We start from the raw sequence: 56,248 nt of genomic DNA, 5'->3' as shown, positions 1-56,248 counted from the left end.
CTTCGCCTTGTTGATGAGCAGTGCACGCCGCGTCGCCGAGCTCGACGCCTGGACCAAGGCAGGCCAGTGGCAAGCCACCGTCGGTGCCCCGCTGTTCGGCTGCGATGTCCACGGCAAGACCCTGGGCATTGTCGGCATGGGTAACATCGGCGCGGCCATCGCGCGCCGAGGTCGGCTGGGCTTCAACATGCCGATCATCTACAGCGGCAACAGCCGCAAGACTGCGCTGGAGCAGGAACTCGGTGCGCAGATGCGCAGCCTGGACGAGCTGTTGGCTGAAGCCGACTTCGTTTGCCTGGTGGTTCCGCTCAGCGAGAAGACCAGACACTTGATCAGCCATCGCGAACTGGCCCTGATGAAGCCGAGCGCGATCCTGGTGAACATCGCTCGGGGTCCAGTGGTGGACGAGCCAGCACTGATCGATGCGCTGCAAAACAACCGCATTCGCGGTGCCGGGCTGGACGTGTATGAAAAGGAGCCGCTGGCCGAGTCGCCGCTGTTTCAGCTGAAAAACGCAGTGACCTTGCCGCATATCGGTTCGGCCACCCATGAAACCCGCGATGCCATGGCCAACCGTGCCCTGGCGAACCTGCGCAGCGCCTTGCTAGGTGAGCGCCCACAAGACCTGGTCAACCCGCAGGTCTGGAAAGGCTGAATGAACGATGGCACGTCGGGTTGGACGTGCCATTTCTTCATAACTTCAAGCGACCTGCTATTAAATAGTACAGACGACATACCTCGCAACGTAGTCTCCGACTGAACTTTCCCGAACAACTATAAACTTCGAGCCATTAAAAAAGCACCCAGCGTGCACTCGGAGAATACCCCAATGAATAAACTCACCACCGCCTCCGTGATAAGGCGGAGCAAAGTACTTATTGTTTTAACCGCTACATTATTCGGCTTGATGACGCTGGCCAACAATGTTACCGATTATGCGGCATACGCCGAATACATCGGGCGCATCATCAGCATGAGCGACACCACGGGCAACGACTCACGGCGCTACAGGTCCATTACGTCCAACATGTTTCATCATCGCTTTTACTGGGCAATCATTTCACTCGAAATTATTTTTACTTTTAGTTGCCTGGTGGGAACCTGGCAGCTCTATCGAAAACTCGATGCACCACGCAACGAGTTTCATGAAGCAAAAAAATTCGCGATCGCTGGCCTCGTGACAGGTATTTTTGTTTATCAGGCTTTATACGTCACCATACTCAATGAATGGTTCGACATGGATTACTCCGTTCACCGCAACACCTATATTTGGGCACAAAACAATATTGAATACATGTTTTTCGGCCTGATCTTTCTCACGGCAATAAAAGACAGCTGAACAGCCTGCGGCTCAGGCCAGCTTCCCCGTCACGGGTTTGGTGCTCGTGCCGGGCTTGCGAAACACCAACACGTTACCCAGCATGACCAGTACCAGGCCCACGAGCGCCGGGGGCGTCCATTGGTAGCCTTCGGCGAACGCCGAGACATTCAGCGCCACCACCGGAAACAGAACGGTGCAATAGGCTGCGCGCTCGGGCCCCATGCGTCCGACCAGGGTCAGGTACGCAGTGAAACCGATGACCGAACCGGGAATCACCAGGTACAACAGCGAGCCGATGTAGCGAGCGTTCCATTCCATGTCGAACGGGATCTCCTTGACCAGGCACCACACCGACAACATCGCCGCGCCATAGGCCATGCCCCAGGCATTGGTCGTCAGCGGCTTGAGCCCGGCCTTTTGTTGCAGGCTCGACAGCATGTTCCCCGCCGAGAAACACAGGGTGCCGCACAGGGCCAGGCCAAGGCCAAGCAAGGTTTGCGGGCTGGCGGTGTGACCCGCCAGCTCGGGCCAGAACAGCAGGCCCAGACCAAGCAAGCCCAGCGCGCCGCCCATCAGCACATTGCGAGCGATTTTCTGAGCGAAGAACACCCGTGCATTCAGCGCATTCCATAGCGTGGCCGTGGAAAACACCACGGCGACCAGGCCGCTGGGAATCCACTGACTGGCGGTCAGGAAACACATGAAGTTGACGCAGAACAGGCACAACCCCTGCGCCAGGCAAATCACGTGCCCGCGGCGGTTCATCACTTGCAGGCGGCGACTGAGCAGCAAAATCCCGAACAGCACCAGCGCCGCCAAGCCAAAGCGATAGACAATGGACACGGGAATCGCCACCACGCCCAGTTGCCATTTCAGGGCGATCCAGGTGGTGCCCCAGATCAGCACGGTCAGCAGGTACAACGAAAGGTTCATGGCAAAGGCTCCTTGATAGGCGACCAGTGTCCTGCGCCGCGTTGCGTCGCACTTGCATAATCTTGCGCTTTTGTCAGGCGACGGGCTGGCAGGCGAAGGCCTACGGAGTAGGATGCAAGGCGTTGGAGAGAAACGATCATGCCCGCACTGGAATCCCTGCAAGTGTTTCAAGCCCTCAACCGCTCGCCCAATGCTCGCCTGGAGCACAGCGCCGAGCTCGGTGACGGATTGGCAGCAGCCTTGTGGAACAACCATCACGATGCCCAGGACTACGAAGCGCCGAGCCACCATACGCTGTCCTGCTACATCGCTGGCGGTACCGGGACCTTCCGGCGGGACCAGCCCGGCACCAAGGGCGGTCCGGACAAGCTGTGCATCCTGCCGGCCGACCATCAGTCAGGCTGGGTGATCAATGGCGACATTCGCCTGGCACACCTGTATTTCAGCCCCGAACAATTTGCCCTCGGCTGCGTCACCCTGCTCGATCGCGAGCCACGGCAACTGCAGTTGCGTGAGCAAACTTTTCTGGATGACCCACAACAGGCGTTGCGCTTTCGGCACTTGATCAGCCTCAACTGGGACGAACCGGGAGAACGTCTGCTCACCAGCAGCCTGGCCCATGAAATGCTCGCCCACGCCCTGCTCAGCCAGGTCAGCGTGCGTCCCGACTTGCGCCTCAAGGGTGGCCTGGCCGCGCATCAGCGACGGCACCTTGTGGCGTTCATCGACAGTCAATTGGCCGAAGCCATCAGCCTGGGGCAGTTGGCGGGATTGTGCGCGCTGTCGGAATATCACTTTGCGCGGATGTTCCGTGAGAGTTTCGGCTTGCCACCCCACCAGTATGTACTGGCGCGGCGCCTCAACCGGGCGCGGGATTTGCTGCGCACTACCTTGCAGCCATTGGGGGAGATTGCAATAGCGTGCGGATTTTCCAGTGCCAGTCATTTCACCAATCGTTTCAGGCAGGCGCTAGGTGGAACGCCGGGAGAATATCGGCAGGCGTTTTTACGATAAATAAGGGAAAGTTCGATTACTTTCGATTCAAAAATCAATCCTGTTTATTTCGAAATACAGCAAACATAACGAAACCCTGGTATTTCTGACAGTATCCACTCAACACTCGGACAAGTAATACTCCTCTCTCACCAAGGAGTTTTATATCATGTCCAAAACAACCTGTAACACTGAAGCGACCACCCTCAACAGCGAATTCGACGGAGCTAAATCCGAAGGCTCCGCAACGATCAACGTTGCAAGCTACGGTAAAGACTTCTCTTTTACGAATGTCTACACCCGGCAGGATACCTCCCTGTTTGAAATTTTCGCCACCAACGACGACCAGTCCTACGGACTGACACTTAAACTCCAAAAGGAGTTTGATGAGAGCGAAGATTCTCTGCGCGTCATAAACCAAATGCAGTTTTTGGCAAGACAACACAATGGTTCTCACGACGTTTATTCTTTCGTCCACGACAAGATTGGCCGGATTTCCATAAAGTTATCTGATGATGGAAGCATTAAAGAAATTGACTTTAAGCTCAACCTGAAACTCGGCGTCAACGGACCGCTGGATTGGTCCACAGGGCAAATCAAACTCAATAGTAAATAACGCTTCCCCGCCCACCTCACCGTCCTTGCCAGCAGCACGACAAGGACGGTTTGCTTCAGGAACAAAACACCGCCCCCTCGTCAAAACTCCAAGGTGCTCGACAACGTCACCTGCCGCGAATCCCCCATCGACACAAAGAACCGGCTCGCCGCCGAGGTGTAGTACGTGCGGTCAAACAGGTTTTTCACGTTGAGTTGAAACTTGACCCGCTGCCCATCGAGTTGGGTGTCATAGGTGGCGAACGCGTCGGCGACGGTGTAGCTCGGCAGGTCGAAATCATTCACGGCATTGCCCGCTCGTTCGCCGACATAGCGTGCTCCAGCGCCAACCCGCAGCTGATCGCCACCGACAATCGTGCCGAAGTCATAGACCGCCGACAGTGAGCCACTATTCTTCGCGACGTTCTGCAGCTGTTTACCTTTGTAGACCGGGTCCTGCGTCACTTCGGCATCGGTGTAGGCATAACTGCCGATCATGCTCCAGCGGTCGCTGAGCTGGCCGCTCAAGTCCACTTCCAGGCCACGGGAACGCACTTCACCGGCCGCACTGTAGAGGGTCACCGGGCCTTCGGCGTTAGCCACCAGGACGTTGCGCTTCTTGATGTCGAACAATGCAAGGTTGCCCGTTACGCGGCCCGGCATTTCCAGCCTGGCCCCCACTTCCCACGACTTGGCTTCTTCCGGCGCGATGCTGCCGTCGAGCACGGTGCTGCTGCCGCTCAGTGGGGCAATGGTCGAGTTGGGTTTGAACGATTCGGTGTAGCTGCCATAGAAGGACAGTTCATTGGTATAGCGGTAGACCAGGCCGGCGCGCGGCACCCATTTTTGCCCATTGCTGTCGGTGTTGGCCTTGAACGGCACGCCTTTGCCGGCGTACTGGTCGTACTCCTGGAAACGTCCGCCAGCCACCAGGATCCATTGGTCTGTGAGGTGGATCGAGTCCTGCAAATACACCGAATCGCTACGCAGGATATCGGTCTGCGCACTGTCGGCCGGGCTGACTGTGGTGCCGGGGACTTCGCGGCCGTATACCGGGTCGAGGTAGCTGAAGGTTGTCAGGCTTTTCTGACGGATCAGGTCGGCGCGGTAGATCTTGCGGTATTCGTCATCGACCCCGAGCACCAGGTCATGTTGCATGCCGGCTACGTCGATCTTGCCTTCGAGGCTCGCAGTCGTGAAACGGTCCGTACTCATAGCGTTCTGCGTGCCGTCCATGCTGCGTGAGAGCGTGCCGTTGCGGGTATCGATGGCGGTCACACGCACCTGGCTGGCGTCATAGGTCTCACGATTCCAGCTGTAGCCGAAATGGGCTTTCCAGTCGTTGTTGAGGTCGTGATCGGCCTGGAAGTGATACAGGTCGGAGCGCCCTTCCATGTTGTTGAACGGTTCGTCGAGCCGGCGATCACGGGGGATGTCCAGCGGATGATTGTCACGCGGATCGATCACCGTGCCACGGTCGAACGGGGTCAGGAACTCCCGGTGTTCATAGGCGAACGTCAGTTGGGTGCTTTCACCAAACCAGGCCAGCGACGGCGCCACCAGCGTCTCGCGATGCACCCCGTAGTTGCGCCAGTAATCCTCGTCTTCGTGGTCCAACACCAGACGGTAGGCCAACCCGGACTCACCCAGCGCGCCCGTGCTGTCAAAGGTGCCGCCGCTGCCGTTCTTGCCCTCGCCATAAGTCGAACCACGCAGGGTCAGGGCATTGTAGGGATCAAGCTCCGGCTGCTTGCTGACCATGTTGACCACGCCGCCGGGATCCTGGATACCATAGAGCAGCGAGGCCGGGCCCTTGAGCACTTCGACCCGGTCCACTGTCGCGTTCAAGCCCCGCCCCTGCACCACCGGCATGCCGTCACGCATGATCGAACCGTTGCGGTTGTCGCCGAAACCGCGGGTCATCACCGAATCCTGGGTGCTGCCCAGCGTGTTGCCCTGGGTGATGCCGCTGACGTTCGCCAGCGCGTCATCCAGGTTACGCGGATCCTGGTCGCGAATGACCTGGGCCGGGACGACGTTGACCGTCTGGGGAATTTCCTGAAGCGGCGTCGAGGAACGCATCACCGAGCTGGTGGGTGGCGGCTGGTAACTTGTGGACGGGTCCATCACCGAGGTGATGGTGGTAGCGCCCAGATTCAACGCGCCCTCGGTCGGTAGCGGTTCCAGGACCATGGTGTGGCCATCGATGCGCCGCGAGGTCAAGCCGCAACCGCCGAGCAACCGCTGCAGGGCCTGTTCTGCACTCAACTGCCCGTTGAGCGCCGGGGCAGTGAGGCCGTAAGGCGCTTCATCGGTATAGACCACGCTGATACCGGTGATGCGGCTGAAGTCGCTCAAGGCCTGGGGCAGTGGTTTGGCGACCATCGAAAAGCTGAACAGCGTGCTTTGCGGGGCGCCGGCCTGCGCGGCCATCGCCTCGTTCAGCGGCAGCAGCGCCAATGCCGCGAAGCTCAACGCAGACACACCCAACCATTGTTTGACCGAACCCGGTATTGCCCTGGACTTCATGACTCATGACCTGTGTAGAACCGCAACGGATGCGAATGAATCGCAGTTTCAGTCACTACACGGATGGCATTCGGTTTTACCTCAGCAGAAAGTTGAAAATAATTATTCCAAGAAGGTGTGGTGTCAGATTGGCCCCTTCGCGAGCAGGCTCGCTCCCACACTTGGAATGCGTTCTCCTGCTCGCGAAGGGGCCAATCGTCTCAGCGCAAAATAATCAGGTGCCCCAGAACCTGGTGTTGCTCAAACCCCAACACCCCCCGCAATGAACTCAACACCGCTTGTGGGTCCTTGCTCGCAAAGCTGCCGCTGATCTGCCGCTGCGCCAATTCATCATTGAGCACCACGATCCTCCCCGGGTAATAACGGCGCAAATCCTCGACCACATCAGCCAGCGGCGCCTTGTAGTAGGTGAGCCATCCCTGGCGCCATGCCAGCTGAGCTTCACTGTCCACCACGTGCAGTTGTTCCGCGGAGCCTCTGCCGTAGGCCACTTGCTGGCCGGCCGTCAGGACTTGCTGATGCGCGTTCTTGTCTGCCGTCACGCCAACCCGGCCAGACAACACCGTCACCTGCGCCCCATGAGGTTGCAGTCGCACTTCGAACTGGGTGCCGAGTACCCGCGCCTGGCCCTTCTCGGCGTCGACCACAAACGGCTCGCCGGTATGGGTCACGCGGAAAAATCCGGCACCGCGGCGCACTTGCACATGCCGCTCACCGCCCCTGAAATCCACGGCAATCGCACTGTCGGCGTCAAGGGTGACCTGCGATTGATCGGCCAGGGTGACGGTGCGGATCTCCCCCGGCGCCGAGACGTAATCGGCACCCAGGTCGTCGACCCAGCGCAACGGCTGCAAACCGCCGCCGAGGCCGATCATCAGCAGCAGGCAAGCCGCCATGGCCAGCGCGCCCGACCAGCGCCGCACGCTGCTGCGGCGTGAGCGATTCATCGCGTTGAGGTACCCCTGCAAGGCCAGCGCGTCCTCATCGGCGAACCTGCGCGCCGGCACTTCACTCAACTCCCACAACACTTGCGCACGGGCATAAGCCTGCGCATGCGCGGGGTCGGCCTGCAACCATTGACTGAAGGTGGCTTGGTCACCGCTGCTAGGCTGGTCATGCAACAGACTTAACCAGGCCAGCGCTTGCTGTTCCTGAGCGGGCGTCGGCATGACGCGTTCGATGCTGTTCACTGTGCATTCCCTGGCGTACGCGGCTCGGACTCGCGCAGGCTGGCCTTGCAGGCCTCGAGCGCGCGCATCATATGTTTTTCCACGGCACTCTGGGACAGGCCCATGGCCTTGGCGATCTCGGCGTACTTGCGACCATGGATGCGGTTGAGCAAAAAGATCTGCCGCGTGCGTTCCGGTAACGCGCGTAACGCTGCTTCGACGTGGCGCAGATCGTTGCCTGCCTCCAGTGCCGCTTGCGGCTCGCCGCCCATACAGTGCGCCGATTCGGCCATCAAACCTTCGTTGGCCCGCACCCGCGTGCCTTCGCTGCGCAAGTGGTCGATGGCGATGTTGCTGGCGCTGCGCAGCAGATAGGTGCTGAGTTCTTCAACTTGCACCAAGGGGCGTCGCCAAAACCGTACGAACAAGTCTTGCACCAGGTCCGCCGCCGTCGCTCGACAACCCACGCGACGGCTCACCAACGCTTCCATTTGCGCACGCTGGGAGAGAAATACCTGGAGAAAATGCGCACGGTCGCCGCGTGGTTCGCGGTGCTCGATCTCGGGAGATTCGGGAGTAGTCATCGATTCAATACTGCGCCATAGCGGCAATCGGGCTGGCCCACAACCGGGTGTGTGATCAGCGAGGCGCAATACTAATGATAAATATTCTCATACGCAAAACTAGATGAATGAACCTGAATAGCAAATATCAGAGCGCCCAACTCGCCGAGTGCGACGGTTCGCTGGATCCTTTGACCACAAAACTAAACGGGCCTGCATTGCAGGCCCGTTTTCATTGGGAGGGTCAATCAGGCATCAAGCGTTTTGCGCAGCCTGTTCGTTTTCAAGAAACTCTTCTTCCAGCAGCTTGTCGGCGTGAGGCCGGCGCTCGAAGGGCACCACGGCAGCGCGTGGTTTGCCGCGCAGTTTGCCGAACAGGTGTTCAAGGGCGTGTTCGAGTTTCTCGGCAGCTCCGTCGATCGCCAGTTCCAGGCTGGCGGCTTTATGGGTGACAGAAATCGGTTGGTGGCCTTTTGGCCGCGCTTCCAGCTGGCAGCGCAAATCATGGGGACCCGGCTTGTCGCCGTTCTCGTCCCGCAGGTGAACCTCGACGCGGGTCAGGTCCTCCTCATAACGTTCGAGCGTGCTCTCAATGGTGGTTCGTACCCACTCCTCCAGTCGGATGCTGCTTTGAATATGGTTATCGCTATTGACTTGGATTTGCATAGTTCATCCCTTATTTCAGCTAGCTCGCGAGAGGCCGGTCAGCTAAGCCCTTGGGCGTCATCACCGTGACCTCTTACTTACACAATCGGTCTGTACGATGAACAATTCAACCCCTAAAAAAAGATAAATATCTAATCGCAAAAAAAGCCGGACAACCGGCAAAAGCGCTGTTAAGGTCGGGAGTTGGGTCGCCACTCTCCTACGAAATAATTGCTCACATCTGCCGCTCCCCCAGCGGGTGCAGGCCGCGAAAAATCGCCGCCTCCTCCACCAGCCAGTCATGTACCGCCCGCACGCCCGGATGGCTCAGCGCCCCCGGCGCGTAGAGCACCATGTAGCGCTTGTGATTGGGCACCGCCAGGCCGAACGGTACGATCAATGCGCCCCGCTCCAGCTCGTCATTGAGCAGCGTACGCCGTGCAATCGCCACGCCCATCCCGGCGATGGCCGCTTCGATGGTCAGGTGATTGCGATTGAAAGTATGCCCGCGCCGCACGTCGGCACCTTCAAAGCCGATGGCATCGAGATAGAACTCCCATTCCGCGTATTCATAGCTGCCGCGCCAGGCAGTAATGTCATGCAGCAACGGAAAATGCAGCAGGTCCGCTGGGCCATGCAACGGCGGACGCCCGCGTAACAGGCCCGGGGCACACACCGGGAAAATCTGCTCATCGAGCAAGGCTGTGGATAACAATCCGGGGTAGCTGCCGTCATTCAGATCGATGGCCAGGTCGAAATCGCCTTCGTGCAACGGTACGCTGCTGTCTTCGGCGACCAGGCGTAGCTGGATGTCCGGGAAGCGCTGCTGCAAGCGTGGCAGGCGCGGCGTAAGCCATTTGCTCAGGAAAGAAGGGATCGAACGCACCCGCAGTGTGCCGCTGATCATCCCCGCGTCCAGCCGGCGCAGTTCGGCATCGATGCTGCCGTAGGCCTCGTTGACCGTAATGGCCAGTCGCTGGCCTTCGGCGCTCAGCTCTACGCCCCGGGCACGCCGGTGAAACAGTCGAAAACCAAGGCGCTCCTCCAGCTGTCGGATCTGCTGGCTGACCGCCCCCGGCGTGATGTGCAGTTCTTCAGCGCAACGGGTGAACGACAGGTGCCGCGCGGCACAGGAAAACACCTGTAGCCAGACGTAAGTCTGGGCGTGTAATTGGCGGCTCATTGTTTAGTCCTGCTAAAGGCTGTCTTAGGAAGTTTCGTTGGTCACGTCGGACCGAGAGAGGCAGTATCGCTGAAAGTGCGCTTGTCCTACAAAAATGGCAGCGATTCATCTTCCATTGCAGGAATAGGCTTTAGCATGGCTATCAGTGTTTTCGATCTCTTCAAAGTTGGCATCGGTCCGTCCAGCTCCCATACGGTCGGCCCCATGCGTGCTGCCGCGACCTTCGCCCAGGCGCTGGTAGACCAGGGTTCAGTGACTGACGTACGGCGAGTGGAAATCCGCTTGTACGGCTCCCTGTCGGCGACCGGTGTCGGTCATGCCACCGACCGAGCTTGCGTCATGGGCTTGATGGGCGAATGGCCTGACCGTATCGACCCCTCCACCATCGACAGCCGGATCCATACCCTGCGTGAAACCGGCGAGTTGTTGCTGGCAGGCCAGGTGAGCATTGCCTTCGACTGGTCGCGCGATCTGCTGCTGCTCGACGAGAGCTTGCCCTACCACCCCAACGCCATGTCCCTGACCGCCTTCGGCGAAACCGGCGAACTGTTCGAACAGACGTACTACTCGGTCGGTGGTGGGTTCATCATCGAGGCCGCAGAAGCCGAGTCCGGGCTCTCCCCTACCCGCGACGTGGTTTTGCCCTACGACTTTTCCAGTGCCGTCGAGCTGCTCAAGCTCTGCAACCAGCACGGTCTGCGTGTCAGCGAGTTGATGATGGCCAACGAACGGGCCTGGCGCAGTGACGAAGAAATACGCCAGGGCTTGCTGCATATCTGGTCGGTGATGCGCGAATGCGTCGAGCAGGGGCTGGAGCACGAAGGCATCCTCCCCGGTGGCCTGAACGTGCCGCGACGTGCGGCGAAATTGCACCGCAGCCTGTTGGAAATCGGCAAGCCGAACGTCATCACGTCGACCCTGTCGGCCATGGAATGGGTGAACCTTTTCGCCCTCGCCGTGAACGAAGAAAACGCCGCCGGCGGTCGCATGGTGACAGCACCGACCAACGGTGCAGCGGGGATCATTCCGGCGGTGCTGCACTACTACATGAAATTCAACCCCGACGCGTCGGACGATGACGTCGTGGCGTTCTTTTTGGGCGCCGCCGCCGTCGGCATCCTGTGCAAGAAAAACGCCTCGATCTCTGGTGCCGAAGTCGGTTGTCAGGGCGAGGTCGGCTCTGCCTGCGCCATGGCCGCCGCCGGCCTGGCAGAAGTCCTCGGCGCCACGCCGGAGCAATTGGAAAACGCCGCCGAGATCGGCCTTGAACACAACCTCGGCCTGACCTGCGACCCGGTCGGCGGGCTGGTGCAAGTGCCGTGTATCGAACGCAACGCAATTGCTGCCGTAAAGGCAATCAACGCCACGCAAATGGCCCTGCGTGGCGACGGCAAACACTTCATCTCCCTGGACCGGGTGATCCGCACCATGCGCGACACCGGTGCCGACATGCACGACAAATACAAGGAGACATCCCGAGGCGGCCTGGCGGTGAACTGGGTAGAGTGCTGACCGGTTTGGTGGCATGCAGGCGCAAATTGCCCTGAAACGGGCAGCCCCCTATAGGAGCGAGCCTGCTCGCGATGGATGTCCGGACACCGCTGGCATTCAGACTGCCATCGTCATCGTTGGCGACCATCGCGAGCAGGCTCGCTCCTACAGATGGTGTTTGCTGCCTGACAAAGTTTCCGGCATGCCCTTTGCTACATCCCGTTTGGAACATTGATGGCGATATTGACGAGAGAATGGCCGATGGTCCGGTGTTGCGAACCAACCCGATCACGGCCGGTCAACAACTGCACGTTCAATCAAGCGGTGACGCATCATGGACAACCCTTTCCAGCTCATTACCGATGCTTTTGCAGCGGACTATCAGATCAACCTGAGCATTCAGGGTCTTGATGGCAGCATCATGCTGACCCTGTCCAACAATGGCCGCGTAGTCGCAAAGCGCATAATCAGTGCCGAGCAACGCAACGATCCACAACGGCTCAAGCGTCTGGTGCAAAGCATCCAGTTCGGCATCGCCATCGAACAGGGGCACAGTGCGGTGGCGATTCTCGAAGCCATGACCGATGGCGGCACGCACAGCCTGCCGCCACCCTCGATAAAAAATCGCCCGCGCCCGGCCATCAGGCTTTAAAGCTCGCCCTTCTCCACTTCAGGATGTTCGCCCGAGCCCGCACCTGTCTTACGGTGCGGATGCTCGATCTTCACTGAAGGAAATTGCGAGGAGGCGTAGCGCACCACCAGGATCGCAAACGCCAGCAACAGGATCCCACCGCACAGGTAGATGATCCCCAGGTCGGGTGGATTGTGATGGGACACGTTTGAAATCAGCAGCCGCGTGAGCGCCGTGATCGCCACGTAGATCAGGAAACGCACCGGCATGTGATTGGTCTTGAAGTAAATCCCGACCATCGCTCCCAGTTCCAGGTAGATGAACAGCAGCAGGATGTCGTCGATCTTGATATGCCCCTGCTCGAGCATCCCGAGAAACTCCATCACCGCAGCCCACGCGGTCACCGCACCAATGGCAAACAGCGCCAGGTAGTGGAAAGTTTCGACGAACAGGTTGCCCAGTGACTCGGCCAGTTCATGCACGTTCTGCCGCAGCTTTTCGGCCCAGTTGATTTTCACGATGATGCTTCCTTAGGTCGACTCGACCGGATAATGCAGGTTGGACGTGACGGTTGTTCTGCATGCAGAAACAAGGCCACGACCATGATGGCGAGACGCCTTGGATTCTGCTCCGTGACGTTTGGTCGCAGCTATCTTTACCCAGCTACCAATACCCGACGCCTGACAAATCCCGAAACCGACCTACATTAAAAAGCCACTACCCAAATCCGAGAGATTCGCTTATCCTTTGCTGTATATAGATACAGTAGTCGAATCAGACTAATAAATTTGAAGGCATGTGAGGTGGTGAATGGCCGTCGAAGTGGTATACCGCAGCAGCCGAGATCTGGAGCGCTTGTTCATGGATAAAGCCGAAGCCGATCGTCATGACAAAATGCTCGAGCTGGCCGAGTTGCTGGCTGACGTGTTGCAGAAAGCTGTTCCGTCCTTGACCGAACAGCAAGTTGAAGAAGTCGGGATCTACATGGCGAAAAACCGCGACGTGTTCGCCAAGGCGTTCAAGAGCCAGCCGGACGCCTTGTCCGAACTGCTCACAGCGCCAGCGCAGGTCGTAGAGCCGGTTAAAGAAGCAGTGCCTGTTGAAGAGGCAATCGCTGAGCCGGTGGCCCCGACGAAGCCTGCCAAAGCCGCGAAAACCCCAAAGTAGGCAGCCCCCGTAAGAGCTGCCACAGGCTGCGATCTTTTGATCTTTTTATCGATACAGCACTTTCTCCGCCAACTCGTCTGCCACTCGAGCCGGAGAGCGTTTTTCCGCTTGGGCGTGTGCGAAGACTTCGGTGAGCCGCGAGCTGATTTTCGACAGGTGCGCGGTGATGGTCCCCAAGTCTTCACCACGATGCTTGAGCGAAACATAGATCAATCCGCCGGCATTGATCACGTAGTCGGGCGCATACAGGATGCCCCGCCTTTCCAGCTGATCGGCGACGTCCAGATGGGTCAGTTGATTGTTCGCCGAACCGGCCACTGCCGAGCAGCGTAGTTGCGTCACGCTGTGGCTGTTCAGCACCCCGCCCAGACCGCACGGCGCGAGAATGTCGCAAGGTGTGCTTAGCAATGCGTCGTTGGCAATCGGGTGCGCGCCGAGTTGCTCCATCGCCAGTTGTACCTTGCCGTGGTCGATGTCGCTGACCAGCAGCTCGGCGCCAGCGGCGTGCAACTGCTCTGCCAGGGAAAAACCGACGTTGCCCAGACCCTGGATGGCTACGCGCAAGCCTTCAAGGTTATCGCTGCCCAACCGTGCCATCGCAGTGGCGCGTATACCGGCAAACACACCCATCGCCGCATGCGGCGCGGGGTCGCCCGCCGATGTGGTGCTGGTGACGTGTTGCGTCTGCTGGGCGATGCAATCCATGTCCGCCACTGAGGTACCGCTGTCGATGGCGGTGATGTAGCGCCCGTCGAGCTGATTGATACAGCGCCCGAAGGCTTCGAACAGCGCAGCGCGATCGGCCACGTGAACGGGGCGAATGATCACCGCCACGCCGCCGCCCTGGGCCAGGCCGGCCAAGGCCGCCTTGTAGCTCATGCCTTGGGCAAGGCGCACCGCATCCTCGACTGCAGACTCGTCGCTGGGATAGGCAAGATAACGGCAACCGCCCAGAGCAGGCCCCAAACGGCTGTTATGAATGGCAATCACCGCCTTCAACCCGGTGGCCGGGTCGACGCTCAGATGCAGCGATTCAAGGCGAGTGCTTTGCATGAGAGCGAACATCGTAAGGCTCCCGAATCACTTCTTGTAGTCGCCAGTATAGGCTTGCGCACAAAAATTGCAGAAGCGCACCGGCATAAGCAAAGGTGCCATGCTAGCTTTAGGAAATAACCGAAACGGCTCCCTGTGCGGTACTGGACGAATGGCAAAGACCGGTCTAAAACGAGGCATAGCCCGGAGATTTTCATGACGCCGCGCCAATCGTTTTTCGCCTGCCTGCAACGATCACCGCCTGCGCTGTTCGAGGCGGCGCTGTGGATTGCCGTCGAACATGACAATCAGGTGAACCCCGAAACAGTGTTGGCGCACTTCAAGGAACTGCAACTGCGCGTCAGTGGCAGCTTGCCAATGCTGCCAGTGAGCGAGTTGGCGCAACCGCTGCTCAGGCGCATGGTCGAGTTGGGGTTCGCCCAGGATGACTTCGCCCCCTTGCGCCCGCAAGTGGCATTGCTCGATAAGGTCCTGGAGCGTCGCCGCGGGCAGCCATTAGCCTTGGCGATGATAGCCCTCGAACTGGCCAGAGGCCTGGAGATTCCGTTGGTCGGCGTCAATTTCCCGGGGCATTTCCTGCTGCGGGTGCCAGGTGCCGACCATCTGCTCGACCCCTGCGGCGGCCGGCGCCTTTATCCCAACGATTGCCGGGAGCTGCTGCATCGCCAGTATGGCCCGAACATGCAACTTAACGCTGAGCACCTGGTCACGGCCACACCCGCGCAAATGCTTCAACGCCTGTCACGCAATCTGCGCCAGCTGCATCTCTCCCATGACAATTACATTGGCGCCTTGATCGACGCCGAACGCGTGCTGGAACTGGGCAACGCCAACGCTTCCGACTATCTGGCCAGGGCCAGCCTGTACCAACGGCTGGACTGCCCGAATGCCGAGCGCTTCGACCTGGAACATGCACTGCTGCTCAGCGACGATCCGATCCAGCGGATTCGCCTGACCGAGCGACTTGGGCATTTGCCGCCTAATTCCATCGTCCACTGAACCCTGGTGTATCTATCGCACCGCGTCATCGTTTTTCGCGGGCAAGCCTCGCTCCTAAGGGCAACCAGGCGCTGCGGTGTGTCGCGGGCGAGTCCATCCAATTACGGGTATATGCGACACATCAAGGCGTGTCGGGCTGGTTCGCCGGATGTGCCTTGATGAACGCCGGATGGTTGGCCACCAATGCCGCTACCCGGCGGATTCGCGGATAAGCCTCAAGGGAAATGTTGAAGCGCTCGGCGGCATACAACTGTGGAATCAAGTACACATCCGCCAACCCGGGCTGGGAGCCAAAGCAGTAACCCTCATCACCAATCAGTTGCTCCACGTTCGCCAGCCCCTGGCTGATCCAGTGCGCAATCCACTCAACAACCTGCGGTTCATCAAAGCCCAACTGACGCAGCCGATTGAGTACGCTGACATTGTGCAGCGGATGCACATCACAGCCGATCAGCGCTGCCACGCCGCGCTCATGGGCGCGGGCAACGAGATCCTTCGACAATAGCGGTACCTGTGGATAACGCTCTTCCAGGTACTCGATGATCGCCGGCGACTGAATCAGCAGCTCGCCTTCGTCGGTGCGCAAGGCCGGCACGCGGCCTTGCGGATTGATGGCCAGGTACGCTGGCTGGCGATGCTCCCCACCCGGTGGCGCAATCAGGTTGATTGGCAGCGCCTGGTAATCCAGGCCCTTGAGCGCCAACGCGATGCGCACCCGATAGGACGAAGTGGAGCGGTAGTAGGTATAGAGTTCCATGAACCGATCCCCTTAGCGCGCTGGCAGCACTTTGCCGCGACATTCGCCGAAACCGATGGACGCAAACCCTTCGCGGCTGCAGCGGCCACGCAGGATGATTTCGTCGCCGTCCTCGAGGAATTTACGCACTTCGCCCGAGGCCAGTTCGATCGGCGTCTTACCGCCTTCGGTGATCTCCAGCAGACTGCCGAACTGACCGCTTTGAGGACCGGACAAGGTGCCTGAACCGAACAGATCACCGGCCTGCAACTGGCAGCCATTGACGCTGTGATGCGCCACCATTTGCGCCACGGTCCAGTACATGTGTTTCGAGTTGCTCAGGGTCAGGCGATGGGCCGGCAGGTTCTGCTCGCGCATGGCTTCGGTGAGCAGCAGGACTTCCAGTTCGATGTCGAATGCGCCGGCGGCTTGATCGCGTTTATCGAACAGGTACGGCAGCGGTTGTGGATCGCCTTCCGGACGTGCCGGCTGTGCGAGGCGGAACGGTTCCAGCGCTTCGGCCGTCACGACCCACGGAGAAATACTGGTGATGAAACTCTTCGACAGGAATGGCCCCAACGGCTGGTATTCCCAAGCCTGGATGTCACGTGCCGACCAGTCATTGAGCAGGCAGAAACCGGCGATGTGGTCAGCGGCGTCACCAATGGCGATGGAGTCGCCCATGTCGTTGCCTGGGCCGATCCAGATCCCCAACTCCAACTCATAATCCAGGCGTGCACAGGGGCCGAACGACGGCTCGGCCTGGCCGGCCGGCAGGGTCTGGCCTTTAGGTCGGCGCACGTCGGTGCCCGACGGGCGAATGGTCGAGGCGCGACCGTGATAGCCGATTGGTACGTACTTGTAGTTGGGCAGCAACGGATTGTCCGGACGGAACAGTTTGCCAACGTTCTGTGCGTGCTCGATGCCGACATAGAAGTCGGTGTAATCGTTGATTTTCGCGGGCAGATGCATCTGGCAATCGGCAGCCAGTGGCAGCAGTTTGGCGCCCTGGGCCTCGATCTTGCCGCGCAGGGAGCTCCCCTCCTTGAGCATTTCGATCAAACGTTCACGCAGGGCCACGCGCGCTTCACGGCCTAGCTCGAAGAGCGCATTCAGTTGACCGCCACGGGTGGCTTCGACCGCGGCTTTTGCAGCGCCATCGAACAGATCGGCATCGAGTGCCGCCTGCAGATCGAAGATATGCTCGCCGATGGCCACGCCACTGCGCGGCGCCGAACCTTTCACGCTGAACACGCCCAGCGGCAGGTTTTGCAGCGGGAAATCCGCGTGGCCGTTGGCCGAAGCAACCCAGCTGCGAGTCAGGGAAGTTTGCGTCATGGGTTATCTCCGGGTCGGGTCGAAAGTGGCTGGGAAAGTAGCCCAGCAGGCATCGTAGTTGTCTTGCAGTTGCGGGCATTCAAGGGCGAACTTACTCGGGCGCAGCACTTGGCTGGTCTCGAACATGAAGGCCATGGTGTTGTCGATTTTCGAAGGTTTCAGGTCGACGTTGATCGCTTTGGTGCAGGTCTCACCATCTGGCCCATGAGCGCTCATGCAGCTGTGCAGAGAAGCGCCGCCGGGCACGAAACCTTCGGCCTTGGCGTCGTATTCGCCCTGGATCAGGCCCATGAATTCGTTCATCAGGTTGCGGTGGAACCACGGTGGCCGGAAGGTTTTCTCAGCGACCATCCAGCGTGGCGGAAAGATCACGAAATCGAGGTTGGCCAAGCCGTGGACGCTGGTCGGCGAGGTCAGCACCGTGAAGATCGAAGGGTCCGGGTGGTCGAAGCTGACCGAGCCGATGGTGTTGAAACGGCGCAGGTCATATTTATAAGGCACGTTGTTACCGTGCCAGGCGACCACGTTCAACGGTGAGTGGTCGAGCTCGCAACCCCACAACTGGCCAAGGAACTTCTGCACCAGTGTCGTGGGCTGTTGAAGGTTTTCGTAGCAAGCCACCGGCGTCAGGAAGTCACGCGGATTCGCCAGGCCGTTGCTGCCGATCGGCCCCAGGTCCGGCAGGCGCAACGGCGCACCGTGATTCTCGGCGATGTAACCGCGCGCTTGCGGGTCGAGTAGTTCGATGCGCCATTTCAACCCGCGAGGTAATACCGCAATTTCCAGCGGCTCCACTTCCAGCACGCCCAGTTCGGTGGCGATGCGCAGACGGCCCTGTTGCGGCACCAGCAGCATTTCGCCGTCGGCATTGAAGAACACGCGCTCCATGGAGCGGTTGGCGCGGTACTGGTAGATGCTGATCCCCGACGGTTTTTCCGCGCCAGAGTTGGCCGCCATGCTCACCAGGCCGTCGATGAAATCGGTTGGCTCGGCGGGAATGTCCAACGCGTTCCAGCGCAGGCGATTGGGTGTCACTTCACCCAATGGGCCGCCGGCCAGTTGTCGATCGAGTTTGACGAATGCCGGGTGGTTGGCCGAAGGCTGGATGCGGTACATCCACGTACGCCGCGCTTCACTGCGAGCCATGGTGAATGCGGTACCGGAGAACAGCTCGGTGTAGAGGCCGTAAGGCGCTTTTTGCGGGGAGTTCTGACCGACAGGCAATGCGCCGGGCAATGCCTCACTGCAAAATTCGTTGCCAAAGCCTGACTGATAGGCCAGTGCTGGCGTCGTTGAATCGGAGTTCATGGAGCCTCCTGAACAGGGCGTCGACAGTGGCCGGTCGCTCTGTTGCAGAGTTCGTGGCACGTCGGGGTTATTTTTATCGTAATTCAATTACGCTTAACGTAATTTGATTGGGATTGACCGTCAAGCTATAAAGACGCCCATTCGTCCCGGGATCTCAACGCCTCCATGGAAAAGCCAGACAGCAACGGTAAACAGAAAGTCCGCTCGGCCGAGGTGGGTACTGACATCCTCAAGGCCCTGGCCGAGTTGTCGCCCTCCACTTCGCTCTCGCGCCTGGCCGAGCACGTGCAAATGCCGGCGAGCAAGGTTCACCGCTACTTGCAGGCGCTGATCGCCAGCGGTTTTGCCGAACAGAATGCGGCGACCAATCACTACGGGCTGGGCCGCGAAGCCCTGCGCGTCGGATTGGCGGCCCTCAACAGTATGGACGTGCTGAAAGTCGCCGCCCTGCCGTTGGCCGAGTTGCGCGACGACTTGAACGAAACCTGCTTCGTGGCGGTGTGGGGCAACCAGGGCGCGACCGTGGTGCATATCGAACCGGCGGTGCGTGCCGTAACGGTGGTGACGCAGTTGGGATCGGTGTTGCCGTTGCTCAGCTCCTCCACGGGCCTGGTGTTTGGCGCGTACCTGCCCAAGCGTGAAACCGTGGAATTGCGTGAGCAGGAACTGCTGTCAGCCGGCCCTCACACCCTCAGCGACGATCACGTCTATGAAACGCTATGTGGGCAGATCCGCGAGCGCGGCCTGCATCATGTGCACGGTTTGCTGATGCCGGGCGTCGACGCCTTGTCGGCGCCGGTGTTCAACGCGGTCGGCCACGTGGCGGCAGTCATTACCATTGTCGGCCCGACATCGTTGTTCCATGCCGACGAAAACGGCCCGGCGGCCCAGCGCTTGCTGGCAGCGACACGCGCCGTGAGCTGGCGGATGGGGTATGAACCGACCACTGCCGTCGGCTAGGGGCATCCCGATCTTTTGCTCGCCAGCAGCCGGCTCGGTGTACCTCCCGCTACGGGCTTCAATCCACAATGCCCAATGCTTTCGCCTTGGCCACGGCTTGCGTCCTGCGCTCCACATTCAACTTGCCGTTGATCCGTCGCGCGTGGGTCTTGACCGTATGCAGGGAAATGAACAGCAGATCGGCAATCTGTTGATTGGAGTTGCCATGTGCCACTAATCGCAGCACCTGTATTTCACGCTGGCTCAGCGGGTTATCGGCGGCTGCCGACACCTGGTGTTCATCGCGCGATTCGGTCAGGCCAATGGCTTGCGGCAGCTGTGGCTGACGCAACTGCAAATCGCGCAGGGCCTGTTGCAGGTTGCACCGTTCAACCAATGCCAGTCCTTGCGCCAGTGATTGCCGGGCAACATCCGGTTCGCCTTTGAGCCAGGCGACTTCTGCCAGTGCCAGTTGCAATTGCGCTTGCAGGGACAGCATGCCCCGCTGCCTGGCCCGTTGCAGCTGGGCTTCAAGCTGCTCCAGAGGGGTCTGCGCCTGCCCCAGGTAAACCTCGGCCAGGACACGCAGATACTCCAGGCCATCAATCAGTTCCAGGGTTGCCGGTGGAGCCTGGCGTGCGCAGGGGCCTTGATAATGGCGCAGCACCCGTATCAGGGCCTCATGAGCCAGTGGCGCGCGCCCTTGTTGCAGCCAGAACTGGATACTGGTGTGCAGCAAGACACTGCGATACACCGTTTCGGGAATCCGCCGTTGCTGCATCATCCGCTCGGCGTCACGCAGCAGGTCGAAAGCCTGAGCGTAATCCAGGCGATTGGCCGCCAGTTGCGCCAGCCCCAGAAAACCATACAGCGCTCGTTTGTCCTGGCTGCGCAGGCAGATCTGCAGGCCGCTCTCGAAGTATGTGGCAGCCTGTTGCGCCCGGCCCAGGCTCAAGTTCAATCGGCCACGACGCAGGGCGATCCGTCCCAACAAGGGTTCGGCGTTCGCACGCTGCTGGCAAAGCAGGCTGTGCATGTTGGCGAGCAGGTCATCAGCCCTGCAGGCCGCGCCCCGCTGCTCGAGCAATTGGGCGTGATCGAGCTCCAGCAACCCTTCGAATACCAGTGAACCTTGCGCCCGGGCCAGGCACAACGCTTCGCGATTAAGCGCCTGTGCGACGTCGAGTTCGCCCCGCAGCAAGGCCTGTTGCGTCAAGCCGGACAGGCATATCAGCCGGACCGGCCAACATTCGAGGTCAAGCTCGCCAAGCGCCTGGTGAAAGTGTGCCTGTGATGCGTCCATGCGCCCTTGCAAATGCAACAACCAGCCTTGTTGAGCCTGCCAACGCGCGATCAATTGCCGTTGAAGGGATGCCGACGGCTGGGGCGTGAATCGGGACAGTTGCTCGATGCACTCGGCCGCCTGCTCGAAGCGACCGGCAAACAACAAGGCAGCGGTGATCAGCCCGACCAGTTGCGGCGAGCCGAACATCAGTTCCTCGCCTTGTTGCTCGTGCAGGCGCAGCAGCAGGACCACGGTCTGCTCTTCGAACAGTTGCTCGAAACTGAAATGCTGCAACAGGCTGACCGCAACCTCGAATTCTTGCGCCAGCAACGCCTGTTCGAACGCGGCCTTCCAGTCCTGTTCGGCGACGAACCACTGACAGGCACGACGATGCCAGAAGCGCCCGGCCGGCCAGGGTTCATCGCGCATCAACCGGCTCAGGGGAGCGAAAATCTGCAACCAGTCCGTCGAGTCTTGCCAGGGTTCGATGAAACAGCCCAGCTCCTGCAACGCACTCAGGTATTGCGCGCCTTCGCCGGCGCCGAACAGGTGATCGCTGAGCCGGGCATTGAACCGCGGCAACAGCGCCAGCACCCGCCAGGCCTCGGCGAGCTCGGGTGTCAGGCTGGCGAAGAGCTCATGCTCCAGGTAGTCGTGCAGGGTATCCGGTCGACCGTTGAGGGCGTCTTGACGTGTCCAGTCGCATTTTTGCAGCAACGCAATCCGCACCCCGGCGCACCAGCCGCCACTGCGCCGGAAAATCCTCTCGGCACCTTTTGCGGCCTGGGCCGGCTCCAGGTGATGCAACAGTTTTTCGATTTCACCTTGATCGAACGCCAGCGCAGATCGCTCGCCATCGTACAGTTCATCACCCAGCAGCAGCCGTGGCCAATTGCATTGCGGACGCCGCCGACCGCTCAGCCACCAGGTCACCATCGGACTGCTGCCGGCCAGCAGCCGGTCGAGCAGCAGGTCCAGCTGCGGGTGAGGTACCCGGCAATAATCATCGATAAACAGCCAGGTCGCTTTCTCTAAACGAGCCAGGTGCTCCAGCAATCCGGACTCATCCGTCGCTGCCAGTCCCAGCGCCTGGGCCAGGCGCCGGCAAAAACCACCCACACTGATCGCTTCACCCGCCAATGGCAGCCAGGCGACCTGACACGCTGCCGGCGCGTTCAGCATGCACTCGACGAGCAGCGCACTCTTGCCACTGCCGGCCGGAGCACAGAGCAATTTCACCCGCGCCGTCGAGGCCAGCAAGGGTTCGACCAGACGCCCGCGATACAAGTGATGAGCAGACAATCGAGGCAAAAGTCCAGGACGGTCCGGGCACGTCGTCATGGCAGTCATAGTGGTGAGCCTTTGTTATTGTTGTGGCGCCACCCTAGCCCTCTGTTGAGCGCTTGTTGAAGAAGTATTCAACACACTTATCGAACCCTATAAAAAAGGTGACCGCGAGGTCACCTTTTTGTGTAACTGCTGTAGGAAACTTACCTCACGCCTGTACTCCGTAATGCCGCAGGTGTGTAGTCCCCAGCCTTGGCAGCTATGTTGAATTCGAAGCTGCGTTTCTCCTCATTCTTCATCCCCAAGGCGATGTAGCGACCGGCAATCAGGTCGTACAGCGCTTCGACGGTATAGGCCGGGACCTGATGATCGTAGTAGAACTGCGCGTGTCCTTCGGCCACCCGCCAGAGCTGGCCACGACCGTCGTAATGATCAGCCAGGGCCACCTGCCAGGTGTCTTCGTCGATGTACATGTGACGCTTGGCATACACATGCCGCTCATTGGGCTTGACCGTGGCAACGACCTCCCAGACCCGATGCAACTCATAACGGGTCAGGTCCTGGTTGATGTGCCCGGCCTTGATCACATCCGTGTACTTGAGGTCGGGCGAGTCAAGTTTGTAGCTGTTGTAGGGTATGTACATCTCTTTCTTGCCGATCAGTTTCCAGTCATAACGATCCGGCGCGCCGGAAAACATGTCGAAGTTGTCGGTGGTGCGCAAACCGTCGGAAGAGGTGCCCACACCGTCGTAGGCCACTTGCGGCGCCCGTCGAACACGGCGCTGGCCGGCGTTATAGATCCAGGCCTTGCGCGGTTCCTGAACCTGGTCGAGGGTTTCGTGAACCAGCAGCACGTTGCCCGCCAGACGGGCCGGCGCGGTCACTTCCTGCTTGAAATAGTTGAGGACGTTTTCATCGCTGCCCGGCTTGAGGTCACCCAGCAGCGATGGCACCGCCACTTCGTCCTTGAAGCGGATGACGGTGAAATCACCGTTGGACTGGGGCGTGGCCTGGGTAATGGTGCGACGCAGGTTACCGCCGTGATAACGGGTGATGTGGTTCCAGATCACTTCGACGCCGTTCTTCGGAATCGGAAAGGCGTAGTAGCGATTTCCGGTGAAATTGGCCAGGCCATTGCCGTCATTGGTCGGTGTCACATTCAGGGCGCTGCGCTTGGCCGCTTCATACACTTGCGGTGGCAGCGCTGCCGTGCGATGGCTCGGATAGACCGGGATCCGGTAGGTCTCGGGGTAGCGCTTGAACATGGCGACCTGGCCATCGGACAGCTTGTCCTTGTACTGCTCGACCGTCGCCGCAGTGATGATGAACAACGGTTTTTCATTGGCGAACGGATCGGCCAGGAAGCCTTTGCTGTCCACCGCACCGGCATTTTTTGGAATGCCGCCGGTCCAGGGTGGAATCGAGCCAGCGGCATTACCGGCCTTCTCCGCGCCCAGCGGTGTCAGGCTGGTCCCGAGTTTGTTCGCTTCCTCAGCCGATACTGCCGCCATCACGTTGACGGCCAGCAGACTCAGGGCCAGGGCAGTGCCCAATTGCAGAATCATCTTGCGCATCGAATTCATCCTCTTTCAGCCAGGTCAGAAGTTCACGCCAAAGCTCAACGCCACGAAATCGCGGTCTTCGAGCACGTTGTAGTCACCCCCGAAGAAGTCGGTGTAACTGAGGCTTGCGGTATAGGTGTTGCGGTAGTCCGCATCGACGCCGAGGCTGACGGCCTTGGCACCTTCGTTGAACAGCCCGTTGGGGCCGTACCCGGCGACGTCGTGGGACCACGACAGGTTGGGCCGGAAATTGATCCCGGCGATCACGTTGTTGTAATCGAGGATGGCGCGGGCGCGATAACCCCATGACGTCGAGGTCACGAAACCATCGGTATCGCCGCCGAAACCGTACTGCCCGTACACCGAGTCCCGGCCATAGCGCAACTTGCGGCGCGACTCCAGGCCACCAACGTGCACCACCGCGGCTTCACCCACCAGGGTCAGGCGATCCGCGCCTGCGACCTGATCGACAAAGTGCGTCAGGGTGCTCTGGACCTGGGTCACTTCCTTGCGACGGTAGCCTTTGTTGTCGGCACCAGGCGAGGTCGCAATCGGCGATGCGGCGCCACCGGCGATCGGGTTGAGCATCGCCAGGGTCAGGTCGTTGGTATTGACCTGCACCGGCGCGTTGGGGCGATAGCTGATCTCGCCGGTCCAGGCCGTGCCGGTGGGCAAGGTGGTGGAGAAGCTTGCGCCATACAGGCGAATGTCTTCCGGGTACTCGAGGTAATACTGGCCGCGACCGAGCATCACGCTTTGCGCCAGGCCCGAACCGCTACCGGGAGCGATACGGTTGGCGGTCGCGACGATGCCCGGGATGCTCGCCAGCGTGGACAGGCCGGCCGTGGTGGTACCGACGTTGGGCGTGCGGCTGTGATAGTTCATGAAATACAGACCGTACTCGGTGTCGTCCCCCAGCCAGCGCAACGCCGTGCCCCACTGCCCGGAATCCCGGGCATCGCGGTCCTGGCCTCGAGGAACGACAACCCCTTCGCGGGTCACCTCGAAGCCCTGGCCAAAGGCGGCGGCAATCGGCTGCAAGGGCGCGATAGCCGGGCTGGCCACGGTGTAGCCCTTGTTGCAACCATCGGCCACCACGTCGACGCCGAAGAAGGTGCCGCAGTTGTCGACGACGGTCTGGTCCCATTCCAGTTGATAGAAGCCTTCCACCGTCAACTTGTCGGTCAGGCCCTGGGAGGCGAACAGCATGTTGACCGGAATCAGCCCCTCCTTGATCTCGGCACCGGGACGGCGGAAAGCGGACACGTCGACCGGGTTGATGCTGTTGATCGAGTTGCCGATGAAGGTGCTTTCACCCCAACTGACCACCTGCTTACCGGCGCGCACCGTGCCCGGCAAGTCGGCGATGGAGTAGTTGTGATAGACGAAGGCATCGAGGATTTGCCCACCGGACGATTTGGAACCTTCCTTACGATTGTGATCGCTGATCGGCTTGAACGGCCGGTCTTCGTCCTTCAATTCGAAGTCGTACCAGTACTTGCCCCGGACGAACACACCGGTGTCGCCGTACTTGAGCTCGAGGTCGTGAATGCCCTTGAAGATCTTCGAGAAGGTTTCACCCTTCTTGAAATTCTGTCGCCCGTCGTCACCGGTCGACGCCTGCCCGCTGCCACCGTTGACGATACCGACCAGCGCATCATCGGCATCGCGCATGCCCCAGCTCGCACCGACCGACAGCGAAGAGTCGAACGTGCCCTCGATTTCGCCAATGTTGAATGACAGAGCCTGCGCCTGGGCACAGCAGCCCAAGGCCACCGCAGCGGCCAGCGCCTGCGGAGTGAAGATGGCGCGCATTGTTGTTTTTGTCATGCGTCTTCCCCGGTGAGTGACAGAAGGCCACACCCTACTGCCGCACGCCGGGAGCGATAAGCGCACCAAGGAGGTATTCGTGGTGTCGCTCGAAAGGATGACTGGCTGCATGGCACGGGGGATCAGGCGGGGGCATAGATGCACTGGATGTGGCAGCATTACTTGGAAATATGGTCTAGGCTGCTGGCAGGCAGGACTGTTGCGCCAGCGGTAACGGTGCATCTCCCTGATCGCTATTTTTCCCTTGCCGGCAAAGACTTATTCTTGCCCTGCGCTTTGGGGACAACAGCCGCAAAGCGCGAAGCAACGGAAGGTGTTCCCCTCCCGCCGTTCGCGACAGACTTCAGATGATTTGAACGTATCGAGTCATCACCCCGTGTACTTCGACGTTGATTTGTAGCTCCTGGATCCAACGTCTTCTTTGGCCGCTGCGTTTGCAGCGGCCTTTTTTTTGGGCGAAGGGTTTGTGGTGGCAGTCAATTTAAACTCAGTGTTTGACATGGATCCTACAAGACACTTCCTGCAACTGCATAAGAAATATCTTTTAAGGCGCGTGAATTTCCTGTCTTCGCATCTAATACCGCGAAATTCCCTTCAACTTTATATGTAACAGCTCACAACCGCCTCAGACCCGTCCCAAACATTCCTGACGTAGCATTATTCGGCAGCATCGATTAATCACGCACAAGGAAGATTAACCAATGTCAGAGAAACAAGGCCCACCGTTGCCCCTGCCGCCAATTGATATCCGAGGAGAAGATGGCACAGTTCATTTAGAAACAACTTATGTAGGAGCACAACCGAAACCAGGGAAAAATCCCCAAGGTGGTGGTTTTCGCATTCCACCAACACGAGCTGGAGGAATGGGCTCTGGCATTACAAACACAGAAGGACTAAGGCGCGAAACTCGGGACAATATTAAAGCTACGGAAAACGCCGTTAAAGCTGCCTATACGGTTAATTCCGCAAATTCAGGAGTAGCAATCGAGGCTGACCTGGCGAACCTGAGAGCCCAATTCCCGGCCGCCGTATCGACAACCGCACAGGCATACCAGCACGAACTGAACATCAGAAACATTTTAACTCAGCAGAAGACGACTGAACTGCACACGCAGACGTCACTCGCCGACTCCTTTTACGGGCTCAACCCACTCAATGCCACCATTGGTGACTACCTTGCCAGAGCTCAAGCTTTGGATGGGGCAGTAACGCCCTATGGTCCTGCCTATTCAAAATGGGTTGCGTCTTTTAAAGCTGGCTACTCCGCAAAGCTGCTGACAGAGCACATTCAACTTTTGAATAGTCAGCAGGTACACGTACAGAATCTACTTGCCGGTGCGCAATCTGAAGAACGTCGGGTTGCCGCGGAACAGGAAGCACAACGTGTCGCGGCTGAACAGGCACGCATCAGGGCAGAAGCTGAGGCACTCGCCCATGCGCAAGAGCAGGCCCGATTAGCGGCACTGGCAGAAGCCGAGCGAGTAGCCGCCGAGCAAGCGCGGATTGCCGCTGAAGCTGCCGCACGCTACATCGCGGCTGAACAGGCTCGTCTGGAAGCCGAGGCCGAGGTTCAACGGCAAGCCGAGCAGTTACGGCTCGAAAATCAACGGAAAGCGGAGGAGCAAGCGCTCCGAGATGCAATGGCGGCTCTTGACGCCGCAAAGGGCAGTCGTCCGTTTCGAGTATCGGGCGCGGCGGCGGCAAGCGGTCCGGTATTCACCGTTGCGTCTCGGATTTAACGACCTACGACGCCGATGCACTGCATGCCATCGCCCAGGCCAATGGAGACATCGAACTGCCGGTCACGATCGGCTCCCGGACTGTGGATAACACCACAGAGTTTTCCATCGCAGCCACCAATGGCACCTCGGTGTCGCGCAAAGTACCGGTGCGTTTCGCGACCTACGATCCTAGTCTGAATGTTTACAGAACCGAGAGCCCGACCGCCCAGTCGCCCGGCATGACATGGACGCCAATTGTCAGCCCGGGCAATGCATCAACGGCCCTTCCTGCGGCACAACCGGACGTTGCCCCCTATACCGGTGCAACCGCAACCGCCCTCGAGGGAAGGATCGATCCAAACCCGCAGCTGGATCTTTACAGTTTTGGAGGCTTTATCTACGTATTCCCGGTCGAATCGGGGATTCCGCCTCAGTATGTGGTTTTCCACAGCCCATATGAGGGTGCAATAGCCGAAGGTGAGCACAGTGGCCGCGATTTCAACCCTGAGCAATCAGGTGGACCAATTTTAGATATGAAATGGAACGATGCAATCGTTTCACAAGAAGGATCCAATATCGTGAAACGGCATACATCAAAATTTATTCAATCCGATGCCAATAAAGTGATGATTGACCGTCTGGATCGAATTCTCCGTGGGGAGCTAGAGATGACCGATACCGATAAACGCTTCTATACTCACGAGATCAGGGAATTTGAAAGATTTAAGGCTTTGGGATATGGAGACACCGAAATGCCGGATCCCGATTCCCCGGCATGGAACAATGTTCACACTGCAACCTTGGAAGACTTCAAGCTGAAAGATGATCCTTCTCTACTCTACACGCCAGAAGCACTAGCAGCTGCTGCGGAACAGGATGAGCGTGACTATCAACGTTTTTTGAAGGAAATCTTGAAATGAGCAATATTGAGCAGTTAGTTAAAGGTGAGTCCCTGGACGATATCGTTACCGTTTTCGCCTTGAGCAAGGCTCCACCTTACTTAGACATGATGATCAGTCGCTACAAGCCCGAAACAATCAGACACGGGGAACTTCAACTGACCTACACGCGACTGTTCGAAAAGGGTGTATTAGAAAAAGGAGAAATGGGATTGGCGAAAAAAGGCCCTAACTGGAAAGCTCCTAAATTCGTGACAGAAAACAAATACGGCTGATAGCAAAAATGCCCCAAGCCTCACCCAGAGGGTTTGGGGCTTCACGGCCCTTACAACGAATACTTCTGCAAATTCCCCATCATCTCCTTCAGCGCCTCAATATTGTCCTTCGGATGCGCCGCCCCTTCGAAATCACAAATCTGCTGCCAATGCGCCGCCACGTCTTCCGGGGAGAACCCCACCCGCGGATCGAACCCGGCGCCGAGGCTGCGTTCCCAGCGCACTTTGCCCATCCAGCCGCCGCCGACTTCGAACAGCCCGGAGGTTTCCTGGCAGTTTTCGCTGGCCAGGTACACCACCAGCGGGCTGACCAGTTCCGGTTTGAGTTGTTCGAACACTTGCGGCGGGATCAGGCCTTCGGTCATGCGGGTGCCGCCGGTGGGGGCGATGGCGTTGACCAGGATGTTGTTCTTGCGACCTTCGATGGCCAGGGTGCGGGTCAGGCCGTAGAGGCCGAGTTTGGCCATGCCGTAGTTGGACTGACCGAAGTTGCCGTAGATGCCCGAGGTGGACGCGGTGAAGATCACCCGGCCGTAGTTTTGCTCGCGCAGGTGCGGCCAGGCGGCGCGGGTGACTTTGTAGGCGCCCTCGACGTGGACGCGGTAAACCAGGTCCCAGTCGGCGTCTTCCATTTTGTGGAAGGTCTTGTCGCGCAAGATGCCGGCGTTGTTGACCACCACGTCGACGCGGCCGAAGGCGTCGAGGGCGTGCTGGACGATCTTGTCGCCGTCGGTGACCGAGTCGTGGTTGGCCTCGGCGGTGCCGCCCGCGTCGCGGATTTCGTTGACCACGCGGTCTGCCGCCGAGGCGTTGGCGCCTTCGCCCTGAGTCGAACCGCCGAGGTCGTTGACCAGTACCTTGGCGCCCTGCTTGGCGAACAGCAGTGCATGCGCCCGTCCCAGGCCGCCACCCGCACCAGTGATGATCACGACTTTATCTTCGAAACGCACAGACTCATTCATGGGGAACTCCAGCAGGCCAGGACATTGCCTTGGAGTTTCAGGCACGGCGCTACGGGTCACAATGAACAGGGGGGAGGCTGAATGGTGTGCGATAAGGTAGGGGGATGATGAGCACGAGGCGGCTTGGCGGCCGACCTGTTGTTTGTTGACCGCGTACATATCCATTGCTGCGGTAATGGCCGTATATGGTTTCGCGGCGGGTGAGAACCTGTAGGAGCGAGCATGCTCGCGATGGTAGTCAACGATGACGCGGGGAGCCTGACACCCCCAGGTGCTCTCAGGTTTTTCGCGAGCATGCTCGCTCCTACGGGGGTGAGAGCGCCCGGAAAGGCGGCGCCGTGCTCAAGGGCGCCTTCACCGACGAGCCCTCTCCTACGAACAAGCCACCTTGAGCGGTGGTGAGGCCGTGCAGTCGCGAAACGCCAGGTAGTGCTTGAGCACCTGGCAGGGCGCCTCGATCTGCGGGTAATGACCGATGTCGCTGAGCAGGACCGTGTCCGGGTTGGGTATCAACTCACGGTAGCGCGCAATCATGTGGGCACCGGAGATCGGGTCGACCTCGCCATCGATCACCCGCAGCGGCACCTCGCCGCGCTGCATCGCGCCGACCCAACGCTCGCGCTGCGTTCGCCGCTCGGGGATGTAGGCAATCAATTTATGCATGACCCGTGGCCCGTGATTGCTTTCGACCAGGCTCCAGAAATCGTCCATCTGGCTCTCGCTGGGACGAGTTTGCGGGCCGAAGATCTGACGGAAACTCTTCACCAGGCCATCACGGCTAAAAGCACGGCCGATCATCCATCCCAACGGACTGAGCAGGAGTTTTTGCACCAGCACCGGGCGATGGGTTTCGGGGAACAACCCGCCATTGAGGAATACGCAACTGGCGAGGTCGATGCGCGCTTCGTAATGCCGGGCCAACAGTTCCTGGGCCACGCTGTCGCCGTAGTCATGGGCAAGCAGGTGCAACGGTTGCTCGACGTTGAGATGGGCCAGCAGCGCCTGCTGCAAATCGGCCTGTTCCAGCAAGCTGTACTCGTGATCCACCGGTTTGGCCGAGTCGCCGAATCCGAGCATGTCACAGGCGATTAGCCGATAGCGCTGGGCCAGTGGTTGCCAAAGGTAATGCCAGTCCCAACTGGCGCTGGGGAAGCCATGGATGAGCAACAACGGCTCACCCTGCCCCGCCGTCCAGTAACGGATAGCTTGGCCATGGAACATGAAAGTCTGGCCGCGCTTGCGCCAGACACTCAGGGGAATCTCGGCGAGTTGCATTAGAGTTTGTACCCCGGGTCCAGTTTATCGAGCTTGCGCAGCAACGCCGGCCAGGCCAGCGCTCCGCCCATTCCTTGAGCACTTTTGGTGACACCGGCGATCATTGCCTTGGCACCCGCCAGAATCTGCGGTTCGATGGCAATCAGTTCAGCCCCACCGTTCTGCGCCATGACCTGGATGTCGCAGGCACGTTGAAAGATAAACATCATCAGGAAGGTGTCGGCGATGCTGGGGCCACAGGTCAGCAGACCGTGGTTGTGCAACATCAGGAAATTGTTTTCTCCGAGGTCGGCTTGCAGCCGCGCTTTTTCCTCGTGGTTGAGCGCAACACCTTCGTAGGCGTGATACGCCAGGCTGGAAAGGACAAACAGCGACTGTTGGCTGATCGGCAAAATGCCTTGTCGCTGCGCCGACACCGCCACGCCGGAAGCGGTATGGGTATGCAGCACGCACACGACATCGTGACGAACTTCATGCACCGCGCTATGGATGGTGTACCCCGCCGGATTGATCTCGTAGGGGCTGTCCATCAACTTGTTGCCGGACTGATCGACCTTGACCAGGCTCGACGCAGTAATTTCGTGAAACATCAGACCGTATGGGTTGATCAGGAAATCTTCGGTGCCCGGCACCTTGGCGGAGATGTGCGTGAAAATCAGATCATCCCAGCCATGCTGGGCGACCAGGCGGTAGCAGGCAGCGAGGTCGACGCGGGTCTGCCACTCGGCAGCGCTGACCTGGTCTTTGACACAGGAGGAGGACGACTGGACGGGGGCTACGCTCACGGCAAGGAACCTCGGTTCTTATTATGGAGTGTTTCCAATGACTACCGAGTCTAGTCACCCTCCGGGGTTCGCGTAGTTGCATTGGCAGCCAGCTTGATGGCCGAGCGGGTCAGCGGCCCGAAGAGTTTGGATCCATGGCCTGGCTGCCGGTGCACCAGCGTTACCGATCAACCACGCAGCGCGTCGACCAGTTCCGCCAGCCAGGGCTCGGCATCCGCTTCCGGGGTCACGCTTTCACTGGCGTCCAGGCGCAGCATCGGCAGGATTTCGCGAATGCCCAATTCACCGAACAACTCGCGCATCAGCTCGCCACCGCCGCAAAAAGTATCGCCATAGCTTGCGTCGCCCAGGCCGATGACGGCCCCCGGCAAGCCTCGCCAGGCGGCGGGCAACTGGTCGCGAATCGTCGAGTACAGGGGTTGCAGGTTGTCCGGTAGCTCGCCCATGCCGGTGGTCGACGTTACCGCCAGCAAGGCTTCGGGAGCGAAGGCCTGAATATCGGCGAGGCTTGACCGCGGGTTGTGGAAGGTTTCGAAACCGGCGTTTTTCAACATACTGGCGGCGTGGCGGGCAACTTCTTCAGCCGTGCCGTATACCGAGCCGGAAATGATGGCGACTTTCATCAATCTGATCCTGACACTGAATAAAAGACCGGGATATTAACAGCACGGTCTGCATTGTTCTTTTAGAATCCCACAGACAACCAACAAGGAAGGGTATCACCGATGATCAACGCGAAACTGCTGCAGTTGGCGATCAATGCCTCCAACGACGGTATCGTGATTGCTGAAAAGGAAGGCGATCAAGACAAGATCCTGATTTACGTCAACCCGGCCTTCGAACGCCTGACCGGTTACACCAGCGAAGAAATCCTCTACCAGGATTGCCGCTTCCTGCAGTCGGGCGATCGTGATCAGGAGGCCCTGCCGAAAATTCGTGACGCATTGAAAAGTGAAGGCTCCTGCCGGGAAATCCTGCGCAATTATCGCAAGGATGGCACCCCATTCTGGAACGAGCTGTCGCTTTCTACGGTGAAAAATCCGAACGACGGGCAGGTTTATTTTATCGGAGTGCAAAAGGATGTGACCTTGCAGGTCAAGGCGCAGCAGCGTGTGGCGCTGCTTGAAGCGCAACTGGCAGAAGTCCAGGCAGAGCTTGCTGCACTCAAAGCGACGAACGGCAAAAACTAAACAGCGAATTAATTGTCATTAACTACAATCACCAGTGCTTCTGTAACTAAATTTTTCGAGCCTAACCATGCAACGCGACGCGCTCCTGACCCAGGATGAGCTGGATTTTATCCAGACCATGCAACACAACCCGCAACTGAATGTGCGGGATGCGACGTCGAGTCTGCTCGTTAATGGTGGATCGCAAATCCGTGACCTGCTCACGCGCCTGGCCGCGCATGAACAGGTTACCCTTCAAGCAACCTTCGAAAACCAGCAAATGACCTTCCCCCTGCACTTGGTGGAAGACGAGTTTCATGCCATGCACCTGCGCCTGGGCGTGCCGAGTATTTATGAGGGCGGGCCATCGGTCCGGCCGTGGCGACTGGTGCTCGACGAGCCGGTTGCATTGGAAAACGCCAAAGGCCAACCCGGCACCCTGTGGGTGCACGAAGTATCGTTCAAAGGGGTTTTGCTGGAGATTCGCAACAAGACCAAGGCACCCAAGCACTTCGCCCTGTGGTTCAGCCCCTCAGGCTATGAGCGCATCGCCTTGCGCGGGACACTCGAAAAAGAAACCGAACAGGGTTTCTATGCCTACCAGTTGAGCCAGAACGACCTGGATGAAACCGAGCGCCTGCGTCAATTCATTCTGCAACAGCATCGCCTGACCCATCCAACCCTGCACCTCTGACCTTCAGGTATCCAGGCTGCCGACCAGAAACTGGTTCAGGCGCTGGCCCATCTGCGCACCTTCGTTGCCCAGGCAGCCGATCGATGACCCGGCGAGGTTTTCCTGCGCCAGGTCACACGCATCACCGGCCAGCAGCAAGGGGCAATCCAGGCTCATCGCCAGGCGATTAAGGCGCCGGGGCAAGTCGGGAGTGGGGACGTGATTGGAAACCAGCACCAGCGCCCTTGGCTTGATCCGCTCGCAGACCAGGGTCAGTTCGTCGAACGGTTGACCGGTGGTCAGCACCCGCACCCCCATTTGATCGCTGCCGAGGAACAACGCGGCGATCAGCAACTCAAGTTCGCGACACTCGCCCGCCAAGGCACTGACAATGACTCGCCGGGGATGCCGGTCACGGATCAACAGCAGGCGCTGTACCACCCGTGAGCGCAGAAAACCATCGAGGAACAACCACTCGCTGACCCGGCCAAACGTATCCTGGCGCTGCAGCAATTGCCGCCACAGCGGAAGAATAATGTCCTGGAAAACCACCGGTTGGGAGTAGCTTGAAAAAATCTGCCCGTAGACCTGCTCCAGCCGGATGTCGTCAAACGCACTGACCGCGTCCGCCAGCTGTTGCTGCCACTGTGCGTAATCCGCCTGCACCAGATCGCTGGGGATGATGTGAGCCAATACCTGTAACGGCGCTGCCTTGGCCAGGATCTTGCCGATCTTGCTGACCGCCACACCGCGTTCGATCCAGTTGAGGATGCTGCGGATCCGCTCAATGTCCTGCATCGAATACAGGCGATGCCCGCTTTCGGTACGAGTGGGCACGATCAGGCCATAACGACGTTCCCATGCGCGAAGCGTGACCGGGTTCACACCGGTCAGGCGCGCCACCTCGCGAATCGGGAAAAGCTCTGCCCGTTCCAGGGAGAGCGCGGGCGACACACCCGGGGCAACGTCGGTCAAGACAGGCATTTATTGGCCTACATCCATGTAATAATCGGGGCCCATTCTACCTCCCCTGAACCTCAACTATTCAAGAAATAGATTGTTACCGAGGTCACCGGCCTGGCAGGTAACATCAGCAATAGTACTGACCTGCCCCAAAATACCGCCGCCACCACGGCGCTGCGCCTGCGCAACCGACGACCCGAAACCTGTAGGCTCACGGCTCGTCGCTGGTATAGTTTTGCTCTTACCGCGATGCGAGCCGTTCATGACTTCTTCTGCAGCCCCCATTCTGATCACCGGTGCCGGCCAGCGTGTCGGCCTGCATTGCGCGCAGCGATTGCTCGAGGATGGCCATCGCGTGATTTTCAGTTACCGCAGCGAGCGTCCCGGCGTACAAACCCTGCGCGATTTGGGCGCGATCGGGCTGTTCGCGGATTTCTCCAGCGAAGCCGGGATCGTCACCTTCATCAGTCAACTGAAAACCCACACCGACAGCTTGCGGGCAATCATCCATAACGCTTCCGAATGGCTGGCCGAGACGGCGGACACCGATGCCGCCGCATTCACCCGCATGTTCAACGTGCACATGCTGGCGCCCTACCTAATCAACCTGCATTGCGCCGACCTGCTCGAACGCTCAAGCCCCGCCGACATCGTGCACATCAGCGATGATGTGACCCGCAAGGGCAGCAGCAAGCACATCGGCTACTGCGCCAGCAAAGCCGGGCTCGACAGCCTGACCCTGTCCTTCGCCGCCCGATACGCGCCCGGCATCAAGGTCAACACGATCGCGCCCGCCCTGCTACTGTTCAATGCCGACGACGATACCGCCTATCGCGCCAAGGCGCTGGCCAAATCCGCGCTGGGCATTGAACCTGGCAGCGAAGTGATCTACCAGAGCTTGCGTTATCTGCTCGATAACCCTTATGTCACCGGCACGACCCTGACCGTCAACGGCGGAAGGCACATCAAATAAGTGTCCCGAGGATCTTCCATGACGCTTTCCCTGCATCAGAACTGCCTGTCACAGAGCTATCGCGAGATCCTCATCGGTCTCGGTGAAAACCCCGAGCGCGAAGGCCTGCGTGACACTCCGCTGCGCGCGGCCAAGGCCATGCAGTACCTGTGTCACGGTTACGAGCAAAGTGTCGAGGAAATCATCAACGGCGCCCTGTTCGCCTCCGACAACGATGAAATGGTGATCGTCGACAACATCGAACTCTATTCCCTCTGCGAACATCACCTGCTGCCCTTCATCGGCAAGGCGCATGTGGCTTATATTCCAACGGGCAAGGTGCTGGGTCTGTCGAAGATTGCCCGGCTGGTGGACATGTTCGCCCGTCGCCTGCAGATCCAGGAAAACCTCACCCGGCAAATCGCCGACGCCGTGCAACAGGTAACCGGCGCGGCAGGCGTTGCCGTGGTCATCGAAGCACAGCACATGTGCATGATGATGCGCGGCGTCGAGAAACAGAATTCGACCATGAACACCTCGGTGATGCTCGGCGCCTTCCGCGAGTCGAGCAATACCCGCCAGGAGTTCCTGCAATTGATTGGACGGAGCAAGTAGCAATGCCACAACTTCAACCAGGCATGGCGCGCATCCGGGTCAAGGACCTGTGCCTGCGCACCTACATTGGCATCAACGAAGACGAGATCCTCAACAAGCAGGATGTGTTGATCAACCTGACCATCCTCTATGCAGCCCAGGAAGCGGTGCGCGACAACGATATCGATCACGCGCTGAACTACCGCACCATCACCAAGGCGATCATCGCCCACGTGGAAGGCAATCGCTTTGCCCTGCTCGAACGCCTGACCCAGGAACTGCTGGACCTGGTCATGGCCAACGCGTCGGTGCTGTACGCCGAGGTCGAAGTCGATAAGCCCCACGCCTTGCGATTCGCCGAGTCGGTGTCGATTACGCTTGCAGCGAGCCGCTAGCTACAAGCCTCAAGCAGCAAGCTGTAAACTTCGACTCACCGCCATCCATCTTGCAGCTTGAAGCTGTTGCAGAGAAACCTATGACCGATCAAGAACGCCTTGAGCTCGAAGCCGCCGCCTTCCGCCGGCTGGTGGCCCACCTGGACAGCCGCAAGGATGTGCAGAACATCGACCTGATGAACCTCTCGGGCTTCTGTCGCAACTGCCTGTCCAAGTGGTACAAGGCAGCGGCCGATGAACGCCAGATCGAGGTCAGCCTCGATCAAGCCCGCGAAGTTGTCTACGGCATGCCGTATGCCGAGTGGAAAGCCCAATATCAGCAAGAAGCCAGCGCCGAACAACAAGCGGCGTTCGCCAAAGGAAAACCCAATGAGTGATTTGAACACCCTGCGAGCCAGCCTCAAGAGCGGCGAACACGCTTTCGCCGATACCCTGGCGTTCATTGCCGCCGGCTACGATTACCAGCCCCAGGCCTTCACCAATGGCGGCGTGGAAAACGCCGCCGGGCAGAACGAAGGTTCGTGCAAGACGCTGGGCCTGGCCCTGCTGGAAGGCCTGGGCGATGAAGAAGCGCTGCTGGCGTTCGGCGAGCATTACCGCTCGGTGCTGGCGACGCCTGAGGGCAGCGATCACGGCAATATCCGTGCGTTGATGGTGCATGGCCTGGCCGGTGTGAATTTCGCTCAGCAGCCCCTGACTCGCCGCTGAATCAAAACCCGGTTCTGAACCTGAACCCTGTGGGAGCGAGCCTGCTCGCGATGGACTCAAGAACACCGTGGGGTTTCAGGTAGCCAGCGTTATCGTTGGCGATCATCGCGAGCAAGCTCGCTCCCACAGGGTAGAGATGCAGAGGTTTCACCGTACATCCCGACTTTAAAGATTAACCCGGCGACTTTATTTCGTTTGCCGGGCACCGCTGCTCCCGGCTTAGATAAAAGAATCCCTCCTTCTTCCGAGCCGGTCAGCCATGCGCAGCGAAACCATCAGCCAGTCGATCAATATCGTCCACCCTGTCACGCTCAGCCACGGCAAAAATGCCGAGGTCTGGGACACCGACGGCAAACGTTACATCGACTTTGTCGGCGGCATCGGCGTACTCAATCTCGGTCACTGCCATCCCCCTATCGTCGAAGCCATTCGCGAACAGGCCACCCGGCTGACCCACTACGCCTTCAACGCCGCGCCCCATACCCCCTACGTCGAGCTCATGGATCGCCTGGCGGCGTTCATTCCGGTGGATTATCCGGTCAGCGGCATGCTCACCAACAGCGGCGCCGAAGCGGCGGAAAATGCACTGAAGATTGTCCGTGGCGCGACCGGTCGCACAGCCGTGATTGCCTTCGATGGCGCCTTTCATGGCCGCACGCTGGCCACCCTCAACCTCAACGGCAAGGTTACCCCCTACAAACAGAAAGTCGGCGTGTTGCCGGGGCCGGTGTATCACCTGCCGTTCCCCAGCCGGGACAACGGCGTGACCTGTGTCGAGGCGCTCAAGGCCATGGAGCGCCTGTTCAGCGTCGAGATCGACGTCGAGGACGTGGCCTGCTTTATCGTCGAACCCGTGCAGGGCGAAGCGGGTTTCCTGGCCCTGGATGTCGAGTTCGCCCAGGCGCTGCGCTCGTTTTGCGACGAAAAAGGCATCGTACTGATTGCCGATGAAATCCAGTCTGGTTTTGGCCGCACTGGCCAGCGGTTTGCGTTCTCGCGCCTGGGCATCGAACCGGACCTGATCCTGTTGGGCAAAAGCATTGCCGGCGGCATGCCGCTGGGTGCGGTGGTCGGGCGTAAGTCGCTGCTGGATAACTTGCCCAAGGGTGGGCTTGGCGGTACTTATTCCGGCAACCCGATCGCCTGTGCCGCTGCGCTCGCGACCCTGGATGAAATGACGGACGCCAATCTGCAAGCCTGGGGTTCGCAACAGGAAGAAGCCATTGTCAGTCGCGTTGAAACCTGGCACGCGAACAAGCTGTCGCCGTACCTGGGTCGCCTGACCGGCGTGGGAACGATGCGCGGCATCGAGTTGACCACGGCCTACGGCACACCCGCTTCGGCGCAGTTGACGCAACTGCTGGCCCTGGCCCGGGACGCTGGTTTGTTGCTGATGCCCAGCGGCAAATCGCGACACATCATTCGGCTATTGGCGCCGTTGACCACCGAGGCAGCTGTGCTGGAAGAAGGCCTGGACATTCTCGAGGCATGCCTGCAGAAATTAACCTGAACATACGGTCCTCTGTACGAGCTGCCGAAGGCTGCGATCTTTTGATCTTGCTTTGTATAAGATCAAGATCAAAAGATCGCAGCCTTCGGCAGCTCCTACAGGGGGGCATTTGTGTTGCCCACAAAAAAACCGGCAGAAGCCGGTTTTTTCTTTTCTACAGAATCAAGCGTTCTGCAGGTTGTCCAGGTAACGCTCGGCATCCAGTGCCGCCATGCAACCGGCGCCAGCGGAGGTGATCGCCTGGCGGTAGACGTGGTCAGCCACGTCACCGGCGGCGAAGATGCCTTCGAGGTTGGTCGCAGTGGCGTTGCCGTCACGGCCGCCGTGTACGACCAGGTAGCCGTCTTTCAACGTCAGCTGCCCTTCGAACAACGAAGTGTTCGGGGTGTGACCGATGGCGATGAACACGCCATCGACTTTCACTTCGTCGAAGCTGCCGTCGTTGTTCTTCAGGCGGGCACCGGTCACGCCCATGTTGTCGCCCAGGACTTCGTCCAGGGTCGCGTTCAGCTTCAGGATGATCTTGCCTTCGGCCACGCGAGCGTTGAGCTTGTCGATCAGGATCTTCTCGGCGCGGAAGGTTTCGCGACGATGGATCAGGGTCACGGTGCTGGCGATGTTGGCCAGGTACAGGGCTTCTTCGACAGCGGTGTTACCGCCACCGACCACCGCCACGGGCTTGTTGCGGTAGAAGAAACCGTCGCAGGTCGCGCAGGCCGAAACGCCTTTGCCCATGAACGCTTCTTCCGATGGCAGGCCCAGGTAACGAGCACTGGCGCCGGTGGCAATGATCAGGGCGTCGCAGGTGTAGGTCGCGCTGTCGCCGGTCAGGGTGTAAGGCTTGGCGGCGAAGTCCACGGCATTGATGTGATCGAAAACAATCTCGGTTTCAAAGCGCTCGGCGTGCTCACGCATGCGCTCCATCAACGCCGGGCCGGTCAGGCCGTGGACATCACCCGGCCAGTTGTCGACTTCAGTGGTGGTGGTCAGTTGACCGCCGGCCTGCATGCCGGTGATCAAAAGTGGCTTGAGGTTGGCACGGGCGGCATAGACGGCGGCGCTGTAACCGGCAGGGCCGGAACCGAGAATAATCACTCGCGAATGACGAACTTCAGACATGACCTGCTCCTGTTGACCGGCCGGGAATACCTGGCGCGGAACGCCGGCTGACCGGCGGGAATAAAAAAGGACCATTGAAAGCACTTGGGGAAGGCTTGAACTCGACAGTCCTGTAAAAAGATTGGGTGCAGCGTATCGAGGGGGCGAAGATTAAGGAAATACGGTTTAACAATCCAGCTCATAGGTGGTCTCTATCCCCACAGCGTGTTTCTCAGGACGCCTTTGTTACAGTTAATGTCGATGTCGCTGTCGCGCTTTCGCCGGTCAGGCAAAGCCGGTAAGGTCGGCGCGTTTCCCACTGCCCGGAGCCTGTTATGCCCGCCCCCGTTCTGTCCGGCCCGCAATACTTGCGCGAAGGCCTCAAGCTGGTGCTGAGCCCCAGTTTGCGTTTGTTCGTATTGTTACCGCTGGCAATCAACCTGGTGCTGTTCGTCGGATTGATCTATCTGGCCGGCCATCAGTTCAGCCTGTGGGTCGATACACTGATGCCGTCCCTGCCCGAGTGGCTGAGTTTTCTCAGTTACATCCTGTGGCCGATTTTCGTCGTGCTGGTGGTGTTGATGGTGTTCTTCACCTTCACCATGCTGGCCAACGTCATCGCTGCGCCGTTCAATGGTTTTCTCGCAGAGAAAGTCGAAGTCGTGGTGCGCGGCACCGACGACTTCCCGGCCTTCAGCTGGGGTGAGCTGATCGCCATGATCCCCCGTACCCTCGCACGGGAAATGCGCAAGCTCGGGTATTTCCTGCCCCGGGCGCTCGGCTTGTTCATTCTTTCGTTCATCCCGGTGGTGAACATCATCGCGGCACCTCTGTGGCTGCTGTTCGGCGTGTGGATGATGGCGATCCAGTACATCGACTACCCGGCGGACAACCACAAGCTTGGGTGGAACGAGATGCTCGCCTGGCTGCGCGAAAAGCGCTGGCAGAGCATGAGTTTCGGCGGGAGTGTTTACCTGGTGTTGCTGATCCCGGTGGTCAACATCCTGATGATGCCGGCGGCGGTGGCCGGGGCGACTTTGTTCTGGGTGCGTGAGCGCGGAGCGGAGAATCTGGTGACCCAACGCTAGATCGGTCACAAATCCATCATCTCGTCGTCACAACGCCGACATGGCCTCAGCCGACACTGGGGTCATGACGACAGCCCTGCATATCACCCTGATCACCGAAACCTTCCCTCCGGAAATCAATGGCGTGGCCAATACCCTTGGCCGCCTGTGCGACGGTTTGCGCGCGCGCGGGCACCAGGTGGAGTTGGTGCGACCACGCCAAGGCTGCGATCAATCGACGAGCGGTGACGATGAGTTGTTGCTGTGCCGCGGCTGGCCGCTACCGGGCTATCCCGGATTGCAATGGGGGCAGTCGTCGATGCACAAGCTGCTGCGGCGCTGGAAGCGTCATCGCCCGGATGTGCTGTACATCGCCACCGAGGGTCCTTTGGGATTGTCGGCACTGCGCGCGGCCCGACGCCTGGGTATTTCAGTGGTGAGCGGCTTTCACACCAACTTCCAGCAGTACTCCAGCCAGTATGGATTCGGCATGCTGACTCGGTTGCTGACCCATTACCTGCGTTGGTTCCACAATAGATCGAACCTGACGCTGGTGCCCAGTGTCAGCCAGCGCATGGAGCTGGAACGTCGGCATTTCGAGCGCCTGGCATTGCTGTCCCGCGGCGTCGACAGCCAGCTGTTTCACCCAAGCAAACGCTTGAATGCGCTACGCGAGCAATGGGGGCTGGGCGAGAAGGACATTGCCGTTATCCATGTAGGCCGTTTGGCACCGGAGAAAAACCTCGGTTTGCTCAAACGCTGTTTCGACACGCTCAAGGCTACTTATCCACAGCGCATTCTGAAACTGATCGTGGTGGGCGATGGCCCGCAACGGCAGCTGATGGAAAGCGAGTTACCCGAGGCGATTTTCTGCGGGACGCAACGCGGTGAAGCCCTGGCCAGTCACTATGCGTCCGGGGATGTGTTTTTGTTCCCAAGCCTGACCGAGACCTTCGGCAATGTGGTGCTTGAGGCATTGGCCTCTGGACTGGGGGTGGTGGCTTACGACCAGGCGGCAGCGGCGCAGCATATTCGTCATGGCTACAACGGCGTGCTGGCGATGCCGGGGGATGAAGAGGCATTTTGTGATGCCGCGACGTGGTTGCTGGAGAAGCGCGAAACCTTGCGCTGTGTGCGGCTCAATGCGCGCCAGCATGCCAGTCGGCAGGGGTGGGCGGCGATTATCGAGCAGTTCGAGGGGCAGTTGCGGGGGGCCTGTGTGGGGGAGGTGGTGGTGCCGAATGCACCGACTCTGCCCTGAGATATTGGGTGCCATTCAGTCAATCTTCGCGAGCAGGCCCGCTCCCACAGGTTTTGTGTACAACGCATAACCACTGTGGGAGCGAGCCTGCTCGCGAAAGCATTCTTCCAGTCGCCGCTTAAACCAGCGTCGTCAACGCCTCACGACTGAACGGCAGGATGTCTTCCTCGCGACCGTCACGCACTTTCTGCGCCCAGTCGGGGTCCACCAACAGCGCACGGCCGACCGCCACCAAGTCGAATTCGTCGTTGTTCAGGCGCTCCAGCAGTTTTTCCAGGCTGGCCGGCTGCGCCACCTTGTCGGTGTTGACCATGAACTGCAGGAACTCACCGTCCAGGCCGACGCTGCCTACGGTGATGGTCGGCTTGCCAGTGAGCTTGCGGGTCCAGCCCGCCAGGTTCAGCTCGGAACCGTCGAACTCCGGCTCCCAGAAACGGCGTGTAGAGCAGTGGAAAATGTCCACGCCAGCGTCGGACAACGGCTTGAGAAAGACGCCCAATGCCTCAGGGGTTTGTACCAGGCGCGCGGTGTAGTCCTGCTGCTTCCACTGGGAGAAGCGGAAGATGATCGGGAAGCCTTCGCCGACAGCCGCACGCACGGCCTGAATCAATTCAATGGCGAAACGCGAACGGTTGGCCAGGCTACCGCCGTATTCGTCGGTGCGCTGGTTGCTGCCTTCCCAGAAGAACTGGTCGATCAGGTAGCCGTGGGCACCATGGATTTCCACGCCGTCCATGCCAATGCTCTGGGCATCCTTTGCCGCCTGGGCAAACGCGGCGATCACGTCCTGAATGTCCTGTTTTGTCATACCGTGAACCACGACCTGACCGTCCTTCATTTTTTCCGACGGGCCAAAACCCGGCACGCTGGCGTCCGGCTCGGTGCCAATACGGCGCACACTGCCGACGTGCCACAGTTGCGGAACGATCTTGCCTCCCTCGGCATGCACCGCATCGACGACTTTTTTCCAGCCCGTCAGCGCCGCTTCGCCGTAGAACTGCGGAACGTTGGGGTAGCCGTTGGAAGCCTTGTGCCCGACAGTTGTGCCTTCGGTGATGATCAAGCCCACGCCAGCGGCGGCGCGACGGCGGTAATATTCGATCACTTTGGAATTCGGTACGCCGCCTGGCGAAAACGAGCGGGTCATCGGCGCCATGACGACGCGGGTCGGCAGTTTGAGGGTGCCGACGTGGAACGGTTTGAACAGGGCTTTGACGGGCATGGGAACGCTCCACGGGGATAGACTTTATGACGGCTATAATATGGAGGCTTGCACGCGCTGAACAGCACTATTGATTTGGGTGATTAAACATCAAAAGGGGGGACGTTGTAGGAGCCGGCTTGCTGGCGATGGACTCGAAAACACCGCGTGGTGTCAGGCGATGCGCGTCATCGTTGACGACCATCGCCAGCAAGCCGGCTCCTACGAAGGGATATGTCAGGCCAACGCTTTCTCGATGGCCTGAACAACACTCGGATCATCCGGTGCCGTACGCGGTGAAAACCGCGCCAGCACACGACCATCCTTACCCAGCAGGAATTTTTCGAAGTTCCAGGTGATGTCACCGGGAAACTCGGCGCCCTCGCCCGCCAGCAACTTGTACAGCTGGTGACGCTCGTGACCGTTGACTTCCAGCTTGCTGGACAACGGAAAGGTCACGCCATAGTTGAGGCTGCAGAAGTTCTTTATTTCCTGTTCGGTACCGGGTTCCTGACCGGCAAACTGGTTGCATGGCAAGCCCAGCACGCTGAAGCCTTTACCTTTGTACTGCTGGTAGAGGTTTTCCAGCGCCGCGTACTGTGGCGTCAAGCCACATTTGGAGGCCACGTTGACCACCAGCACGACTTGCCCCTTGAAAGGGGCCAGAGGTAGCTCCTGGCCATCCAGGGCTGTCAAATTAAGTTCGTGAAAAGCACTCATGACGTACTCCAGATTCCCGTGTTCTTCTCGAAACAGCCACTTGGTGGTGTCGCCTGGAACAGCCGCAGACTAAAAAGGCGCCCTCGGGGCGCCTCTCCAGCTATCTGAGCTTAGCGCAGAAATCAGTGGTGATGGCCACCTTCGCCATGGACGTGGCCATGAGCGATTTCTTCCTGGCTGGCATCACGGATGTTGATGATCTTGACCTGGAAATTCAGGCGCTGACCCGCCAATGGGTGGTTGCCGTCTACGGTGACGTCATCGCCGTCCAGATCGCGGATGGTCACGATCTGCATTTGGCCGTCCGGAGCGGAAGCATGGAACTGCATGCCCACTTCCAGCTCGTCGACACCTTCGAACATGCTGCGGCTCAGGGTGCTGACCAGTTCGGCAGCGTACTCGCCATAGGCATCTTCAGGTTCAACGGCTACGGTCAGCTCGTCGCCGACTGCTTTGCCTTCCAGCGCCTTTTCCAGGCCCGGGATGATGTTGCCTGCGCCTTGCAGGTAGACCAGCGGCGCGCCGCCGGCGGAGCTGTCGATGACCTCACCAGCGTCGTTGGTCAGGGTATAGTCGATGGAGACAGCCTTATTGGCGGCGATCAGCATGGGGCGAGACCTTTTGCATAAGAATATAGAAAGACCCAGTTTAGCGAAGCAATCGCCCGAAAGCGAACACAACCCGGACAGACGGGGTGTGACGATCACAGGCTTCCATCAGGACGAGGACGGCCACTGGGTGGCCGAGCTTTCGTGCGGCCATACCCAACACCTGCGCCATCAGCCACCCTGGCAATCACGGGCCTGGGTCATGGACCCTGCGCAGCGCCAGGAAAAAATAGGCCAGCCCTTTGATTGCGGTTGGTGCGCACAAGGCTCGGTTAGCGATAACCTTGGCGACTGAATTTCGGTAGTTGGCCAGTCATAGGTCGGCACCATTGCCATGCACCTTTAGAGAATCCGCATGCAAACTTTTTTTATCGCACCCACCGATTTTGGCGTGGGCCTGACCTCCATCAGCCTCGGGCTGGTGCGAACCCTCGAGCGGGCCGGCCTCAAGGTTGGCTTTTTCAAGCCGATTGCCCAGCCCCATCCAGGTGACACCGGCCCTGAACGCTCCACCGAGCTGGTGGCGCGCACCCACGGCCTGAAACCGCCAAAACCCTTGGGCCTGGCCCATGTCGAGCGCATGCTCGGCGACGGCCAGCTCGATGAGTTGCTCGAAGAAATCATCACCCTTTATCAGCAGGCCGCCATCGGCAAGGATGTGTTGATCGTCGAAGGCATGGTCCCGACCCGCAGCGCCAGCTATGCCGCGCGGGTCAACTTGCACCTGGCCAAGAGCCTCGATGCCGAGGTGATCCTGGTTTCGGCACCGGAAAACGAAGTACTGACCGAATTGTCTGGCCGAGTGGAACTGCAAGCGCAATTGTTCGGCGGCCCCAAGGATCCGAAAGTCCTCGGCGTGATCCTCAACAAGGTCAAGACCGAGGAAAGCATGGAGGCCTTCGCCGCACGCCTGAACGAACACTCGCCGCTGTTGCGCAGTGGCGACTTCCGTCTGCTCGGTTGTATTCCATACCAGCCGGAACTGAATGCGCCGCGCACGCGAGACGTAGCGGACTTGATGGGCGCACAGGTGCTCAACGCCGGCGACTACGAAACCCGGCGCATGACCAAGATCATCATTTGCGCGCGTACCATGCGCAACACCGTGGAGCTGCTCAAGCCCGGCGTGCTGGTGGTGACCCCGGGCGATCGTGACGACATCATCCTCGCCGTGAGCCTCGCGGCCATGAACGGCGTACCCCTGGCCGGCCTGTTGCTGACCAGCGACACCCTGCCCGACCCGCGCATCATGGACTTGTGCCGCGGCGCCCTGCAGGCGGGCTTGCCCGTGTTGTCGGTGAGCACCGGGTCCTATGACACCGCCAACCAGCTCAATGGCTTGAACAAGGAAATCCCGATCGACGACCGTGAGCGCGCGGAAATCATCACCGATTTCGTCGCCAGCCATCTCGACGCCAACTGGCTGCACCAGCGCTGCGGTACCCCTCGAGAAATGCGCCTGTCGCCAGCGGTGTTCCGTTATCAATTGATCCAGCGCGCCCAGTCCGCCAACAAGCGCATCGTCCTGCCGGAAGGCAGCGAACCGCTGACCGTACAAGCCGCCGCCATCTGCCAGGCCCGAGGCATTGCGCGATGCGTATTGCTGGCCAAGCCTGCAGATGTCGAAGCGGTGGCCCGCGCGCAAGGCATCGAACTGCCGCCAGGGTTGGAAATTCTCGACCCTGACCTGATTCGCGAACGCTACGTCGAGCCGATGGTCGCCCTGCGCAAGTCCAAAAGCCTCAACGCCCCGATGGCCGAGCAGCAACTGGAAGACACCGTGGTGATCGGCACCATGATGCTGGCGCTGGATGAAGTCGACGGGCTGGTATCGGGCGTCATCCACTCTACCGCCAATACCATCCGACCGGCACTGCAATTGATCAAGACCGCACCGGGCTGCACCCTGGTGTCGTCGGTGTTCTTCATGCTGTTTCCCGAAGAAGTGCTGGTCTATGGCGACTGCGTGATGAACCCGCACCCGAGCGCCGCCGAACTGGCCGAGATCGCGCTGCAAAGCGCCGACTCGGCGGCGGCATTCGGCATCACTCCGCGTGTGGCGATGATCAGTTACTCCAGCGGTGAATCTGCCAGTGGCGAGGAAGTCGAGAAGGTACGCGAGGCGACGTTGCTTGCCCATGAACAGCAAAACTCGTTGCTGATCGACGGGCCGTTGCAATACGACGCCGCTGCCAACGAAACCGTGGCCCGGCAACTGGCACCGAACAGCCAGGTGGCCGGTCGCGCCACAGTGTTCGTATTCCCCGACCTGAACACCGGCAACACCACGCACAAAGCCGTGCAGCGTAGCGCCGACTGCGTCAGCCTCGGCCCGATGCTGCAGGGCCTGCGCAAACCGGTGAACGATTTGCCGCGCGGCGCGCAGGTCGACGACATCGTCTACACGATTGCCCTGACCGCGATTCAAGCGGCCAACCGACCTATGGATGTGTAAATGCTGGATTTTCTACCTGCCCCGGCGCGCGGCGTGATCGCCGCGCTGCTGCTGGCGCTGAACACGATTTTGCTGTGCTCGTTCCTGTTCTGTGTGGCGCTGATCAAGGTCCTGCCGTTCGCATTCACCCAACGCATTGCACACTGGTTGATGAGCCATACCCACGAAGCCTGGATCAGCATCAATAAAGGCTGGATGAACCTGGTCCGTCGCACCCGCTGGCACGTCAGCGGCCTGCAAGGCCTGGACTATCAGCACTCGTACCTGATCACCAGCAATCACCAGAGCTGGGTCGACATCCTGGTGCTGCAATATGTGCTCAATCGACGTATCCAGCCGCTGAAGTTCTTCCTCAAGCAGGAGTTGATCTGGGTACCGGTGATCGGCCTGGCCTGGTGGGCACTGGGATTCCCGTTCATGAAGCGCTACTCCAAGGCCTATCTGGAAAAGCACCCGGAGAAGAAAGGTGAGGACCTGGAAACCACGCGCAAGACTTGTGCGAAGTTTCGCAACAACCCGGTGGGCATCTTCAATTTCGTCGAAGGCACGCGCTTCACCGAAGGCAAGCATGCCCAGCAGAAATCGCCTTTCAAGTACTTGCTCAAGCCCAAGGCTGGGGGCATTGCTTTTGTACTGGATGCCATGGGTGAACAACTGGAATCGATCGTCAACGTGGCCATCCACTACCCGACCGGGCGCCCGGGTTTCCGGGATTTGCTGTGCGGGAATGTTGCGGATGTGGTGGTGCACTTTGAAGAGCTGAAGATTGCGCCGCAGTTCATAGGCAAGAACTACGACCAGGACGGTGAGTATCGCCTGCAGTTCCAGGGCTGGATCAACCAGATGTGGCAGGACAAGGATGCTCTGCTTGCGCAGATGCACCGCGAATATCCAGCCAAGTATTGAAGCGCCTGTACCGGCCTCTTCGCGGGCAAGCCCGCTCCCACAGGATGTTGGGTCGTATACAAAAAATGTGATCGCCGAGATCACTGTGGGAGCGGGCTTGCCCGCGAAGGCGTCCGACCAGACACAAAAAAACCCGCCGATGATCACTCATCGGCGGGTTTTTTATTTGCGGCCAGCGCTTAGATCGCGCCGCGCTTACGCAGCAGATCCAGCACCTGCTTCACGCCGTCTTCCAGCGAGACTGACTGGGTATCGATCACCAGATCGGCATCCAGCGGCACGTCGTACGGGAAGGACTCGCCCGGGATGTTGTCCCCGGCTGCCGCGTACAAGCCTTGCGGGTCACGTTCGGCACAGACCGTCGGCGAGGCCTGGACGTAGACCGTCAGCAGGCGCTCTTTGCCGATCAGTTCCCGGGCCTGTTCACGACCTTCGGCACTCGGTGCAACGAACGCTGCCAGGGTCAGTAGGCCGGCTTCGTTGAACTGACGCGCCACGTGCGCGGCACGACGCCAGTTCTCGGTGCGACCGGCGCGATCCTGTGGCAGGCCTTTGTTCAGGTCGTGACGCAGGTTCTGGCCATCGAGCACGTACACCGCACGACCCAGGTCGAACAGTTTGCGCTCGACCGCATAAGCCAGGGTGCTTTTGCCCGCGCCCGACAAGCCGCTGAACAGCACGGTGGCCGGTTGCTGGCCGAAGCGCTGCGCGCGCTCTTCGGTAGCGACGTGGGCCAGCTTGCCGTGGTGGGTGCTGGTGCCATGCGCCAACGGCTGCGCGACGATCATGCCGGCGCCGACGGTGCCGTTGGTCAGGCGGTCGATGATGATGAAGGCGCCGGTGGTGCGGTTGCTGTCGTAACCGTCGAGGGCAATCGGCGCGTCGAGCGCGATCTTGACCTTGCCGATTTCGTTCAGCTGCAGCGCGCTGGCCGGACCTTCTTCCAGGGTATTCACGTCAACCTTGTTGACGATGCTGGCGATGGAACCCGGCACGTAACTGGTGGCGCGTTTGATGTCGTATTTCTTGCCCGGCAGCATCGGCTCTTCAGCCATCCACACCAGCATCGCTTCGAAGCTGTCGGTGACTGGCGGCACGTTGTCGGCATGCACCAACAGGTCGCCACGGGAGATGTCGATCTCGTCTTCCATGGTCAGGGTTACCGCCTGACCAGGACCTGCGTGTTCCAGTTCACCTTCGAAGGTGACGATGGATTTCACGCGGCTGCTTTTGCCCGACGGCAGCACCACGACTTCGTCGCCCTTCTTGACGATGCCGCTGGCCAGGGTGCCGGCGAAACCGCGGAAGTTCAGGTTCGGACGGTTGACGTATTGCACCGGGAAACGCAGGTCGGTGAAGTTGCGATCGCCCGCCACTTCCACGGTCTCGAGGATTTCCATCAGCGACTGGCCGGTGTACCACGGCGAACGCTCGGACTTGTTCACCACGTTGTCGCCTTTGAGCGCAGACATCGGCACGAAGTGCATCGTGGTGGGCTTCATCTTCAAGCCTTCGGCGAACTGCAGGTAGTCAGCCTTGATCGACTCGAACACGCCCTGGTCGAAGTCCTTGAGGTCCATCTTGTTGATGGCCACAACGATGTGCTTGATGCCCAGCAACGAGGCGATGAAGCTGTGGCGACGGGTCTGGGTCTGCACGCCGTAACGGGCGTCGACCAGGATGATCGCCAGGTCACAGGTGGAGGCACCGGTGGCCATGTTGCGGGTGTACTGCTCATGGCCGGGGGTGTCGGCGATGATGAATTTGCGCTTGGCGGTGGAGAAATAGCGGTACGCGACATCGATGGTGATGCCTTGCTCACGCTCGGCCTGCAGGCCATCGACCAGCAGTGCCAGGTCGATGTCTTCACCGGTGGTGCCGACTTTTTTCGAGTCGCGGGTAATCGCTTCCAGGTGATCTTCGTAGATCATCTTGGAGTCGTGCAGCAGGCGCCCGATCAGGGTGCTCTTGCCGTCGTCGACGTTACCGCAGGTCAAAAAGCGCAGCAGCTCTTTACGTTCGTGCTGGCCCAGGTAGGCGAGGATGTCCTCGCTGATCAAATCAGATGCGTGCGACATGACAGCCCCTTAGAAATAACCTTGACGTTTTTTGTCTTCCATCGAGCCTGCGCCATCATGGTCGATGACACGGCCCTGGCGCTCGGAAGTTCGCGTCAGGAGCATTTCCTGAATGATGTCCGTGAGGCTTTCGGCCTCGGACTCCACCGCGCCCGTCAACGGGTAGCAGCCAAGGGTACGGAACCGCACTTTCTTCTTGACGATACGCGCTTTGTCTTCATCGCTCAGGTGTTCGAGGATGCGCTCGTCGTCGATCATGATCAGGGTGCCGTTCTTCTCGATGACTTCACGCTCGGCGGCGAAGTACAGCGGGACGATCGGGATGCCTTCCAGATAGATGTACTGCCAGATGTCCAGCTCGGTCCAGTTCGACAACGGGAATACGCGGATGGATTCGCCCTTGTTGACCTTGCCGTTGTAGACGTTCCACAGCTCGGGGCGCTGGTTTTTCGGGTCCCAGCGGTGCTTGCTGTCGCGGAACGAGTACACACGCTCTTTGGCGCGGGACTTCTCTTCGTCGCGGCGCGCACCACCGAAGGCGGCGTCGAAACCATATTTGTCCAAAGCCTGCTTCAGGCCTTCGGTCTTCATGATGTCGGTGTGCTTGGCACTGCCGTGGGTGAACGGATTGATGCCTTGTGCCACGCCGTCGGGGTTCACATGGGTGATCAGGTCCAGGCCCAGCTCGGCGACCATCTTGTCGCGGAACCTGTACATCTCCTGGAATTTCCACCGGGTGTCGACGTGCATCACCGGGAACGGCAGCTTGCCGGGGAAGAACGCCTTGCGTGCCAGGTGCAGCATCACGGCGGAGTCTTTACCGATGGAGTACAGCATCACCGGGTTGTCGAACTCGGCGGCCACCTCGCGGATGATGTGGATGCTTTCCGCCTCCAGCTGTTTCAGATGCGTCAGTTTGTCGACCATGGCTACTCACGAAAACATTCTTATGAACGGCCAGCGGGCCGTGTTCGAGCGGGGAATCCTAGCACAGCGCCCCCTTCTAATCAGGACGCGAACTAGATCGAAAGAGCATATGAATATGCCCGCCTGTTTGGGCGTTCATCGGCGAACTCATCTCTGTGGGAGCTGCCGCAGGCTGCGATCTTTTGATCTTGATCTTGAAAAAGCAAAATCAAAAGATCGCAGCCTGCGGCAGCTCCTACAGGGGGGCCTCTCAGATGGGGTTCGGGCAATCGATGAAGATGTGCTCAAGGGCAAACCGCTTCGCCAGGTAATCACCCAGCGCCTGCACGCCATAACGCTCGGTGGCATGGTGCCCGGCAGCAATGAAGCTGATGTCGTTTTCCCGGGCACTGTGGAAGGTTTGCTCCGAGGCTTCGCCGCTGAGGTACAGATCGACGCCCGCCAGTATCGCCTGGTCGATGTAGCCCTGACCGCCACCGGTGCACCAACCAACGCGGCGGATCATTGCGCTGCCTTCAATCAGCAATGGCTCGCGGCCCATGACTTCTTGCACACGGCGGGCGAAATCCCGGGGGGAGGCAGGCTCGTTCAACGAACCGACCAGGCCGACGATCTTCAGGTTGTCCGGGTCCAGCGGACCTTCGACGGTAATGTCCAGTTGCCGTGCCAACTGCACGTTGTTGCCAACATCAGGGTGCAGGTCCAGCGGCAGGTGATAGGACAGCAGGCTGATGTCGTGCTTGAGCAGGGTCTTGAGGCGGCGCTGCTTCATGCCGGTGATGCACGGGTTCTCGCCTTTCCAGAAGTAGCCGTGATGCACCAGCACCAGATCCGCGTTGGCCTCTACCGCAGCATCGAGCAAGGCCTGGCTGGCGGTAACGCCGCTGACGATGCGCATCACCTGCGGCCGGCCCTCGACCTGCAGGCCGTTGGGGCAGTAATCGGCAATTTTCGAACTAGTGAGGTAACGGTCGGCTTCTTCGACCAGGGTGCTCAGGGCGACGGCCATAAAAGACTCCTAAATATCCCGTTCAGAGGCACGCGCGGCCTCGTATAATGCGCGTCATTATGAGCGGTCTCATACCGCCTGCAACTCTCTCAGGACGTGTTTAATGCTCAAGGCGCTGCGTTTTTCCGGCTGGCCGCTGTTGGCCGGCGTGCTTGTCGCTCTGTTAATCATCCAGCGTTACCCGCAGTGGGTCGGGCTTCCAAGCCTCGACGTCAACCTGCAACAGGCCCCGCAAACCACCAGTATGCAGCAAGGCCCGGTGTCCTATTCCGACGCGGTGACCACCGCCGCGCCGTCGGTGGTGAACCTGTACACCACCAAAGTCATCAACAAACCCAATCATCCGCTGTTCGAGGACCCGCAGTTTCGTCGATTCTTCGGCGACAACTCGCCCAAGCAGAAACGCATGGAGTCGAGCCTGGGCTCCGGCGTGATCATGAGCCCGGAAGGCTACATCCTGACCAACAACCACGTGACCAGCGGTGCCGACCAGATCGTGGTGGCGCTCAAGGACGGCCGTGAAACCCTAGCTAGGGTGATTGGCAGCGACCCGGAAACCGACCTCGCGGTCCTCAAGATCGACCTGAAGAAACTGCCTTCGATCACTGTCGGCCGCTCCGACAACATCCGCATCGGCGACGTGGCCCTCGCCATCGGCAACCCGTTCGGCGTCGGCCAGACGGTAACCATGGGCATCATCAGTGCCACCGGGCGTAATCAGCTGGGCCTGAACAATTATGAAGACTTCATCCAGACCGACGCCGCGATCAACCCCGGCAACTCCGGCGGTGCACTGGTGGACGCCAATGGCAACCTGACCGGTATCAATACGGCGATTTTCTCCAAGTCCGGAGGCTCGCAAGGCATTGGTTTCGCGATTCCGGTGAAGCTGGCCATGGAAGTGATGAAATCGATCATCGAACACGGCCAGGTGATTCGCGGCTGGCTCGGTATCGAAGTGCAGCCATTGTCCCAGGAACTGGCGGAGTCGTTTGGCCTGTCGGGGCGTCCGGGCATCGTCGTCGCCGGGATTTTCCGCGACGGTCCGGCGCAGAAAGCCGGCCTGCAACTGGGCGACGTGATTCTCAGCATCGACGGCGAACCGGCTGGCGATGGCCGACGCTCGATGAACCAGGTCGCGCGGATCAAGCCGACCGATAAGGTCACGATCGAGGTGATGCGCAACGGCAAGGAACTCAAGCTCACGGCGGAAATCGGCTTGCGCCCGCCACCGGCGCCGGTCAAAGAGAAAGAAGAAAACTAACGCAGTCGAGGTACATGATCGTTCCCACGCTCTGCGTGGGACGATCAGTGTGACGGAGGTTTAGAGGTCGCCGAGGCCGTCGATCAGGGCCTGGTTTTGCTCCGGCGTGCCGATCGAAATCCGCAGGAACTGGGCAATCCGCTCCTGCTTGAAGTGCCGCACGATCACGCCTTGCTCGCGCAATTTAGCTGCCAGGCCTGCCGCATCGTGCTTGGGGTGACGGGCGAAGATGAAGTTCGCGGCCGACGGCAGCACTTCAAAGCCCTTCGCCTGCAACTGCGCGACCACCTTGTCGCGGCTCTCGATGACCAATCGGCACGTCTTGTCGAAGTACTCACGATCCTCGAACGCCGCCGCCGCGCCGACATTCGCCATGCGATCGATCGGATAGGAGTTGAAGCTGTTCTTGATCCGCTCCAGCGCCTCGATCAGGTCCGGATGCCCCACCGCCAGCCCAACCCGCAGGCCCGCCAGGGAACGGGATTTTGACAGGGTCTGGGTCACCAGCAGGTTTGGATAACGGTCTACCAACGTGATTGCCGTCTCGCCACCGAAGTCGATGTAAGCCTCGTCCACCACGACCACCGAGTCCGGGCTGCCCTTGAGGATTTGCTCGACCGCCTCCAGCGCCAACAGGCAACCGGTCGGTGCGTTCGGGTTGGGGAAAATGATCCCGCCGTTCGGTTTTGCGTAGTCCGCAGGATTGATCAGGAACTGCTCGTCCAGCGGCACCGCATCGAACTTGATGCCGTACAGCCCGCAATAGACCGGATAGAAGCTGTAGCTGATGTCCGGGAACAGCAGCGGCTGATCGTGCTGCAGCAACCCGTGGAAGATGTGTGCCAGCACTTCGTCGGAGCCGTTGCCGAGAAATACCTGGTTGCTCTGCACGCCGTAGTACTTGGCCACGGCATTTTTCAGCAGGTCGCTGTTCGGGTCCGGGTACAGGCGCAGGTTGTCGTTCAATTCGGTCTGCATCGCAGCCAGGGCCTTGGGCGATGGACCGTAGGGGTTTTCGTTGGTGTTGAGCTTCACCAGTTTTGCCAGCTTTGGCTGCTCGCCGGGTACGTAAGGCACCAGGTTCTTGACGAACGGGCTCCAGAATTTACTCATCTCAGTTCCCCTGCTTGTCGTCGATGATGCGGTATTCGGCACTGCGGGCGTGGGCAGTCAGCGACTCGCCACGGGCCAGCACGGAAGCGGTTTTGCCGAGGTCGGACGCGCCCTGCTCCGAGCAGAAAATGATCGACGAACGTTTCTGGAAGTCGTATACGCCCAGCGGCGACGAGAACCGCGCCGTGCCGGAAGTCGGCAATACGTGGTTCGGGCCTGCGCAGTAGTCGCCCAGCGCTTCGCTGGTGTGGCGACCCATGAAGATGGCGCCGGCATGACGGATCTGTGGAAGCCAGGCTTGCGGATCGGCAACCGACAACTCCAGGTGCTCCGGCGCGATGCGGTTGGCCACTTCGATGGCTTGCTCCATGTCACGCACCTGGATCAGCGCACCACGGCCGTTGATCGAGGTTTCGATGATCTCGGCGCGCTCCATGGTCGGCATCAGTTTGGCAATGCTCGCGGCGACCTGATCGAGAAAGGCCGCATCCGGGCTGACCAGGATCGCCTGGGCGTCTTCGTCATGCTCGGCCTGGGAGAACAGATCCATGGCAATCCAGTCAGGATCAGTCAGGCCGTCACACACCACGAGGATCTCGGACGGGCCGGCAATCATGTCGATACCGACCTGGCCAAACACGTGACGCTTGGCGGTGGCGACATAGATGTTGCCCGGGCCAACCACTTTGTCGACTTGCGGCACGCTTTCGGTGCCATAAGCCAGCGCGGCAACAGCTTGGGCTCCACCGATGGTGAACACACGGTCAACGCCCGCGATACAGGCGGCAGCCAGCACCAGCTCGTTGATTTCGCCGCGTGGGGTCGGCACCACCATGACCACTTCGGTCACGCCGGCAACCTTGGCCGGAATCGCGTTCATCAACACGGAAGAAGGGTACGACGCCTTGCCGCCCGGCACGTACAGACCGGCGCGATCGAGCGGCGTGACCTTTTGGCCCAGCACGGTGCCGTCAGCTTCGGTGTAGCTCCAGGAGTCCTGTTTCTGCTTTTCGTGGTAGCTGCGTACGCGGGCCGCGGCTTTTTCCAGGGCTTCGCGCTGTGGCACGGTAATGCGGGTCAACGCCAGTTCCAGGCGCTCGCGCGGCAGGATCAGGTCAGCCATGGAGGCGACGTCCAACCCGTCGAACTGTCGGGTGAACTCCACCAACGCGGCATCGCCACGCTCGCGCACGGCCTTGATGATGTCCAGCACCCGCTGATTGACCGAGTCGTCAGACACACTTTCCCAGCTCAGCAGATGATCCAGATGATGTGCGAAATCCGGGTCAGCAGCGTTGAGTCGGCGAATTGCAGTCGGTGCGGTCATAGCGAGAGCCTCATAGGATTGGCAAAAAACTCAGGCGCCCGAAGCTAACATTCGATCCGCTTGGGCACCTGAGAATTCTGGCTATGAGGCGGATAGACGGCGCAACTCAAAGTCGCGCGGGTGAATCAGCCGCGGTGTCGAGACTCCACTGCCTTGCGCAGGGTGTCGATCAACGCCTGGATACGGGCGTGCTGCATTTTCATCGAAGCTTTGTTGACGATTAGCCGGGAGCTGATGGCCGCGATGAAATCCTGTGGCTCCAGGCCGTTGGCCCGCAGCGTGTTACCGGTGTCGACCACGTCGATGATCTTGTCGGCCAAGCCGATCAACGGCGCCAGCTCCATCGAGCCGTAGAGCTTGATGATGTCGACCTGACGGCCCTGCTCGGCGTAGTAGCGCTTGGCAACGTTGACGAACTTGGTGGCGATACGCAGGCGGCCCTTGGGCTCGACCGCGCCGACCTTGCCGGCGGTCATCAACTTGCACTGGGCAATCTGCAAGTCCAATGGCTCGTACAGGCCTTGACCGCCGTATTCCATCAGCACGTCTTTACCAGCAACACCGAGGTCGGCGGCACCATGCTCGACATAGGTCGGCACGTCGGTGGCACGCACGATCAACAGGCGTACATCTTCCTGGGTCGTGGGAATGATCAGCTTGCGACTCTTGTCCGGATTCTCGGTCGGCACGATGCCCGCTTCAGCCAGAAGCGGCAGGGTGTCGTCAAGGATGCGGCCCTTGGACAGTGCGATGGTCAACATGGGAAACGTCAGTCCT

At 59.7% G+C, this 56,248-nt stretch carries 54 protein-coding genes and 2 pseudogenes (1 of these 56 running past the window's edge); 27 read left to right on the top strand and 29 right to left on the bottom strand.

Annotated elements, in window-relative coordinates; genetic code table 11:
* Both CGA21_RS12730 and CGA21_RS12725 read left to right on the top strand, forming a co-directional pair.
* Nucleotides 1-655, top strand: partial view of a 2-hydroxyacid dehydrogenase gene (locus tag CGA21_RS12730; protein ID WP_020796705.1) — the 3' portion only. It extends 320 nt beyond the left edge of the window; 655 of the gene's 975 nt are visible here — the last part of the coding sequence; its start codon lies off the left edge, out of view; it ends in the stop codon at nt 653-655.
* Nucleotides 656-829: 174 nt separating this feature from the next.
* Nucleotides 830-1,339: a DUF2165 family protein gene (locus CGA21_RS12725; protein WP_042955299.1), complete on the top strand. Its 510-nt coding sequence runs from the start codon at nt 830-832 to the stop codon at nt 1,337-1,339.
* Between the two features lie 12 nt (nt 1,340-1,351).
* On the opposite strand, the gene CGA21_RS12720 is transcribed toward CGA21_RS12725, so the two are convergent.
* Entirely contained in the window at nt 1,352-2,254 is a 903-nt protein-coding gene (locus CGA21_RS12720; RefSeq protein WP_188264293.1) for a DMT family transporter, read from the bottom strand.
* Between the two features lie 138 nt (nt 2,255-2,392).
* Here CGA21_RS12720 and CGA21_RS12715 point away from each other — a divergent pair, with 138 nt between their 5' ends.
* On the top strand, nt 2,393-3,268 hold the full coding sequence (locus tag CGA21_RS12715) for a helix-turn-helix transcriptional regulator (protein WP_188264292.1): 876 nt from the start codon (nt 2,393-2,395) through the stop codon (nt 3,266-3,268).
* Between the two features lie 148 nt (nt 3,269-3,416).
* The gene (locus CGA21_RS12710) at nt 3,417-3,863 is read left to right on the top strand and encodes a hypothetical protein (protein WP_110746899.1); all 447 of its coding nucleotides are present in this window, start codon (nt 3,417-3,419) and stop codon (nt 3,861-3,863) included.
* A gap of 80 nt (nt 3,864-3,943) precedes the next feature.
* On the opposite strand, the gene CGA21_RS12705 is transcribed toward CGA21_RS12710, so the two are convergent.
* The 5 genes from CGA21_RS12705 to CGA21_RS12685 form a co-directional block, all read right to left on the bottom strand.
* The gene (locus tag CGA21_RS12705) at nt 3,944-6,370 is read right to left on the bottom strand and encodes a TonB-dependent siderophore receptor (protein WP_188264291.1); all 2,427 of its coding nucleotides are present in this window, start codon (nt 6,368-6,370) and stop codon (nt 3,944-3,946) included.
* A 200-nt stretch (nt 6,371-6,570) separates the two neighbouring features.
* Entirely contained in the window at nt 6,571-7,560 is a 990-nt protein-coding gene (locus CGA21_RS12700; protein ID WP_188264290.1) for a FecR family protein, read from the bottom strand.
* Nucleotides 7,557-8,123 carry an RNA polymerase sigma factor gene (locus CGA21_RS12695; RefSeq protein ID WP_110746894.1) on the bottom strand — a complete coding sequence of 189 codons (567 nt, stop codon included), beginning with the start codon at nt 8,121-8,123 and terminating at the stop codon, nt 7,557-7,559. Before CGA21_RS12695 ends, CGA21_RS12700 begins: the two co-directional genes overlap by 4 nt.
* A 234-nt stretch (nt 8,124-8,357) precedes the next feature.
* The gene (locus CGA21_RS12690; RefSeq protein WP_008054445.1) at nt 8,358-8,768 is read right to left on the bottom strand and encodes an HPF/RaiA family ribosome-associated protein; all 411 of its coding nucleotides are present in this window, start codon (nt 8,766-8,768) and stop codon (nt 8,358-8,360) included.
* Nucleotides 8,769-8,982: 214 nt separating this feature from the next.
* Entirely contained in the window at nt 8,983-9,930 is a 948-nt protein-coding gene (locus tag CGA21_RS12685; RefSeq protein ID WP_020796698.1) for a LysR substrate-binding domain-containing protein, read from the bottom strand.
* A gap of 135 nt (nt 9,931-10,065) precedes the next feature.
* On the opposite strand from CGA21_RS12685, the gene CGA21_RS12680 reads away from it, so the two are divergent.
* Nucleotides 10,066-11,442: an L-serine ammonia-lyase gene (locus tag CGA21_RS12680; protein WP_110746893.1), complete on the top strand. Its 1,377-nt coding sequence runs from the start codon at nt 10,066-10,068 to the stop codon at nt 11,440-11,442.
* Nucleotides 11,443-11,755: 313 nt separating this feature from the next.
* Nucleotides 11,756-12,073: a DUF3509 domain-containing protein gene (locus tag CGA21_RS12675; RefSeq protein WP_188264289.1), complete on the top strand. Its 318-nt coding sequence runs from the start codon at nt 11,756-11,758 to the stop codon at nt 12,071-12,073.
* On the opposite strand, the gene CGA21_RS12670 is transcribed toward CGA21_RS12675, so the two are convergent.
* Nucleotides 12,070-12,570 (bottom strand): phosphate-starvation-inducible protein PsiE, encoded by a 501-nt coding sequence (locus tag CGA21_RS12670; RefSeq protein WP_008054441.1) that lies wholly within the window; start codon nt 12,568-12,570, stop codon nt 12,070-12,072. The genes CGA21_RS12675 and CGA21_RS12670 overlap by 4 nt on opposite strands.
* Before the next feature lie 292 nt (nt 12,571-12,862).
* Here CGA21_RS12670 and CGA21_RS12665 point away from each other — a divergent pair.
* Nucleotides 12,863-13,102: pseudogene (locus tag CGA21_RS12665) on the top strand (YebG family protein); the annotation flags it as partial.
* Between the two features lie 162 nt (nt 13,103-13,264).
* On the opposite strand, the gene CGA21_RS12660 reads toward CGA21_RS12665, so the two are convergent.
* Entirely contained in the window at nt 13,265-14,284 is a 1,020-nt protein-coding gene (locus tag CGA21_RS12660) for a Glu/Leu/Phe/Val dehydrogenase family protein (RefSeq protein ID WP_110746885.1), read from the bottom strand.
* 183 nt (nt 14,285-14,467) lie between these two features.
* Between CGA21_RS12660 and CGA21_RS12655 the strand changes: the two genes are divergently transcribed.
* Complete coding sequence (locus CGA21_RS12655; protein WP_188264287.1) at nt 14,468-15,271, top strand: SirB1 family protein; 804 nt, start codon at nt 14,468-14,470, stop codon at nt 15,269-15,271.
* 121 nt (nt 15,272-15,392) lie between these two features.
* On the opposite strand, the gene maiA is transcribed toward CGA21_RS12655, so the two are convergent.
* Genes maiA through hmgA form a run of 3 tightly spaced genes read right to left on the bottom strand, consistent with a single transcriptional unit; the run spans nt 15,393 to nt 18,653 of the window.
* Nucleotides 15,393-16,028 (bottom strand): maleylacetoacetate isomerase, encoded by a 636-nt coding sequence (maiA, locus tag CGA21_RS12650; protein WP_188264286.1) that lies wholly within the window; start codon nt 16,026-16,028, stop codon nt 15,393-15,395.
* A gap of 12 nt (nt 16,029-16,040) precedes the next feature.
* A complete protein-coding gene (fahA, locus tag CGA21_RS12645; RefSeq protein ID WP_188264285.1) occupies nt 16,041-17,345 on the bottom strand; it encodes a fumarylacetoacetase in 1,305 nt (434 codons plus the stop codon).
* Between the two features lie 3 nt (nt 17,346-17,348).
* A complete protein-coding gene (gene hmgA / locus CGA21_RS12640) occupies nt 17,349-18,653 on the bottom strand; it encodes a homogentisate 1,2-dioxygenase (protein ID WP_188264284.1) in 1,305 nt (434 codons plus the stop codon).
* Nucleotides 18,654-18,818: 165 nt separating this feature from the next.
* Here hmgA and CGA21_RS12635 point away from each other — a divergent pair, with 165 nt between their 5' ends.
* Nucleotides 18,819-19,613 (top strand): IclR family transcriptional regulator, encoded by a 795-nt coding sequence (locus CGA21_RS12635; RefSeq protein WP_110746875.1) that lies wholly within the window; start codon nt 18,819-18,821, stop codon nt 19,611-19,613.
* Nucleotides 19,614-19,671: 58 nt separating this feature from the next.
* On the opposite strand, the gene CGA21_RS12630 is transcribed toward CGA21_RS12635, so the two are convergent.
* From CGA21_RS12630 to CGA21_RS12620, 3 genes are all read right to left on the bottom strand, one after another.
* Nucleotides 19,672-22,227 carry a LuxR C-terminal-related transcriptional regulator gene (locus CGA21_RS12630; protein ID WP_110746873.1) on the bottom strand — a complete coding sequence of 852 codons (2,556 nt, stop codon included), beginning with the start codon at nt 22,225-22,227 and terminating at the stop codon, nt 19,672-19,674.
* A gap of 140 nt (nt 22,228-22,367) precedes the next feature.
* Nucleotides 22,368-23,738 (bottom strand): DUF1329 domain-containing protein, encoded by a 1,371-nt coding sequence (locus tag CGA21_RS12625; RefSeq protein WP_110746872.1) that lies wholly within the window; start codon nt 23,736-23,738, stop codon nt 22,368-22,370.
* A 24-nt stretch (nt 23,739-23,762) separates the two neighbouring features.
* A complete protein-coding gene (locus CGA21_RS12620) occupies nt 23,763-25,556 on the bottom strand; it encodes a DUF1302 domain-containing protein (RefSeq protein ID WP_110746870.1) in 1,794 nt (597 codons plus the stop codon).
* Between the two features lie 701 nt (nt 25,557-26,257).
* Between CGA21_RS12620 and CGA21_RS12615 the strand changes: the two genes are divergently transcribed.
* Genes CGA21_RS12615 through CGA21_RS12610 form a run of 3 tightly spaced genes read left to right on the top strand, consistent with a single transcriptional unit; the run spans nt 26,258 to nt 28,451 of the window.
* On the top strand, nt 26,258-27,295 hold the full coding sequence (locus CGA21_RS12615) for a cell envelope integrity protein TolA (RefSeq protein ID WP_223194110.1): 1,038 nt from the start codon (nt 26,258-26,260) through the stop codon (nt 27,293-27,295).
* A complete protein-coding gene (locus CGA21_RS29945) occupies nt 27,241-28,197 on the top strand; it encodes an S-type pyocin domain-containing protein (protein ID WP_317451689.1) in 957 nt (318 codons plus the stop codon). Before CGA21_RS12615 ends, CGA21_RS29945 begins: the two co-directional genes overlap by 55 nt.
* On the top strand, nt 28,194-28,451 hold the full coding sequence (locus tag CGA21_RS12610; protein ID WP_110746868.1) for an immunity protein: 258 nt from the start codon (nt 28,194-28,196) through the stop codon (nt 28,449-28,451). Before CGA21_RS29945 ends, CGA21_RS12610 begins: the two co-directional genes overlap by 4 nt.
* Before the next feature lie 50 nt (nt 28,452-28,501).
* Here the strand turns inward: CGA21_RS12610 and CGA21_RS12605 are convergent, their stop codons facing one another.
* Complete coding sequence (locus CGA21_RS12605; RefSeq protein WP_110746866.1) at nt 28,502-29,413, bottom strand: SDR family oxidoreductase; 912 nt, start codon at nt 29,411-29,413, stop codon at nt 28,502-28,504.
* Between the two features lie 222 nt (nt 29,414-29,635).
* Here CGA21_RS12605 and CGA21_RS30235 point away from each other — a divergent pair.
* Nucleotides 29,636-29,722 (top strand): annotated as a pseudogene (locus CGA21_RS30235) (outer membrane lipoprotein carrier protein LolA); the annotation flags it as partial.
* 63 nt (nt 29,723-29,785) lie between these two features.
* On the opposite strand, the gene CGA21_RS12600 reads toward CGA21_RS30235, so the two are convergent.
* From CGA21_RS12600 to CGA21_RS12590, 3 genes are all read right to left on the bottom strand, one after another.
* The gene (locus tag CGA21_RS12600; protein WP_110746863.1) at nt 29,786-30,688 is read right to left on the bottom strand and encodes an alpha/beta fold hydrolase; all 903 of its coding nucleotides are present in this window, start codon (nt 30,686-30,688) and stop codon (nt 29,786-29,788) included.
* Nucleotides 30,688-31,473 carry a class II aldolase/adducin family protein gene (locus CGA21_RS12595; RefSeq protein ID WP_033044533.1) on the bottom strand — a complete coding sequence of 262 codons (786 nt, stop codon included), beginning with the start codon at nt 31,471-31,473 and terminating at the stop codon, nt 30,688-30,690. Before CGA21_RS12595 ends, CGA21_RS12600 begins: the two co-directional genes overlap by 1 nt.
* A 167-nt stretch (nt 31,474-31,640) precedes the next feature.
* On the bottom strand, nt 31,641-32,096 hold the full coding sequence (locus tag CGA21_RS12590) for a flavodoxin (RefSeq protein ID WP_188264283.1): 456 nt from the start codon (nt 32,094-32,096) through the stop codon (nt 31,641-31,643).
* 102 nt (nt 32,097-32,198) lie between these two features.
* Here CGA21_RS12590 and CGA21_RS12585 point away from each other — a divergent pair, with 102 nt between their 5' ends.
* Complete coding sequence (locus tag CGA21_RS12585; protein ID WP_110746859.1) at nt 32,199-32,663, top strand: PAS domain-containing protein; 465 nt, start codon at nt 32,199-32,201, stop codon at nt 32,661-32,663.
* 67 nt (nt 32,664-32,730) lie between these two features.
* Nucleotides 32,731-33,336: a hypothetical protein gene (locus CGA21_RS12580; protein WP_110746857.1), complete on the top strand. Its 606-nt coding sequence runs from the start codon at nt 32,731-32,733 to the stop codon at nt 33,334-33,336.
* Nucleotides 33,337-33,339: 3 nt separating this feature from the next.
* On the opposite strand, the gene CGA21_RS12575 is transcribed toward CGA21_RS12580, so the two are convergent.
* Nucleotides 33,340-34,299 carry a MerR family transcriptional regulator gene (locus CGA21_RS12575; protein WP_188264282.1) on the bottom strand — a complete coding sequence of 320 codons (960 nt, stop codon included), beginning with the start codon at nt 34,297-34,299 and terminating at the stop codon, nt 33,340-33,342.
* Nucleotides 34,300-34,540: 241 nt separating this feature from the next.
* Between CGA21_RS12575 and folM the strand changes: the two genes are divergently transcribed.
* The 6 genes from folM to CGA21_RS12545 all read left to right on the top strand — a co-directional run bounded on the left by folM (nt 34,541) and on the right by CGA21_RS12545 (nt 38,437).
* Nucleotides 34,541-35,251: a dihydromonapterin reductase gene (gene folM / locus CGA21_RS12570; protein ID WP_110746853.1), complete on the top strand. Its 711-nt coding sequence runs from the start codon at nt 34,541-34,543 to the stop codon at nt 35,249-35,251.
* Nucleotides 35,252-35,269: 18 nt separating this feature from the next.
* Nucleotides 35,270-35,845 carry a GTP cyclohydrolase I FolE gene (gene folE / locus CGA21_RS12565; protein ID WP_020796673.1) on the top strand — a complete coding sequence of 192 codons (576 nt, stop codon included), beginning with the start codon at nt 35,270-35,272 and terminating at the stop codon, nt 35,843-35,845.
* Nucleotides 35,846-35,847: 2 nt separating this feature from the next.
* Entirely contained in the window at nt 35,848-36,219 is a 372-nt protein-coding gene (folX, locus tag CGA21_RS12560; protein WP_020796672.1) for a dihydroneopterin triphosphate 2'-epimerase, read from the top strand.
* 80 nt (nt 36,220-36,299) lie between these two features.
* Complete coding sequence (locus CGA21_RS12555; RefSeq protein WP_020796671.1) at nt 36,300-36,596, top strand: DUF1244 domain-containing protein; 297 nt, start codon at nt 36,300-36,302, stop codon at nt 36,594-36,596.
* Nucleotides 36,589-36,927, top strand: a complete 339-nt coding sequence (locus CGA21_RS12550; protein ID WP_177411550.1) for a HopJ type III effector protein — start codon at nt 36,589-36,591, stop codon at nt 36,925-36,927. Before CGA21_RS12555 ends, CGA21_RS12550 begins: the two co-directional genes overlap by 8 nt.
* A 259-nt stretch (nt 36,928-37,186) precedes the next feature.
* Nucleotides 37,187-38,437 carry an aspartate aminotransferase family protein gene (locus CGA21_RS12545; RefSeq protein ID WP_188264281.1) on the top strand — a complete coding sequence of 417 codons (1,251 nt, stop codon included), beginning with the start codon at nt 37,187-37,189 and terminating at the stop codon, nt 38,435-38,437.
* A gap of 162 nt (nt 38,438-38,599) precedes the next feature.
* Here the strand turns inward: CGA21_RS12545 and trxB are convergent, their stop codons facing one another.
* The gene (trxB, locus tag CGA21_RS12540) at nt 38,600-39,556 is read right to left on the bottom strand and encodes a thioredoxin-disulfide reductase (protein WP_033042914.1); all 957 of its coding nucleotides are present in this window, start codon (nt 39,554-39,556) and stop codon (nt 38,600-38,602) included.
* Between the two features lie 314 nt (nt 39,557-39,870).
* Between trxB and cysZ the strand changes: the two genes are divergently transcribed.
* Nucleotides 39,871-40,623 (top strand): sulfate transporter CysZ, encoded by a 753-nt coding sequence (cysZ, locus tag CGA21_RS12535; RefSeq protein ID WP_110746847.1) that lies wholly within the window; start codon nt 39,871-39,873, stop codon nt 40,621-40,623.
* A gap of 40 nt (nt 40,624-40,663) precedes the next feature.
* Complete coding sequence (locus CGA21_RS12530; RefSeq protein WP_188264280.1) at nt 40,664-41,863, top strand: glycosyltransferase family 4 protein; 1,200 nt, start codon at nt 40,664-40,666, stop codon at nt 41,861-41,863.
* A 118-nt stretch (nt 41,864-41,981) separates the two neighbouring features.
* Here the strand turns inward: CGA21_RS12530 and CGA21_RS12525 are convergent, their stop codons facing one another.
* The 3 genes from CGA21_RS12525 to CGA21_RS12515 all read right to left on the bottom strand — a co-directional run bounded on the left by CGA21_RS12525 (nt 41,982) and on the right by CGA21_RS12515 (nt 44,392).
* Nucleotides 41,982-43,085 (bottom strand): NADH:flavin oxidoreductase, encoded by a 1,104-nt coding sequence (locus CGA21_RS12525; protein ID WP_188264279.1) that lies wholly within the window; start codon nt 43,083-43,085, stop codon nt 41,982-41,984.
* 216 nt (nt 43,086-43,301) lie between these two features.
* On the bottom strand, nt 43,302-43,784 hold the full coding sequence (locus CGA21_RS12520; protein ID WP_110746842.1) for a glutathione peroxidase: 483 nt from the start codon (nt 43,782-43,784) through the stop codon (nt 43,302-43,304).
* A 122-nt stretch (nt 43,785-43,906) separates the two neighbouring features.
* Entirely contained in the window at nt 43,907-44,392 is a 486-nt protein-coding gene (locus tag CGA21_RS12515) for a peptidylprolyl isomerase (protein ID WP_008054392.1), read from the bottom strand.
* On the opposite strand from CGA21_RS12515, the gene CGA21_RS12510 reads away from it, so the two are divergent.
* Genes CGA21_RS12510 through CGA21_RS12500 form a run of 3 tightly spaced genes read left to right on the top strand, consistent with a single transcriptional unit; the run spans nt 44,361 to nt 47,753 of the window.
* Complete coding sequence (locus CGA21_RS12510; protein WP_110746840.1) at nt 44,361-44,687, top strand: DUF3565 domain-containing protein; 327 nt, start codon at nt 44,361-44,363, stop codon at nt 44,685-44,687. The two genes, CGA21_RS12515 and CGA21_RS12510, sit on opposite strands and share 32 nt — an antisense overlap.
* Before the next feature lie 60 nt (nt 44,688-44,747).
* A complete protein-coding gene (pta, locus tag CGA21_RS12505; RefSeq protein WP_110746839.1) occupies nt 44,748-46,847 on the top strand; it encodes a phosphate acetyltransferase in 2,100 nt (699 codons plus the stop codon).
* Nucleotides 46,848-47,753, top strand: a complete 906-nt coding sequence (locus tag CGA21_RS12500; RefSeq protein WP_188264278.1) for an acyltransferase — start codon at nt 46,848-46,850, stop codon at nt 47,751-47,753. It begins immediately after the preceding gene.
* 179 nt (nt 47,754-47,932) lie between these two features.
* Here CGA21_RS12500 and cysN read toward each other — a convergent pair whose 3' ends face one another.
* The 3 genes from cysN to CGA21_RS12485 all read right to left on the bottom strand — a co-directional run bounded on the left by cysN (nt 47,933) and on the right by CGA21_RS12485 (nt 51,767).
* A complete protein-coding gene (gene cysN, locus CGA21_RS12495) occupies nt 47,933-49,831 on the bottom strand; it encodes a sulfate adenylyltransferase subunit CysN (RefSeq protein WP_110746836.1) in 1,899 nt (632 codons plus the stop codon).
* Between the two features lie 9 nt (nt 49,832-49,840).
* Nucleotides 49,841-50,758: a sulfate adenylyltransferase subunit CysD gene (cysD, locus tag CGA21_RS12490; RefSeq protein WP_110746834.1), complete on the bottom strand. Its 918-nt coding sequence runs from the start codon at nt 50,756-50,758 to the stop codon at nt 49,841-49,843.
* A gap of 250 nt (nt 50,759-51,008) precedes the next feature.
* Nucleotides 51,009-51,767, bottom strand: a complete 759-nt coding sequence (locus CGA21_RS12485; protein ID WP_110746833.1) for a Nif3-like dinuclear metal center hexameric protein — start codon at nt 51,765-51,767, stop codon at nt 51,009-51,011.
* Nucleotides 51,768-51,870: 103 nt separating this feature from the next.
* On the opposite strand from CGA21_RS12485, the gene algW reads away from it, so the two are divergent.
* Complete coding sequence (algW, locus tag CGA21_RS12480) at nt 51,871-53,031, top strand: Do family serine endopeptidase AlgW (protein ID WP_033044846.1); 1,161 nt, start codon at nt 51,871-51,873, stop codon at nt 53,029-53,031.
* 60 nt (nt 53,032-53,091) lie between these two features.
* On the opposite strand, the gene hisC is transcribed toward algW, so the two are convergent.
* From hisC to hisG, 3 genes are all read right to left on the bottom strand, one after another.
* Nucleotides 53,092-54,144, bottom strand: coding sequence for a histidinol-phosphate transaminase (hisC, locus tag CGA21_RS12475; protein WP_188264277.1), 1,053 nt, complete (start codon nt 54,142-54,144; stop codon nt 53,092-53,094).
* Between the two features lies 1 nt (nt 54,145).
* A complete protein-coding gene (hisD, locus tag CGA21_RS12470) occupies nt 54,146-55,471 on the bottom strand; it encodes a histidinol dehydrogenase (protein ID WP_020796652.1) in 1,326 nt (441 codons plus the stop codon).
* A gap of 125 nt (nt 55,472-55,596) precedes the next feature.
* Nucleotides 55,597-56,232, bottom strand: a complete 636-nt coding sequence (gene hisG / locus CGA21_RS12465) for an ATP phosphoribosyltransferase (protein ID WP_008018703.1) — start codon at nt 56,230-56,232, stop codon at nt 55,597-55,599.
* Nucleotides 56,233-56,248: the final 16 nt, after the last annotated feature.

The sequence above is a fragment of the Pseudomonas sp. PSB11 genome, assembly GCF_014596605.1.
Classification (GTDB): domain Bacteria; phylum Pseudomonadota; class Gammaproteobacteria; order Pseudomonadales; family Pseudomonadaceae; genus Aquipseudomonas; species Aquipseudomonas umsongensis.
Note: the sequence above shows the minus strand (reverse complement) of the source record. Positions and strands in the feature narration are given on the sequence as shown.

Coding starts and splice junctions, on each gene's coding strand:
- CGA21_RS12725 (WP_042955299.1), top strand. CDS start 830: ATGAATAAACTCACCACCGCCTCCGTGATAAGGCGGAGCAAAGTACTT.
- CGA21_RS12720 (WP_188264293.1), bottom strand. CDS start 2,254: ATGAACCTTTCGTTGTACCTGCTGACCGTGCTGATCTGGGGCACCACC.
- CGA21_RS12715 (WP_188264292.1), top strand. CDS start 2,393: ATGCCCGCACTGGAATCCCTGCAAGTGTTTCAAGCCCTCAACCGCTCG.
- CGA21_RS12710 (WP_110746899.1), top strand. CDS start 3,417: ATGTCCAAAACAACCTGTAACACTGAAGCGACCACCCTCAACAGCGAA.
- CGA21_RS12705 (WP_188264291.1), bottom strand. CDS start 6,370: ATGAAGTCCAGGGCAATACCGGGTTCGGTCAAACAATGGTTGGGTGTG.
- CGA21_RS12695 (WP_110746894.1), bottom strand. CDS start 8,123: ATGACTACTCCCGAATCTCCCGAGATCGAGCACCGCGAACCACGCGGC.
- CGA21_RS12690 (WP_008054445.1), bottom strand. CDS start 8,768: ATGCAAATCCAAGTCAATAGCGATAACCATATTCAAAGCAGCATCCGA.
- CGA21_RS12685 (WP_020796698.1), bottom strand. CDS start 9,930: ATGAGCCGCCAATTACACGCCCAGACTTACGTCTGGCTACAGGTGTTT.
- CGA21_RS12680 (WP_110746893.1), top strand. CDS start 10,066: ATGGCTATCAGTGTTTTCGATCTCTTCAAAGTTGGCATCGGTCCGTCC.
- CGA21_RS12675 (WP_188264289.1), top strand. CDS start 11,756: ATGGACAACCCTTTCCAGCTCATTACCGATGCTTTTGCAGCGGACTAT.
- CGA21_RS12660 (WP_110746885.1), bottom strand. CDS start 14,284: ATGTTCGCTCTCATGCAAAGCACTCGCCTTGAATCGCTGCATCTGAGC.
- CGA21_RS12655 (WP_188264287.1), top strand. CDS start 14,468: ATGACGCCGCGCCAATCGTTTTTCGCCTGCCTGCAACGATCACCGCCT.
- maiA (WP_188264286.1), bottom strand. CDS start 16,028: ATGGAACTCTATACCTACTACCGCTCCACTTCGTCCTATCGGGTGCGC.
- fahA (WP_188264285.1), bottom strand. CDS start 17,345: ATGACGCAAACTTCCCTGACTCGCAGCTGGGTTGCTTCGGCCAACGGC.
- hmgA (WP_188264284.1), bottom strand. CDS start 18,653: ATGAACTCCGATTCAACGACGCCAGCACTGGCCTATCAGTCAGGCTTT.
- CGA21_RS12635 (WP_110746875.1), top strand. CDS start 18,819: ATGGAAAAGCCAGACAGCAACGGTAAACAGAAAGTCCGCTCGGCCGAG.
- CGA21_RS12630 (WP_110746873.1), bottom strand. CDS start 22,227: ATGACTGCCATGACGACGTGCCCGGACCGTCCTGGACTTTTGCCTCGA.
- CGA21_RS12625 (WP_110746872.1), bottom strand. CDS start 23,738: ATGCGCAAGATGATTCTGCAATTGGGCACTGCCCTGGCCCTGAGTCTG.
- CGA21_RS12620 (WP_110746870.1), bottom strand. CDS start 25,556: ATGACAAAAACAACAATGCGCGCCATCTTCACTCCGCAGGCGCTGGCC.
- CGA21_RS12615 (WP_223194110.1), top strand. CDS start 26,258: ATGTCAGAGAAACAAGGCCCACCGTTGCCCCTGCCGCCAATTGATATC.
- CGA21_RS12610 (WP_110746868.1), top strand. CDS start 28,194: ATGAGCAATATTGAGCAGTTAGTTAAAGGTGAGTCCCTGGACGATATC.
- CGA21_RS12605 (WP_110746866.1), bottom strand. CDS start 29,413: ATGAATGAGTCTGTGCGTTTCGAAGATAAAGTCGTGATCATCACTGGT.
- CGA21_RS12600 (WP_110746863.1), bottom strand. CDS start 30,688: ATGCAACTCGCCGAGATTCCCCTGAGTGTCTGGCGCAAGCGCGGCCAG.
- CGA21_RS12590 (WP_188264283.1), bottom strand. CDS start 32,096: ATGAAAGTCGCCATCATTTCCGGCTCGGTATACGGCACGGCTGAAGAA.
- CGA21_RS12585 (WP_110746859.1), top strand. CDS start 32,199: ATGATCAACGCGAAACTGCTGCAGTTGGCGATCAATGCCTCCAACGAC.
- CGA21_RS12580 (WP_110746857.1), top strand. CDS start 32,731: ATGCAACGCGACGCGCTCCTGACCCAGGATGAGCTGGATTTTATCCAG.
- CGA21_RS12575 (WP_188264282.1), bottom strand. CDS start 34,299: ATGCCTGTCTTGACCGACGTTGCCCCGGGTGTGTCGCCCGCGCTCTCC.
- folM (WP_110746853.1), top strand. CDS start 34,541: ATGACTTCTTCTGCAGCCCCCATTCTGATCACCGGTGCCGGCCAGCGT.
- folE (WP_020796673.1), top strand. CDS start 35,270: ATGACGCTTTCCCTGCATCAGAACTGCCTGTCACAGAGCTATCGCGAG.
- folX (WP_020796672.1), top strand. CDS start 35,848: ATGCCACAACTTCAACCAGGCATGGCGCGCATCCGGGTCAAGGACCTG.
- CGA21_RS12555 (WP_020796671.1), top strand. CDS start 36,300: ATGACCGATCAAGAACGCCTTGAGCTCGAAGCCGCCGCCTTCCGCCGG.
- CGA21_RS12550 (WP_177411550.1), top strand. CDS start 36,589: ATGAGTGATTTGAACACCCTGCGAGCCAGCCTCAAGAGCGGCGAACAC.
- CGA21_RS12545 (WP_188264281.1), top strand. CDS start 37,187: ATGCGCAGCGAAACCATCAGCCAGTCGATCAATATCGTCCACCCTGTC.
- trxB (WP_033042914.1), bottom strand. CDS start 39,556: ATGTCTGAAGTTCGTCATTCGCGAGTGATTATTCTCGGTTCCGGCCCT.
- cysZ (WP_110746847.1), top strand. CDS start 39,871: ATGCCCGCCCCCGTTCTGTCCGGCCCGCAATACTTGCGCGAAGGCCTC.
- CGA21_RS12530 (WP_188264280.1), top strand. CDS start 40,664: ATGGCCTCAGCCGACACTGGGGTCATGACGACAGCCCTGCATATCACC.
- CGA21_RS12525 (WP_188264279.1), bottom strand. CDS start 43,085: ATGCCCGTCAAAGCCCTGTTCAAACCGTTCCACGTCGGCACCCTCAAA.
- CGA21_RS12520 (WP_110746842.1), bottom strand. CDS start 43,784: ATGAGTGCTTTTCACGAACTTAATTTGACAGCCCTGGATGGCCAGGAG.
- CGA21_RS12510 (WP_110746840.1), top strand. CDS start 44,361: ATGGAGACAGCCTTATTGGCGGCGATCAGCATGGGGCGAGACCTTTTG.
- CGA21_RS12515 (WP_008054392.1), bottom strand. CDS start 44,392: ATGCTGATCGCCGCCAATAAGGCTGTCTCCATCGACTATACCCTGACC.
- pta (WP_110746839.1), top strand. CDS start 44,748: ATGCAAACTTTTTTTATCGCACCCACCGATTTTGGCGTGGGCCTGACC.
- CGA21_RS12500 (WP_188264278.1), top strand. CDS start 46,848: ATGCTGGATTTTCTACCTGCCCCGGCGCGCGGCGTGATCGCCGCGCTG.
- cysN (WP_110746836.1), bottom strand. CDS start 49,831: ATGTCGCACGCATCTGATTTGATCAGCGAGGACATCCTCGCCTACCTG.
- cysD (WP_110746834.1), bottom strand. CDS start 50,758: ATGGTCGACAAACTGACGCATCTGAAACAGCTGGAGGCGGAAAGCATC.
- CGA21_RS12485 (WP_110746833.1), bottom strand. CDS start 51,767: ATGGCCGTCGCCCTGAGCACCCTGGTCGAAGAAGCCGACCGTTACCTC.
- algW (WP_033044846.1), top strand. CDS start 51,871: ATGCTCAAGGCGCTGCGTTTTTCCGGCTGGCCGCTGTTGGCCGGCGTG.
- hisC (WP_188264277.1), bottom strand. CDS start 54,144: ATGAGTAAATTCTGGAGCCCGTTCGTCAAGAACCTGGTGCCTTACGTA.
- hisD (WP_020796652.1), bottom strand. CDS start 55,471: ATGACCGCACCGACTGCAATTCGCCGACTCAACGCTGCTGACCCGGAT.
- hisG (WP_008018703.1), bottom strand. CDS start 56,232: ATGTTGACCATCGCACTGTCCAAGGGCCGCATCCTTGACGACACCCTG.